Source organism: Roseovarius salis (assembly GCF_044472985.1).
Taxonomy (GTDB): Bacteria; Pseudomonadota; Alphaproteobacteria; order Rhodobacterales; family Rhodobacteraceae; genus Roseovarius; species Roseovarius salis.
Map to the genome: position 1 here is coordinate 1 of NZ_JBISDG010000031.1, position 44,276 is coordinate 44,276.

Annotated in this window: 39 protein-coding genes, 1 tRNA gene and 1 pseudogene; 6 read left to right on the forward strand and 35 right to left on the reverse strand. The window is 65.6% G+C overall.

Translation table 11 applies throughout. The features are described from left to right. Window positions 1–65 precede the first annotated feature (65 nt). Both ruvA and ruvC read right to left on the reverse strand, forming a co-directional pair. Window positions 66–500 (reverse strand): annotated as a pseudogene (ruvA, locus tag ACH13J_RS13065) (Holliday junction branch migration protein RuvA); the annotation flags it as partial. After that, window positions 497–994: a crossover junction endodeoxyribonuclease RuvC gene (ruvC, locus tag ACH13J_RS13070; protein WP_397543782.1), complete on the reverse strand. Its 498-nt coding sequence runs from the start codon at window positions 992–994 to the stop codon at window positions 497–499. The gene ruvC and the pseudogene ruvA, both read right to left, overlap by 4 nt. 275 nt (window positions 995–1,269) lie before the next feature. Here ruvC and ACH13J_RS13075 point away from each other — a divergent pair, with 275 nt between their 5' ends. Continuing rightward, complete coding sequence (locus ACH13J_RS13075; protein WP_397543783.1) at window positions 1,270–1,458, forward strand: DUF1127 domain-containing protein; 189 nt, start codon at window positions 1,270–1,272, stop codon at window positions 1,456–1,458. A 131-nt stretch (window positions 1,459–1,589) separates the two neighbouring features. Here the strand turns inward: ACH13J_RS13075 and ACH13J_RS13080 are convergent, their stop codons facing one another. The 7 genes from ACH13J_RS13080 to ACH13J_RS13110 form a co-directional block, all read right to left on the reverse strand. After that, window positions 1,590–1,904, reverse strand: coding sequence for a hypothetical protein (locus tag ACH13J_RS13080; RefSeq protein ID WP_397543784.1), 315 nt, complete (start codon window positions 1,902–1,904; stop codon window positions 1,590–1,592). A gap of 153 nt (window positions 1,905–2,057) precedes the next feature. Beyond that, on the reverse strand, window positions 2,058–2,930 hold the full coding sequence (locus ACH13J_RS13085) for a 50S ribosomal protein L11 methyltransferase (protein WP_397543785.1): 873 nt from the start codon (window positions 2,928–2,930) through the stop codon (window positions 2,058–2,060). A 32-nt stretch (window positions 2,931–2,962) separates the two neighbouring features. Beyond that, window positions 2,963–4,195, reverse strand: coding sequence for an MFS transporter (locus ACH13J_RS13090; RefSeq protein ID WP_397543786.1), 1,233 nt, complete (start codon window positions 4,193–4,195; stop codon window positions 2,963–2,965). 157 nt (window positions 4,196–4,352) lie between these two features. Beyond that, window positions 4,353–4,904 carry a methyltransferase domain-containing protein gene (locus tag ACH13J_RS13095; RefSeq protein WP_397543787.1) on the reverse strand — a complete coding sequence of 184 codons (552 nt, stop codon included), beginning with the start codon at window positions 4,902–4,904 and terminating at the stop codon, window positions 4,353–4,355. Window positions 4,905–4,915: 11 nt separating this feature from the next. Continuing rightward, window positions 4,916–5,866 carry a GDP-L-fucose synthase gene (gene fcl / locus ACH13J_RS13100; RefSeq protein ID WP_397543788.1) on the reverse strand — a complete coding sequence of 317 codons (951 nt, stop codon included), beginning with the start codon at window positions 5,864–5,866 and terminating at the stop codon, window positions 4,916–4,918. Then, complete coding sequence (gmd, locus tag ACH13J_RS13105) at window positions 5,859–6,905, reverse strand: GDP-mannose 4,6-dehydratase (RefSeq protein WP_397543789.1); 1,047 nt, start codon at window positions 6,903–6,905, stop codon at window positions 5,859–5,861. Before gmd ends, fcl begins: the two co-directional genes overlap by 8 nt. A 154-nt stretch (window positions 6,906–7,059) precedes the next feature. Continuing rightward, entirely contained in the window at window positions 7,060–7,800 is a 741-nt protein-coding gene (locus tag ACH13J_RS13110; protein WP_397543790.1) for an SDR family oxidoreductase, read from the reverse strand. A gap of 116 nt (window positions 7,801–7,916) precedes the next feature. Between ACH13J_RS13110 and ACH13J_RS13115 the strand changes: the two genes are divergently transcribed. After that, window positions 7,917–8,537 (forward strand): isochorismatase family protein, encoded by a 621-nt coding sequence (locus ACH13J_RS13115; RefSeq protein ID WP_397543791.1) that lies wholly within the window; start codon window positions 7,917–7,919, stop codon window positions 8,535–8,537. Window positions 8,538–8,553: 16 nt separating this feature from the next. Here ACH13J_RS13115 and ACH13J_RS13120 read toward each other — a convergent pair whose 3' ends face one another. The 5 genes from ACH13J_RS13120 to ACH13J_RS13140 all read right to left on the reverse strand — a co-directional run bounded on the left by ACH13J_RS13120 (window position 8,554) and on the right by ACH13J_RS13140 (window position 14,656). Beyond that, window positions 8,554–9,720, reverse strand: coding sequence for a DNA glycosylase AlkZ-like family protein (locus ACH13J_RS13120; RefSeq protein WP_397543792.1), 1,167 nt, complete (start codon window positions 9,718–9,720; stop codon window positions 8,554–8,556). Further along, window positions 9,717–11,306, reverse strand: coding sequence for a dipeptide ABC transporter ATP-binding protein (locus ACH13J_RS13125; protein WP_397543793.1), 1,590 nt, complete (start codon window positions 11,304–11,306; stop codon window positions 9,717–9,719). Before ACH13J_RS13125 ends, ACH13J_RS13120 begins: the two co-directional genes overlap by 4 nt. After that, the gene (locus ACH13J_RS13130) at window positions 11,303–12,118 is read right to left on the reverse strand and encodes an ABC transporter permease subunit (RefSeq protein WP_397543794.1); all 816 of its coding nucleotides are present in this window, start codon (window positions 12,116–12,118) and stop codon (window positions 11,303–11,305) included. Before ACH13J_RS13130 ends, ACH13J_RS13125 begins: the two co-directional genes overlap by 4 nt. Continuing rightward, window positions 12,115–13,062 (reverse strand): ABC transporter permease subunit, encoded by a 948-nt coding sequence (locus ACH13J_RS13135; protein ID WP_397543795.1) that lies wholly within the window; start codon window positions 13,060–13,062, stop codon window positions 12,115–12,117. The genes ACH13J_RS13130 and ACH13J_RS13135 overlap by 4 nt, the downstream gene beginning before the upstream one ends. Before the next feature lie 118 nt (window positions 13,063–13,180). Then, window positions 13,181–14,656 carry an ABC transporter substrate-binding protein gene (locus tag ACH13J_RS13140; protein WP_397543796.1) on the reverse strand — a complete coding sequence of 492 codons (1,476 nt, stop codon included), beginning with the start codon at window positions 14,654–14,656 and terminating at the stop codon, window positions 13,181–13,183. A gap of 233 nt (window positions 14,657–14,889) precedes the next feature. Between ACH13J_RS13140 and panC the strand changes: the two genes are divergently transcribed. Then, window positions 14,890–15,735: a pantoate--beta-alanine ligase gene (gene panC, locus ACH13J_RS13145; protein WP_397543797.1), complete on the forward strand. Its 846-nt coding sequence runs from the start codon at window positions 14,890–14,892 to the stop codon at window positions 15,733–15,735. A gap of 45 nt (window positions 15,736–15,780) precedes the next feature. Here the strand turns inward: panC and ACH13J_RS13150 are convergent, their stop codons facing one another. Both ACH13J_RS13150 and rpe read right to left on the reverse strand, forming a co-directional pair. Further along, window positions 15,781–17,070 carry an acetylornithine deacetylase/succinyl-diaminopimelate desuccinylase family protein gene (locus tag ACH13J_RS13150; protein ID WP_397543798.1) on the reverse strand — a complete coding sequence of 430 codons (1,290 nt, stop codon included), beginning with the start codon at window positions 17,068–17,070 and terminating at the stop codon, window positions 15,781–15,783. A 108-nt stretch (window positions 17,071–17,178) separates the two neighbouring features. Further along, window positions 17,179–17,877 carry a ribulose-phosphate 3-epimerase gene (rpe, locus tag ACH13J_RS13155; protein WP_397543799.1) on the reverse strand — a complete coding sequence of 233 codons (699 nt, stop codon included), beginning with the start codon at window positions 17,875–17,877 and terminating at the stop codon, window positions 17,179–17,181. Window positions 17,878–18,019: 142 nt separating this feature from the next. On the opposite strand from rpe, the gene ACH13J_RS13160 reads away from it, so the two are divergent. From ACH13J_RS13160 to ACH13J_RS13170, 3 genes are read left to right on the forward strand one after another with little or no spacing between them, the layout of a single operon-like run. Beyond that, window positions 18,020–19,663 carry a long-chain fatty acid--CoA ligase gene (locus ACH13J_RS13160; protein ID WP_397543800.1) on the forward strand — a complete coding sequence of 548 codons (1,644 nt, stop codon included), beginning with the start codon at window positions 18,020–18,022 and terminating at the stop codon, window positions 19,661–19,663. Then, window positions 19,660–20,682 carry a phosphotransferase gene (locus tag ACH13J_RS13165; RefSeq protein ID WP_397543801.1) on the forward strand — a complete coding sequence of 341 codons (1,023 nt, stop codon included), beginning with the start codon at window positions 19,660–19,662 and terminating at the stop codon, window positions 20,680–20,682. Before ACH13J_RS13160 ends, ACH13J_RS13165 begins: the two co-directional genes overlap by 4 nt. Further along, complete coding sequence (locus tag ACH13J_RS13170; protein ID WP_397543802.1) at window positions 20,679–21,092, forward strand: hotdog fold thioesterase; 414 nt, start codon at window positions 20,679–20,681, stop codon at window positions 21,090–21,092. The genes ACH13J_RS13165 and ACH13J_RS13170 overlap by 4 nt, the downstream gene beginning before the upstream one ends. Window positions 21,093–21,111: 19 nt before the next feature. Here ACH13J_RS13170 and ACH13J_RS13175 read toward each other — a convergent pair whose 3' ends face one another. From ACH13J_RS13175 to ACH13J_RS13265, 19 genes are all read right to left on the reverse strand, one after another. Next, on the reverse strand, window positions 21,112–22,443 hold the full coding sequence (locus tag ACH13J_RS13175) for an FAD-dependent oxidoreductase (RefSeq protein WP_397543803.1): 1,332 nt from the start codon (window positions 22,441–22,443) through the stop codon (window positions 21,112–21,114). Between the two features lie 48 nt (window positions 22,444–22,491). Beyond that, a complete protein-coding gene (locus tag ACH13J_RS13180; RefSeq protein ID WP_397543804.1) occupies window positions 22,492–24,045 on the reverse strand; it encodes a trimethylamine methyltransferase family protein in 1,554 nt (517 codons plus the stop codon). A 63-nt stretch (window positions 24,046–24,108) separates the two neighbouring features. Further along, a complete protein-coding gene (locus tag ACH13J_RS13185; RefSeq protein ID WP_397543805.1) occupies window positions 24,109–25,599 on the reverse strand; it encodes an aldehyde dehydrogenase in 1,491 nt (496 codons plus the stop codon). Beyond that, a complete protein-coding gene (locus tag ACH13J_RS13190; protein ID WP_397543806.1) occupies window positions 25,596–26,504 on the reverse strand; it encodes a dihydrodipicolinate synthase family protein in 909 nt (302 codons plus the stop codon). The genes ACH13J_RS13185 and ACH13J_RS13190 overlap by 4 nt, the downstream gene beginning before the upstream one ends. Continuing rightward, window positions 26,494–27,198 (reverse strand): FCD domain-containing protein, encoded by a 705-nt coding sequence (locus ACH13J_RS13195; protein WP_397543807.1) that lies wholly within the window; start codon window positions 27,196–27,198, stop codon window positions 26,494–26,496. The genes ACH13J_RS13190 and ACH13J_RS13195 overlap by 11 nt, the downstream gene beginning before the upstream one ends. A 164-nt stretch (window positions 27,199–27,362) precedes the next feature. After that, window positions 27,363–31,613, reverse strand: coding sequence for a DNA-directed RNA polymerase subunit beta' (gene rpoC, locus ACH13J_RS13200; protein WP_397543818.1), 4,251 nt, complete (start codon window positions 31,611–31,613; stop codon window positions 27,363–27,365). Window positions 31,614–31,705: 92 nt separating this feature from the next. After that, on the reverse strand, window positions 31,706–35,845 hold the full coding sequence (gene rpoB / locus ACH13J_RS13205) for a DNA-directed RNA polymerase subunit beta (RefSeq protein WP_397543808.1): 4,140 nt from the start codon (window positions 35,843–35,845) through the stop codon (window positions 31,706–31,708). A gap of 254 nt (window positions 35,846–36,099) precedes the next feature. Next, the gene (gene rplL / locus ACH13J_RS13210; RefSeq protein ID WP_397543809.1) at window positions 36,100–36,480 is read right to left on the reverse strand and encodes a 50S ribosomal protein L7/L12; all 381 of its coding nucleotides are present in this window, start codon (window positions 36,478–36,480) and stop codon (window positions 36,100–36,102) included. 76 nt (window positions 36,481–36,556) lie between these two features. Then, a complete protein-coding gene (gene rplJ / locus ACH13J_RS13215; RefSeq protein WP_397543810.1) occupies window positions 36,557–37,075 on the reverse strand; it encodes a 50S ribosomal protein L10 in 519 nt (172 codons plus the stop codon). A 253-nt stretch (window positions 37,076–37,328) separates the two neighbouring features. Next, complete coding sequence (gene rplA, locus ACH13J_RS13220) at window positions 37,329–38,027, reverse strand: 50S ribosomal protein L1 (RefSeq protein WP_397543811.1); 699 nt, start codon at window positions 38,025–38,027, stop codon at window positions 37,329–37,331. A 1-nt stretch (window position 38,028) separates the two neighbouring features. Beyond that, the gene (gene rplK, locus ACH13J_RS13225; protein WP_397543812.1) at window positions 38,029–38,454 is read right to left on the reverse strand and encodes a 50S ribosomal protein L11; all 426 of its coding nucleotides are present in this window, start codon (window positions 38,452–38,454) and stop codon (window positions 38,029–38,031) included. A 138-nt stretch (window positions 38,455–38,592) separates the two neighbouring features. After that, complete coding sequence (gene nusG / locus ACH13J_RS13230; protein ID WP_397543813.1) at window positions 38,593–39,126, reverse strand: transcription termination/antitermination protein NusG; 534 nt, start codon at window positions 39,124–39,126, stop codon at window positions 38,593–38,595. A gap of 191 nt (window positions 39,127–39,317) precedes the next feature. Further along, window positions 39,318–39,515: a preprotein translocase subunit SecE gene (secE, locus tag ACH13J_RS13235; protein WP_397543819.1), complete on the reverse strand. Its 198-nt coding sequence runs from the start codon at window positions 39,513–39,515 to the stop codon at window positions 39,318–39,320. Window positions 39,516–39,681: 166 nt separating this feature from the next. Beyond that, window positions 39,682–40,377, reverse strand: a complete 696-nt coding sequence (locus ACH13J_RS13240) for a hypothetical protein (RefSeq protein ID WP_397543814.1) — start codon at window positions 40,375–40,377, stop codon at window positions 39,682–39,684. A 355-nt stretch (window positions 40,378–40,732) separates the two neighbouring features. After that, a tRNA-Trp gene (locus ACH13J_RS13245) sits at window positions 40,733–40,808 on the reverse strand. A gap of 87 nt (window positions 40,809–40,895) precedes the next feature. Next, window positions 40,896–42,134, reverse strand: coding sequence for a CoA transferase (locus ACH13J_RS13250; RefSeq protein ID WP_397543815.1), 1,239 nt, complete (start codon window positions 42,132–42,134; stop codon window positions 40,896–40,898). After that, window positions 42,131–42,991 carry an FAS1-like dehydratase domain-containing protein gene (locus ACH13J_RS13255; protein WP_397543816.1) on the reverse strand — a complete coding sequence of 287 codons (861 nt, stop codon included), beginning with the start codon at window positions 42,989–42,991 and terminating at the stop codon, window positions 42,131–42,133. The genes ACH13J_RS13250 and ACH13J_RS13255 overlap by 4 nt, the downstream gene beginning before the upstream one ends. A 285-nt stretch (window positions 42,992–43,276) precedes the next feature. After that, the gene (locus ACH13J_RS13260) at window positions 43,277–44,074 is read right to left on the reverse strand and encodes a hypothetical protein (RefSeq protein WP_397543817.1); all 798 of its coding nucleotides are present in this window, start codon (window positions 44,072–44,074) and stop codon (window positions 43,277–43,279) included. 105 nt (window positions 44,075–44,179) lie between these two features. Beyond that, window positions 44,180–44,276 (reverse strand): EF-Tu C-terminal domain-related protein (locus ACH13J_RS13265; RefSeq protein ID WP_397542950.1); only part of this gene is annotated, 97 nt, incomplete at its 5' end.

Sequence of the window (44,276 nt, forward strand, 5' to 3'; positions counted from 1 at the left end):
CAGCGCGGCACGGACCACGTGCATCATCGGCATCCCCGCCACGCCGCATCCTCCACCGGGGCCGGCGCGCGGTCGGGCGTCGCGGACATCGCCATGACCCCGGCGGCCTTGTCCTTGAGCTCATTGACCACGCGCTGAGCGGTCTTGGGCCCCACGCCCCTGGCCGTCTTGATCGCGTTCCAGTCCCCCAGGGCGACGGCGCGGCTGACGCCCTCTGCCCCGAGCGACCCCAGAATGGCCAGCGACGCTTTCGCCCCTACTCCCTGAACGGTCATCAGCAGGCGGTGCCATTCCTTCTCGGCAAGGCTGGCAAAACCGTAGAGTTGCAGCAGGTCCTCGCGCACCAGAAGGTCCGTGTAGAGCGCGACATGCTCGCCCGCGGGCGGCAAGGCCTGCAGCGTTCTGTCCGAACAATAGACGAGGTAGCCCACCCCGCGCACGTCGATCAGCACGTGATCGTCAGTGGCATAGTCGATCCGGCCGGCGACACGCCCGATCACGCCCCGACCCTCCGCACCGGCCGCCGCGGTGCCCGCGCGTGATGGGCATGGCAGATCGCAACGGCCAGCGCATCGGCCGCGTCGGGACCGGCCATTTGCACACCGGGAAGCTGGATCCCGACCATGTGCGCGATCTGGTCCTTGTGCGCGTGGCCCACGCCGACGACCGTCTTCTTGACGGTGTTGGGGGCGTACTCGCCAACGGACAGGCCGAACTGGGCCGGCACGAGAAGGGCGATCCCCCGTGCCTGCCCCAGCTTCAGGGTTCCAGCCCCGTCCTTGTTGACAAAGGTTTGCTCGACCGCCGTCATGTCCGGGCCGTGACAGGCGAACACCTCCGTCAGTTGCCGGTGCAATGACAGAAGGCGCTCCGACAGGGTCGCGCCTTCGGACCGGCAGACGCCATTGGCCACGTGGGTCATGCGGCTTCCTTCCACGTCGATCGCGCCCCAGCCGAGGTTTCGCAACCCGGGATCGATGCCCATCACCCGCATGTTTCACTGCCCGTTCTTTTCACTTGGGGATGGCTTAGCACGAAACGGGAACATCCGCCAAGAAAAATGGGGCTGTGTCGCGCAAATGGCCACAATGCCCGGCGGCTTTCACCGCGGGACAGCGTGAATGGCACACCGTGGGAAATCACGCCCGCAGCCTTGCACGTTTTGCATATGGACTATGCAGTTGCCCAGCTTGCCAGCCCCGGATCGCCCAACTAATTGGCTTTTTACAAATACCCCCTGCCAAAACGAATTTCGAAAGGACCGTGACAATGGCTGTCATCGACACTCCCCGTAACGTTTCGGCCGTCGGCGTCTCCGGCGGTCTCTTCCGGCTGTTCACGCTGTTCGGTCACTGGATCGAGGCGCGCCGCACGCGCAAGGCGCTGTCCAAACTGTCCGACCGCGAACTCGACGACATCGGGCTGACCCGCGGCGATATCAAGCGTCTCAACTTCTGAGCGCGACAGACCAGCTGAAAAAGGCAAAGCCCTGCCCCGGGATCACGGGGCAGGGCTTTTCATTTCCCGCTGCCGGCGCGCACGGGCGGCCAGGTTGCAACCGCTGGCACGGCATCACGCGGGGGGCGGGTTCAGTTCGGCAAGGCGGCAATGCCGTTCGCGATCATCTGCGACACGAGGTCAGGTGCCATGATGAACGCGCCCATCTGCTCCAGCAGGGTTCCGCGTTCCAGCTCATGAATGGCGCCAGCATAGGTTTCTTGACCCAGCCCGGCCATCAGGCTGGCCTTGAACAGCAGGAACGCCAAGAGCAACACGCCGAACCCGCCGGGAGTTATCAGGGGCCGCGGCGGACCATCGACAAGGACGATGACGCCGTCCTGCTTCTCCTCCAGCGCAAGCGAAACCCGGTCCGCCTCGTACTGTTCCACGCGCATCAATTCCATCGGACGCGCAAACTTCAACAATTGCAACACGTAACCCGTCACGGCGCCCAGTCCCTCCGTATTTCGACTTTCCCGGAACACGGCGAAAGCTAGGCACGAATTATGGCAAAACTTGGGCACACGACACCGCTGCACGGTCACTTGCCGGCACGCTCAGCCTAATTTCTGCATCACTGCCGTTGTCCACTCACCAATCTCGGCACGGTCTGCCAGATTGTTTCCCGCTCCCTTGTAAACAGCGATCACCTCGTCGGCCTGCTCGTTCAGAATCCCGGAGAGAATCACCTGTCCGCCGGGGGCCAGCGCGTCGGTGATATCGGGCGCCAGCGCGATCAGCGGGGCCTTCAGGATGTTGGCGAAAATGAGATCGAAAGGCGCCGCGGCCGCGATCTGGGGATGGTCGAGCCCCCCGACCTCGACACAGTCGACGCGGCCGGCCAGGCCGTTGGCGGCGACGTTTGCGCGCGCCACCTCGACCGCCACGGCGTCGATATCGCTGGCCAGAACAGTGCCGGGCCAGATCCGGGCCGCCGCCATGGCCAGAACCGCCGTACCGCAGCCGAGGTCAAGCACACGGCCCCCTGTCATGCCTTCGCGCGCCAGCCGGTCAAGCGCCAGCAGGCAGCCCTGCGTCGTGCCGTGATGGCCGGTTCCGAACGCCATCGACGCCTCGATCAGCAAGGCCTCCGCCCCCTCGGGCACCTTGTCGGCGTCGTGGCTGCCATAGACGAAGAAACGCCCCGCCTCGACCGGGGTCAGTTCGCGCCGCACCTTGTCGACCCAGTCGACCTCGGGCAGTTCCGAAACAGCAAAGGGGTTCGCCCCGTGGATCGCCGCCAGAAGCGCCAGCGCGGCCTCGTCAGGCTTGTCGTCGAAATATGCGCCGACCTCCCACCGGCCGGAGCCATCCTCGATCTCGAAGGTGCCGACGCCGGTGGGCGCGGGGGTCATCCTTTCGATATCCTCGCCGAGCGCCTCCGCGGCGGCCTGGCCGTTCAATGTCGTAAGCGCGGTGAAGGTGGGCATGAGCTGGGACCTCCGGGCTGTCGGTCAGTGGGTCATTCCGCCGGTGCCGGGGCGGGGGCGGCAAGGATCGTCTCGCGCCCCGGTTCGGGATGGCGCGGGATGAGAAGTGCCAGCAGCAACGACACGCCGGCCATCGCCGCCGCAAGAATGAAAACCGCCGCAGGCGAGACGAGCCAAAGATACCCCAGCAACGCGGGCAGGAACACGGCCGCGATGTGGTTGATGGTAAAGGCCACCGCCGCCGTGGGGGCGATGTCGCCGGGGTCCGCGATCTTCTGGAAGTAGGTCTTGAGCGCCAGCGCCAGCGCAAAGAGCAGATGGTCGATCACATACAGCGCGGCCGCCAGAACGACGCCCCAGCCGAAATAGTAGATCCCGCCATAGGCGAGGAACACGATTACCAGCCCGAGATACTCGAAGATCAGCGTCGCCCGTTCCCCGTAGCGGTAGACCGCACGCCCCATGAGCGGGGCGCAGACCATGTTGGCCACGAGGTTGACGAGAAACAGCGCGGTCACCTCGTGCACTTCGAAGCCGAACTTCTCGACCATCATGAAACCGGCGAAAACCACGAAGATCTGGCGGCGCGCCCCGGCCATGAACTGCAACAGGTAATACAGCCAGTAACGCCGGCGCAGCACCATCCTCTTGACCTGCGGGTTGGGCGCCTCGAACTGCGGGTAGGCGACAAGGCAGAACAGCGCGACCACCGCGGTCACGCCGCCGGCCAGCAGGTAAACGGTATTGTAGGTCAGCCCGAGCGCCTCCCATGTCATGACGATCAGGACATAGGCAACGAGCGTCGCCGCGGACCCCGCGGCGACAAGCCAGCCAAGCACCCGTGGCGCGCGCAACTTGTCCAGCCATTGCAGCTGCAGCGACTGGTTGACCGTCTCGAAATAGTGAAACCCGATCGAGCTGAGCATGGTGATGGTCAGGATTCCGCCCAGGGTGGGAAACTGCGCCGTCAACGCCGTCGCGACACCAAGCAACACGAGCGAGACAAGCCCCAGCACCTGTTCTCGTACGAAGATGATGATGGCGATAACCCCGATGGCGAGAAACCCCGGGATCTCGCGCACGGTGTGCAGCCAGCCGATATCCGCCCCGTCGAAGCCCGCCGCCTCGATCACGAAATTGTTGAGCAGCGCCGTCCACGTGGCAAAGGCGATCGGCATCGCCGCCGCCATGAGAAAAAGCAGCGTCACGGGCCGCCGCCACAGCGGCAGGTTTTTGGCCTCGGCCAGGGGAACCATGCGTGTCATGTGCCTCCTTTACGCCCTTCCCCGACGATTGGCGAGAGCCATGGCAGAGGGGGTTGAAGGATGATGCGAGAACGGCCACGGCCGCGACGGTGATGAACTGCGCGCAGTTTCGCTGCCTCCGGCATCCGCAACGGGCATGACCACGGGGATGCAGCGGCTATTTCACCGCCTCGATGTTCAGCGACACCAGAGTTCCGTTTTCCTTGTCCATGTGTGGGATATAGGCTTGGGAATAGTCGTCCATGTGGGCATGTTCCGTCTCGCGCCAGTCCCACAGCCGCGTCTCGGAAAACCCGACCTCGCGCAGCGCCTCCGACAGCGATGCCTCGTCGAAGATCATGCCGTGGAAATCGTATTCGTCCCGCTGCCCGCCGGTCACCAGCCCGCGCACGTCCTCGATACCCCGCGGCAGGGTGCCCGAGAGATAGAGCCGCGCCGCGGCCTCGAAATCGGGCACGGCCAGGCGCAGGATGCCCCCGGGCGCCAGCACCCGGCACCATTCGGCCAGCGCAGCCTTGTAGGTGTTGCGCCCGAAATGCTCCAGCACGTGGCAGGCATAGATCAGCTTGACCGTGTTATCGGGAATGAAGGACAGGTCCTCAACCCGGCCCACGTGATCGACATGGTCATAGTCGAGCGCATCAACGTGGTACCAGCCGGGCAAATGCTTGACGCCGCAGCCAAGGTGTATCTTGTCATATTGTCCCATCACTCTCTCCCTTACGCGCCTTGGCGCAGCAACTCGTAATCCTTGATGCACCCGGCAATACCGTCATCGAGCGTGATCCGCGGACGCCAGCCAAGCCCGTGCAGGCGGGACGAATCCATCAGTTTGCGGGGTGTGCCATCCGGTTTGGCCGTGTCATGCACGATGGCACCGTCGAACCCGGCGGCGGCGGCGATCTTCTCTCCCAGTGCGCGGATCGAGATTTCCTGCCCCGAACCGACATTGACATGCGGCGCGTCGGAATAGTGCCGCATCAGGAAGATCAGCGCATCGGCCAGGTCGTCGGCATGCATGAACTCGCGCAGGGGGCTGCCGGTGCCCCACATCACCACCTCGCGATCCCCGGCCTCGCGCGCCTCGACCATCTTGCGGATGAGCGCGGGCAGGACATGGCTGTTTCGCAGGTCGTAGTTGTCGCCGGGACCGTAGAGGTTGGTGGGCATGGCCGAGATGAAATCCGCGCCATGCTGCTTGCGATAAGCCTGGCACAGCTTGATGCCCGCGATCTTGGCAATCGCGTACCACTCGTTCGTGGGCTCCAACGGCCCGGTCAGCAGCGCCTCCTCCCGCATCGGCTGCTCGGCCATCTTGGGGTAGATGCAGGAGGAGCCGAGGAACATCAGCTTTTCCACCCCCGCCCTGTGGGCGGCATGGATTATGTTGGCCTCGATCATCAGGTTTTCGTACAGGAAATCCGCCGGGTAGCTGTCATTGGCCAGGATGCCGCCCACCTTGGCGGCAGCCACGAAAACGGCGTCCGGCTTGTTGGCGGCGATCCACTCTTCTGCCTCCGCCTGCCGCGTCAGGTCGGCCTCGCCGCGCGTGGCTGTCAGAACCGTGCAATCCTCCCGTTCAAGCCGGCGGCAGATCGCCTGCCCCACCATGCCCCGGTGCCCGGCCACGTAGACCCGCTTGCCCGCCAGCGAATAGAGCGGCTCAGGCATGGCGCCGCGCCTCCTCCAGATCGCTTTCGACCATCTCCCGCACCAGGTCGTCGAAGCTCGTCTCGGGCGTCCAGCCCAGTTGCTGCTGCGCCTTCGAGGCATCGCCCAGAAGCGTCTCCACCTCCGCGGGGCGGAAATACTGCGGATCGACGCGCACGATCACCCGGCCGCCCGCATCGCGGCCGATTTCATTCAGGCCGTCGCCTTCGAATGTCACGCTCATGTCCAGCACCTCCGCCGCGCGGGAGACGAACTCGCGCACGGAATACTGCTGGCCGGTGGCGATGACGTAATCCTCCGGCGCCTCCTGTTGCAGCATCAGCCACATCATGCGCACGTAATCGCGCGCATGGCCCCAGTCGCGCCGCGCATCGAGGTTGCCAAGGAGCAACTCTTCCTGCAGCCCCAGCTTGATGCGGGCCAGCGCGCGGGTGATCTTGCGGGTGACGAAGGTTTCGCCCCGGATCGGGCTCTCATGGTTGAAGAGAATGCCATTGCAGGCATAAAGCCCGTAAGCCTCGCGGTAATTCACCGTGATCCAGTAGGCGTAAAGCTTGGCCACGGCGTACGGGCTGCGCGGGTGAAACGGCGTTGTCTCCCGCTGCGGCACTTCCTGAACCAACCCGTAAAGCTCGGATGTCGAGGCCTGGTAGAACCGGGTCTTGTCGCCCAGCCCCAGGAACCGGATCGCCTCGAGCAGGCGCAGCGCGCCCATCGCGTCGGAATTGGCGGTATATTCCGGCTCCTCGAAGGACACGGCCACATGGCTTTGCGCGGCAAGGTTATACACCTCGTCGGGCTTCACCTTCTGCAGGATATGGGTGAGCGACGAGCTGTCGGTCATGTCGCCGTGATGCAGCACGAAGCGCCCCTCGGCCCCCGGCGCCCCCTCGATCAGGTGGTCGATGCGCGCGGTGTTGAAAAGCGACGTGCGCCGCTTGATGCCGTGCACCTCGTAGCCCTTTTCCAGCAGGAACTCCGCCAGATAGGCGCCGTCCTGCCCGGTGACGCCCGTGATGAGTGCTGTTTTCTGGCTCATGTCATACTCGCCGCTGGTTCGAAGAACACCCGATAATGGCTATCGGTCGGGTTGAAAAGGGGTTGGGCAGCAAGGCGCGTGCAGCGTCGGGATCCTACCGCCACGGCCCCAAGCGGTGTCAAGCGCGCGGCCCGCCGCACTGCCGAACCGCTCCTCAGATGCACCGCCCGCCATCCACCTCCATGCAGACGCCGGTGACCATGCTCGCCTCGTCCGAACACAGGTAACAGGCGGCGTTGCCCATGTCCTCGGGGGTGGAGAACCGGCCAATGGGGATGGTGGACAGGAATTTCGCCCGCATCTCGGGCGTGTCCTCGCCCATAAAGGTCGACAGCAACGGCGTCTCGCCCGCCACAGGGTTGATCGCGTTCACGCGGATGCCCGACGGCGCGAGTTCCACCGCCATCGCCTTGGTCGCCGTGTTCATCCATCCCTTGGACGCGTTGTACCAGTTGAGCCGGGGCCGCGGGCTGACCCCCGCGGTGGACGCCACGTTGAGAATCGCGCCGCCATTGCCGCCTTTCATCCTTGGCACGAAAACGCGGGCAGTCAGGTACACGGACTTGCAGTTGACCGCGAAGACGCGGTCGAACTCCTCTTCGGGGACCTCCTCCAGCGGCTGCGGCAGATGTGTCACGCCAGCATTGTTGACCACGATCTCCACGTTGCCGAGCGTCTTTTCAGCGGCAAGCCCCAACGCCCTGACGCTGGCGGGGTCCGAGACATCGACGGCGCAGGCGCTCGCGCCCAGTTCGTCGGCCAGCGCCGCGGCCTTGTCGCCGTTGATATCGGCAATCATCACCTGCGCCCCCTCGGCAACGAACTTTCGCACGATCCCCTCGCCGAACCCGCTCGCCCCGCCGGTTACGATGGCCGTCTTTCCCTCAAGCCGCATGTCCGCTTCTCCCTAGATGCCTGTTTCGCTCTTGCTATCGCCTTTGGCCCGCCGCTACCAGTTTCCTGACGCCGGAACCGGCACGCCCCGGACCTACATCGCAAAGGACACCGCCCATGATCCAGAAATTCGGCCCCGAAACCGCCCTCCTTCTGATCGACGTGCAGAAAGGCGTGAACGTGCTCGAACACTGGGGCGGGCCGACGGGGCGCCGCAACAACCCCGGCGCCGAGGCCGAGATGGCCCGCCTGCTGGCGGCATGGCGCGAGAATGGCCTGCCGGTGATCTACACCCAGCATGACAGCCGCGAAGCCGCCTCGCCCCTCAAACTCTCGCTGCCCACGGGCGAGATGATCGACGGCTTCGAGCCCCGGCCCGGCGAGATCATCATCCGCAAGGACGTGAATTCGGCCTTCATCGGCACCGATATCGAACTCAGGATGCGCCAGCACGGCATCACCCGGCTGGTGATCGTCGGTTTCTTCACCAATTTCTGCGTCGAAACCTCCACCCGGATGGCCGGCAACCTGGGCTACGACACCTACCTCGTGCCCGATGCCTGCGCCACCACCAACCGTATCGGCCCGGACGGCGCCGATCATGACCCCGAAACCGTTCATGCGCTGTCGGTGGCCTCGCTGCACGGGGAATTCTGCACAGCGCTCTCGACCGATCAGGCGCTTGCCCTGACCAAGGCCAAAGCCCCTGATCTGGATCGCGTTCAGGGCAACGAGTAGCTCACTTCGCGGCACCTTACGCCGGCCTGTTCACGTCCCATGCAATCTCGCGGATGCCCGCCAGCCGTGCGAACCTCACCAGCTCCGCCTCCAGTTTTTCCACCCGTGCCGCGCCCCATTTCACCCCCAGCTCCGGCCAGAACCCGGTGACGCGCAGCCACCCCTCGGAGCGGTCCGCCTTGAGTTCGCAGCGGCCGACGAAACGATCCTTTTCAAGCAGCGGGTAGACGTAATAGCCCCAACGGCGCTTGTAGCGCGGCACGAACATCTCGTTGCGGTAGGCAAAGCCGAACAGCCGCTCCAGCCGGGTACGGTCGCGGATCGCCGGGTCGAAGGGGTTGAGCAGCCTCATGCGCCCCGATAACGCGGGGGCCGATGCCAGCCGTGCCTCGATATCGGGGGCGCCCAATGCCTCGCGCCATACGCCGTCGGCCCCTTGCACTGTGACGGGCACCAAAGGGCGGCGGGCGGCCCAATCGCGCGCCTCCGCAGCCTCGGCGACGGCCCAGAACCGGCGCACCTCGCCAATCGTCCCGAGGCTCAGCCGGTCGATCGCCCGGTCGCATAGCAGATCGGCCGCCTCGCGCGCGCCGGGTCCCTCGCACAGTTGCGCCGGGAAGACCCGCCTGCCCAGATCGTAGAACTTGACGAAATTCTCGCGCCTGCTGGTCGCCAGATCGCCGGCATACCACATCTGGTCCAGCGCCCGCTTGTGCGGCGGTCGCACCCACATCTCGCGGCTTTCCGCCCGCGTTTCGAAGGCGTGGCTCGACAGCGCCCCCTCTGCGGCGATCCGCTCCCGGATGCGGGCGGTTTCCTCCGCCCCCAACCCGGACTGGTACCACGGCTCGCGCGCGGCCTTGTTCCCCAGCCGGCGAAACTGGCGCTGCCACAAGGGCAGTACCTCCATCGGGATGAGAGAGGCGTCATGCGTGAAATGCTCGAAAAGCTCGCGCCGTTCCAGCAATGGCCAGACCATCCCCTCGCGGTAGGCCTGGTTACGGCTCCACAGAATGTGGTTATGCGCGCGGGTGACGTTTCGGATCGTGTCGATCTGCACAAAGCCCAGAGCGCGGACCAGCGCCATGACATCGACGCGCCCGCCAGGCGTCCCGGCCAGCCCGTTGGTCCAGAGCCACAGCCGCCGCGCATCGCGGTTGGGAATGCGCAGCCGCGCCCTCATGCACCACCCCCCGCCGCCATGCGCGGCAATCGCGGCAGGGCATCGATCAGGCGCCGCGTATAGGGATGGGACGGCGCAGTGAACACCGTCTCGGTCGCCCCCTCCTCCACGATCCGTCCACCCCGCATGACAAGCACCCTGTCGGTCACGTTGCGCACAACCGACAGATCATGGCTGATGAACAGGTAGGTCAGGCCGAAGCGGCGCCCGAGGTCGGCCAGCAGGTCGAGGATTTGCGCGCGGATGGACACATCGAGCGCGCTTACGGCCTCGTCGAGGATGATGAGCTCTGGCCGGATGATAAGGGCACGGGCGATGGCGATACGTTGGCGCTGTCCGCCGCTGAACTCGTGGATGTACTTTTGCCCGTCCTCGCGCGAAAGGCCCACGCTTTCCAGCGCGTCCGAGACCGCGCGCTGCCTTTCCGCACCCCTTGGCGGATCGTCAAGCAGGTGGAAGGGTTCGCTGACGAGCCGCGCGACCGTCCAGCGCGGGTTGAAGCTTCCGTACGGGTCCTGGAACACCACCTGCATCCGCCGGCGCACCGCGCGGTTGGCCCTCTGGCCATCGTATACAGGCTGCCCGTCGAGTAGTACCTTGCCCGCCTGCACATCCTCCAGCCCCAGTATGGCCCGGGTCAGCGTGGATTTCCCACAGCCCGACTCCCCCACCAGCCCAAGGTTCTCGCCCCGGCGTATCTCGAAGCTCACCCCGTCCACTGCGCGGAACACCCCCGGCTTGCCAAGCCAGCCCCGGCGCGGCGTGCCGTATTCGCGCACCACCCCGCGCACCTCGAGCAGCGTCCCTTCGCCCCGGGCGCCCGCGCGCGGCGGCACGTGGTCCGACGCCTCCAGCAAGGCCCGCGAATAGGGATGCCCGAGGGTGGCAAACGTGCCCTCCTCGACCACCCTGCCGTGGCGCATGATCACGATCCGGTCGGCCATGCCCGACACGACCCCCAGATCGTGGCTGATGAGCACAAGGCCCATCCCGTCCTCCTGCACGAGACGCTTCAAAAGACGCAGAACCTCAGCCTGGGTGGTCACGTCCAGCGCGGTGGTCGGCTCGTCGGCGATCAGCAGGCTGGGACGCAGGGCGATCGCCATGGCGATACCAACCCGCTGGCGCTGTCCGCCCGACAGCTCGTGCGGATATCTCGAGAGCGGGAAACGGCTCTGCGGCATTTCCACCCTGTCGAGCGCATCGGCTGCCCGAGCCAGCGCCTGCCTGCGTGTCGTGTTCTCGTGGATCAGGATGGTTTCGGCGACCTGCTGACCGATGGTCTGCAGCGGATTGAGGGCTGTCATCGGCTCCTGGAACACCATGCCGACCTCGCTGCCCCTGAGCCGGCAGAGCGCACGTTCGGAGAGCGTGGTCACGTCCTTTCCGGCCAGGCTGATCCGCCCGTCGCCGGCCGCGCCTTGCGGCAAGAGCTGGATGACGGACAGCGCCGTCATCGACTTGCCGCTCCCCGACTCGCCGATGATGCCCACGATCTCGCCACGCTCGACGCGGAAAGAGACATCATGCAGCACGGGCGCCGCGCCGATACGGAGGTTGAACCCCGCGATCTCCAGCAGGCTCATGACCGCCGCCTCCGCAGCCTCGGGTCCAGCATGTCGCGCAACCCGTCCCCCATCAGGTTCAGCCCCAGCACGGTCAGCAGGATCGCGAGGCCGGGAAAGACCGCCATGTGCGGCGCGATCGAGATCATGGTCTGGCTGTCCGCCAGCATCCGCCCCCAGCTGGGCAGCGGGGGCTGGGCCCCGAGGCCGACATAACTCAGCCCCGCCTCCGCCAGGATCCCGAGGCTGAACTGGATCGTCCCCTGCACGATCAACAGGTTCACCACGTTGGGCAGGACATGCTCCCAGCTGATGCGCGCCGCCCTCTTGCCCGCCACCCGCGCGGCAAGCACGTAGTCACGCGTCCACAGGCTCATGGCCGCGCCGCGCACGAGCCGGGCGAAAACCGGGATGTTGAAAATCCCGATCGCGATGATCGCGTTGACCGCCCCGGCGCCGAAAACGGCCGTGATCATCACGGCGATAAGCAGGCTGGGAAAGGCGAAGACCAGGTCGTTGCCACGGCTGATCACCTCGTCGATCCAACTGCCGCGTCGCGCCGCGGCCATCAGCCCGAGCGGCACGCCGATCCCCATGCCGATGCCGACGGCAACCAGCGCCACGGCGATCGAGGTTCGCGCGCCGATCATGATCATGCTCAGGATGTCGCGCCCGAAATGGTCGGTGCCCAACGGGTGCGCGGCCGTCGGCGGCTGCATCTTGGCGGCGATGTCGAGGGTCTCGATGCCATGCGGCACCCACAGCAAAGACAGCAGCGCCACCCCGGCGAACAGGGCGGACAGGGCCGCGCCGAGGATCAGCGTCGCCCTCATCGCCGCCCCCTCAGCCGCGGATCAACCCAGGCATAGGCAAGGTCGACAGCGAAATTCACCACGACCACCGCGAAAACGAGGAACATCACCACGGATTCCACCACGATCAGGTCACGGGCCGATATCGCCTGGAACACCAGCCGCCCCAGCCCCGGCAGGAAGAAGACATTCTCGATGATGATGACACCCGCCAGCAGGAAGGAGAATTGCAGGCCAAGGATCGTCAACACCGGGATGAGCGCGTTGCGCAGCGCGTGGCGGCGCAACGCCTGGCTCCGGCTCAGGCCCTTGGCCCGCGCGGTGCGTATGAAATCCTCCCCCAGCGTGTCCAGCAGCGCCGACCGCATCACCCGCGCCAGGATGCTCGCCTGCGGCAGCGCCAGCGCAACCGCAGGCAGGGTCAGGCTCTTCAGCCCGGGCCCGATCCCGGCATCCCAACCGGGGAATCCCCCGGCCGAGAACCAGCGCAGGTTGATGGCAAAGACGAGCACCATCAGCATGGCGAACCAGAAGTTCGGAACAGCCACGCCAAGCTGGGTGATCCCCATCACGCCCATGTCCACCGCCGACCCGCGCCGTGCCGCCGCCCAGATGCCGGCGGGCAGGGCGACGAGGGTGGACAGCGCCAGCGCGTAGAGCGCGAGCGGTAGGCTGACTTGAAGCCGCTCCGCGATCATCCCGGACACCGGCGTGCGGTACGTGTAGGAAATTCCGAAATCGCCCTGCAGCATGCCGCCGATCCAGGCGAGGTAACGTTGCGGCGCCGGCCGGTCGAGCCCCAGCTCCGCGCGCAGCGCCGCGACGGTATCGGGCTGGGCGTTGATCCCCAGCATGTAGGCGGCCGGATCGCCCGGAACGACCTCCAGCGCAAGGAAGATTACCACCGACGCCACCAGAAGCGAGGCGATCAGCGATGCCAGCCGTCGCGCCGCGTATCGCAGCATCACGCCACCCCCGGCTTCTTCTTGGTCCAAATACCCGTATCGGAATTTTCGAAAATTCCGGGTAAGAAAATTCCCATTTTCTTACCCGTTTTCCGCCCGGAAAACGGCGCCCGGCCGGTCACTTCTCCCAATGGACCCCCGTCAGGTCCGTGGCCTGTGTCGGCGCGTCCTTCCACAGCCCGCGGATCTCCGCATTGGCCACCGTCGGGGTGGCCAGCTGGAAGAGATAACCGTTGACGTAATCCTTGGCGATCTTGCGCTGCATCCGCTTCAGCAGAGCCGAGCGCTCTTCCGGGTCGGTTTCGGTCGACAGCGCCGCGTTCATCTGCTGGAACTCGGGGCTGTCATACTGGAAATAGTAATCGGGCCGCGCATAGATGCCGATGTCGAACGGCTCGGTATGGCTGACGATGGTCAGCCCGTAATCCTTGCCGCGGAACACCTGCTCCAGCCATTGCGCCCATTGCAGGTTGGTGATCTCGGCCTCGATCCCCACGGCGCGCAGCTGCGCGGCGATGATCTCGCCCCCGCGCCGCGCATAGGAGGGCGGCGGCAGCTTGAGCGTCGTCTCGAACCCGTCCGGATACCCAGCTTCGGCCAGCAGCGCCTTCGATTTTTCCGGATCGTGTCCGGACATGCCTGTCAGGTCGACGTAATCGGGATGGTGCGGGGCGAAATGCGTGCCGATGGGCGTGCCCAGACCGAACATCGCGCCGTCGATGATCTCCTGCCGGTCGATCGCATGGGCAATGGCCTTGCGCACCTCCAACCGGTCGAGCGGGGGCTGCGCGTTGTTGATCGACAGGATGGTTTCCCCCTCCGTGGACCCAACCAGCACCTGGAACCTTGGATCGGCTTCGAACTGCGGCAGGTTCTCGGGCGCGGGGAAGCCGGGAAAGGCATGGACATCCTCGGCCATCACCGCGGCAAAGGCCGCCGTGGGGTCGGAGATGAACTTGAACGTGGCCTCCGTCAGCTTTGCCGGGTTCCCCCAGTAGTCGGGATTCCGGACAAGCGTGATCCGGTCCCCCTGCACCCAGTCGTCGAACATGAAGGCACCGGTGCCGACGGGCTCCTGCTTGATTCCGCCGATGCTCTCGGGCGCCACGATCACCGCGTCTCCCCACGCCATGTTGAAAAGGAAATTGCCGTCGGGCGCCTTCAGCGTGACCTTGACGGTCAGCTCGTCCACGACCTCGACAGCCTCGATCCCTTCGAACAGGGCCTTCTGGGCGTTCTGGCTGTTCTCGTCGCGGGCGCGGTCGAGGGTGAATTTCACGTCCCCTGCATCAAGCGCGGTGCCGTCGTGGAACATCACGCCGTCATGGAGCCTGAACGTGTAAACCGTCCCGTCGCCCGATATCTCCCAACTCTCGGCGAGCCCGGGGTTCACCGAGCCGTCGGGGCCGAACCGCGTGAGCCCCTCGAACACGTTGGCGTAGAGCACCTGGTCAATCGCGCCGGCCGCCGCGCTCGTGGGGTCGAGATGCGGCGGCTCGAGGTTCAGGCCGACCACCAGATCCGTCTTGGCCTCGGCCCCCGCGGCCGCCAGCGTCACAGCGCCGGCCATTGCCAGATGTCTCAGATTCGTCATCTTTCGGCTCCCCTCTCCTTTGCACGTCCGCGATCACGCGTGCCCCGGTGACGAGTGTCACCGCAAACCGACGCATGATCAACCACCACGCGCCCGCGGATGGTGGAACACGCCGGCGCGTCCTGATAAACACCTGACGCGGCCCACCGAATTCAAGGTTTTCTCATGAATGCTCCCGCCTGCAAGCTCATTGCCCGATCCAGCGCGGACCGCCAAGCTTGGGAGGGGATCGCATGACGGGGCCGCAGATCCTGCGCCGGCTGTGCGATCTGCGCAGCCAGACCCGCGGCTGGCATGACGCCCGGCAAAGTATCGGTGTCGTACCGACCATGGGGGCGCTGCACGAGGGGCACCTGTCGCTTGTCGAGGCCGCGAAAGCGGCGTGCGACCGGGTGATCGTCACGATCTTCGTCAATCCCAAACAGTTCAACAACCCGGACGATCTCGCCAATTACCCCCGCACGGAAGAAGAGGATGCGCGCAAGCTGGCCCGCTTCGGCGTTGACGCGCTCTACATCCCCCGGCCGGAGGAGGTGTATCCCGACGGTTTCGCCACCACCGTTTCCGTTGCCGGGCTCACTGACGTGATGGACGGCGTGCACCGCCCGGGGCATTTCGACGGGGTGGCGACGGTCTGCACCAAGCTCTTCACGCAGACCACGGCGACCGACGCGTTCTTCGGCGAGAAGGACTTCCAGCAGCTGCAGGTCGTCCGCCGGCTGGCGCGCGACCTCGACCTGGGCATCAACGTGCACGGCTGTCCCACGATCCGCGACATCGACGGGCTGGCGCTTTCGTCGCGCAACCTGCTGCTCAGCGACCGCGCCCGAACCTTGGCCCCCCGTCTGTTCGAGGAACTGGAACGGGTGTCCGGGCAACTCGCCGCGGGAAAGCCCTTCGGCGACCTGCAGCGCGCCGCGATAAACCGGCTTGAGGCGACCGGCTTCACCCGGGTCGACTATCTCGACCTGCGCGCGGCCGACGACCTGCGCCTGCTGGACACCCCCACGCGGCCCGCCCGCCTCTTCGCCGCCGCCTGGCTCGCGGGCGTGCGGCTGATCGACAATATCGCGGTGTAAGGCCGCCGCCGGTGTCGCATCCCTCGCGACCGGATTTCGGGCCCCTCAATCTGGCGCCCCGTTCAGCAGATCGCACAAGGCCAAGGCCATCACCTGCGCCGATTGCACCATGTCCTCGATGCCCACGTATTCATCCGGCTTGTGGGCGAGGTCGAGAATGCCCGGCCCGTAAGCGATGCAGTTCTTCAGCCGCCCGATCCGGTCGATATGCTTCTGGTCATAGGTGCCGGGGCTGACGACGTAATCCGCCTCGCGGCCGAATACCTCCTGCACGGCCGCGGCCACGGCGGCGACAACGGGCGCCTCGCGCGCGGTCATCGTGGGCAGCACGCGGAAGAGCTCGCGGATCTCGTAGTCGAGCCCGGGCCGGCCGTCGCGGACCCGTTCCATCACCGCTCGGATTTCGGCCTGCACCTCGTCGATGTCCTCCTCGATGAGAAAACGCCGGTCGATCACCATGCGGCAGCGGTCGGGCACGCAGGGGCTGGGCATGCCGGTATAGTCCACTTCCTGTTCCGGCGCGCCGCCATGGATGGAGTTGATGTTGAGCGTGGACTGGCGCGCGCCCTCGGGCACCACGGGCATCTCGGTGCGCTTCCCGGCCAGCGCGGGAAAGAGGCTGTCCTCCATTTCCCGCAGCACCGCCCCCATGTGCCGCACCGCGCAATCGCCCAGAAACGGCATCGAGCCATGGGCGATCTCGCCCCTTGTCTCGATCTCGGCCCACCAGACACCGCGATGGCCCAGGCAGATGCGGTCCTTGTTAAGCGGCTCGGGAATGATGACATGGTCCACCCTGTCGGGGCCGAACCAGCCCTGCTCGGCAAGGTAGGCCACGCCGCCGAAGCCGCCGGATTCCTCGTCCGCCGTTCCCGAGATCTCGATCGCGCCGGGATGGTCGGGCACCAGGGCGATGAACGCCTCGGCCGCGATGATGCTGGCGGCCAGCCCGCCCTTCATGTCGCAGGCCCCGCGCCCGTAAACCCTGCCGTCGCGCAGCTCCGCGCCGAAGGGGTCGACGGTCCAGCCATGGCCCGTCTCGACCACGTCGATATGCGAATTGAAATGCACGCACTGGCCCTGCCGTGTCCCTTCGCGCCGCGCGATGATGTTCCAGCGGGGATACCGGTCGCTGTCGCCGGGCGCGCCTTCGGCCCGGACAAGCCGGGTTTCAAACCCCGCCCGCCGCAGCCGGCGATCGAGGTAGTCACATATCGTTCTATACTCCCGCCCCGGCGGGTTGAGCGTGGGAATGCGGATGAGGTCTTGTGCAAGCGCGACGAGCTCCTCTCGCCGCGCCGAGATTTCCGCGCTGAGATCGTCTGCCGTGACCATGCACCCGCTCCCTCCCGACTGCAAAACCCTAGCACCTGATCGACGCGGGGAAAAAGGCAATCGGTCGGCGCGCTGTGCAGGACTTGCCGGCTCTGCGGGGCCGGGCCGTCATGCCGCCGGGCGTGCCGCCTCCGCCGCGGTGCGCAGGGCGCGCATGTTCTCGCCATACACTTCCGGCCGGTCTGCCGATCCACCCCTGAACACGGCGGATCCCGCGACCAGAACATCCGCACCGGCCGCGACGACGGGCGGCGCCGTCTCCGGCGTGATCCCGCCATCCACCTGGATGTGAACCGGACGATCACCGATCATTTCGCGCAGCCGCCGGGTTTTCTCGATGCCGCTGCGGATGAATTTCTGCCCGCCGAAACCGGGGTTGACCGTCATCAGCAGCACCATGTCGATCTCGTCAAGAAGGTACTCGATGCTTTCCAGCGGGGTGGCGGGGTTCAGTGACACCCCGGCCATCTTTCCCGTCGCCCGGATCGACTGCATCGTGCGATGAATGTGCGACTCGGCCTCGACATGGGCCGTGATCATGTCTGCGCCGGCCTCGGCATAAGCCTCGATGTAGGGATCGACAGGGGAGATCATGAGGTGCACGTCCATGAAGGTCTCGACATGCGGGCGGAACGCCTTGACCGCCTGTGCGCCGAATGTCAGCGCGGGCACGAAATGGCCATCCATCACGTCGATATGCACCCAGTCGGCGCCCTGGCTCTCGATCGCGCGGATTTCCCGTCCGAAATCCGCGAAATCGGCACTGAGGATCGACGGAGCGATTTTTATGGAACGGTCGATACTCATGCGGTGGCTCCTGGATGCTGCGGACCTGTGAGGAACGCTCTAGCGCTCCGCCCGCCACGGGGTCAAGCCGGCGCAGATTGATCCGCGATGCCCTTTGTGCCAACGTTCCGCCAGAGCCGGAACTTGCGAGAGGCTGCCCCCGATGCAGGGCATGATGATGCACCGCGACCTGAGGATCATCGATATCCTCACCTTCGCGGCCGAGGCGTTTCCAGATCAGGGCATCATATCGGCCCGCGACGAGGGCGACCTGCACCGCCTGTCCTATCCGCAGGTGCTGGGCCGGGTGGCGCAACTGGCCCACGCGCTCCGGGGGCTCGGCATAGGCGAAGGCGACCGTGTCGCCACGCTGGCCTGGAACGGCCACCGACATTTCGAGCTTTACTACGGCGTCTCCGGCATCGGCGCGGTCTGCCACACGGTCAACCCCCGCCTGCCCGCCGAACAGATGAGCTATATCCTCAACCACGCGGGCGACAGCGTGCTTTTCGTCGATCTCAGCCTGATCGGCCTCGTCGAGGCGCTCAGGGGCGACATGCCCAGCGGCATCAGGATCGTGGTGATGACCGACCGCGCCCACATGCCCGACACCGATCTCGACGTGCTGTGCTACGAAGAGCTGCTCGGGGGCCAGCCGACATCGATGGCCTGGCCCGAATTCCCCGAAACCACCGCCGCCGGGCTTTGCTACACCTCCGGCACCACCGGCCACCCCAAGGGCGCGCTCTATTCCCACCGCTCCACCGTGCTGCACGCGCTCTACGTGGTGGCGGGCCACCCCCAAAGCCTCTCGGCCGGGCGCCGCGCCCTGCCCGTGGTGCCGCTCTTTCACGTCAACGCCTGGGGGATGCCCTATACCGCGCCGCTCGCGGGCATGACGATGGTGATGCCCGGCCGCCACCTCGACGGGGCCAGCCTATACGACCTGATGGAGGCCGAAGAGGTCTATACCGCCTGGGGCGTGCCCACCGTCTGGGCGGGCTTGCAGGCCGAGATCGAAAAGCGCGGCCGGCCGCCCAGAGGATTCGCGGATCTCGTCGTCGGCGGCGCGGCCGCCCCCCGCGCCATGATCGCCGCCTTCGAGGGGATGGGGATCAACGTCAACCAGGCCTGGGGCATGACCGAGATGAGCCCGATCGGCACCCGCGGCGTTCTGCCCGCCTGGCTCAAGGATGCCCCGAAGGACGAACAGATCGACGCCAAGACAGGGGCCGGCCGCCGCCTCTTCGGGGTCGAGTTCAAGATCGTCGACGACGCGGGCCGACGCCTGCCCCATGACGGCGACGCCACGGGCGAGCTCTACGTGCGCGGCAACACCGTCATCAGCGCCTATTACGAAAACGAGGGCGCCACCCAAGCCGCCTTCGACGCCGAGGGCTGGTTCGGCACGGGCGACGTTTCCACCGTGGGCGAGGATGGCCGCCTCATCATCCGCGACCGCGCCAAGGACCTCGTGAAATCCGGTGGCGAATGGATCAGCTCCATCGACCTGGAAAACCACGCCACCGCGCATCCCGGCATCAAGGCCTGCGCGGTGATCGCCGTGCCCCACCCGAAATGGGATGAACGGCCCGTGCTGGTGGCCGTCCCCGCGGGCGACAGCCGCCCCGCGCTCGACGACATTCACGCCCACATGTCCGGCCATTTCGCCAAGTGGCAGCTGCCCGACGACATCGTGTTCGTCGACGAATTGCCGCTCACCGCCACCGGCAAGGTCTCCAAGCTCACGCTGCGCAAGCAGTTCGAAGGCTACGTGCTGCCCGAATTCCGCGAGGGCGGCGCATGAGCGGCCTCGCGCTTGACGAAGCGGCGGTCGGGGCCTGGGCGAAACAGAACATCCCCGGCTTCGCCGGCCCGGTCACGGCCACCAAGTTCTCGGGCGGGCAGTCGAACCCCACCTACCGGCTCGATACACCCTCGGGCGCCTACGTGCTGCGCCGCAAGCCGCCCGGCGTGCTCCTGAAATCCGCCCACGCCGTCGACCGCGAATTCCGCGTGCAGCGCGCCTTGCAGGGCACAGGCGTTCCGGTGGCGAAGATGCACGCGCTTTGCGAGCATGACAGCGTGATCGGCTCGGCCTTCTACATCATGGAGCATATCGACGGCCGCAGCTTCGACCAGCCCGGCCTGACCGGTCAGCCCCCGCAGGAACGCTCTGCCATCATCGACGAGATGAACCGCGTCCTCGCCGCCATACACGAGGTCGACATCGACGCGGTGGGCCTTTCCGATTTCGGCCCGCCCGGCCATTACTGCCAGCGCCAGACCGACCGCTGGACCAAGCAGTATCACGCCACCCAGACCGAGGACCTTCCCGACATGGAGGCGCTGATCGGCTGGCTGCAGGCCAACATGCCCGCCGATGACGGCCAGCGCACCCTTGTCCACGGCGACTACCGGCTCGACAACCTGCTCTATGCCCGCGACCGCGCGGAAATCCTGGCCGTGCTCGACTGGGAACTCTCGACCATCGGCCACCCCTATGCCGATCTTGCCGCCGTCATCATGCAATGGTCCATGCCCGCCACGACCGAGGGGCGCGGGCTGGCCGGGGTGGATCGCGAGGCGCTCGGCCTCTGGTCCGATCAGCGTTTCATCGACGCCTACTGCGCGCGCCGCGGCCTGTCGGGGATCGGCGATTTCAACTTCTACCTCGCCTTCTGCTTCTTCCGCATGGCCGCGATCCTGCAGGGGGTGAAGAAACGCGCGCTCGATGGCAACGCATCGGACCCCGAGCGCGGCCTGAAGCTGGGCGAATACGTCCCCGAATTCGCCCGCGCCGGGCTGGAGGCGGCAACCGCATGACCGGCGAGAGAGATCCGCGGCTGGTGGAGCCGCCCTATCCGCTGCAAGAGCTGCTCGGCATGGAACTCACCGCGTGGTCGGCGGGCGCGGCGCGGGTGGAGATGCCTCTGTGGGAAGGGGTGACCAACCGGCAGGGCCTGCCGCATGGCGGCATCCACGCCACGCTTCTTGACAGCGCGATGGGCTATGCCGGCTGCTACACCGGCGATCCCGACCGCCGCCAGATGGCGCTCACCCTGTCGCTGACCGTCAATTACCTCGGCCAGCCCCGGGGCACCCGCCTCATCGCCGATGCCACCGTGACGGGCGGCGGCCGCAAAACCTACTTTGCAGAGGGCCGGCTGACGGACGAGACCGGCACGCTCATGGCCACGGCGACGGGCGTGTTCAGGTACCGTACCGCGCGCTGAAACCCGCATCATCCCCGCGCTACAACTCGCGCCCGGCCTTGAACTCGCCCCATCGCATGATCGCGTTGGCGCCGATGAACGTGGCCGGCCCGGGCGGCAGGCGCTTGGGCGGATCCTGCGCCATGACCTCGTCCAGCAGGGCAGAGCGGTGGCCCGACGCGAGCTCGGCGGTGACCATGCCGAGCATCGTGCCCTTGGCCGTGCCGAGCCCGTTCTGGCAGCACGCGGAATAGAGACCGTCCTCTACCTCGCCCATGGCAGGTACGCCGTTCCAGCTCAGGCAAAGCCGCCCGCCCCAGCGATACTCCATCTCCACGCCGGTCAGGCTCGGGAAGCGCGCGGCGAATGCCGTGTCATGGCTGCGCGCCACCCGCGCGATCCGTGCCGCGCTCACCTGCATGGAAGGGTCGCAGGTGAAACGGTTGCGCACGACGATACGGTCGCCCCCCGTGCCGGAAATCCGCCGCACCGTCGTGCCCATTGGATCGGCCGGCGTCACGCCCCAACGGGGCTGGCCGCCGAGCTGCCGGCATTCCCCTTGCGTGAGCGCACGGGTCATCGAGGCGTAGGTGAACACGTGCAGAAGCCGCCCCCGGAAATGGCCGAAGCTGTTGGCATGACCGTTCACCGCGAGGATGACCTTGGGCGCCGCCACCCGGCCCTTGGGCGTGACCGCGTTCCATGCGCCGTTGCGTTCGAGTTCGGTAACGGGGCTGTTCTCGAAGATGCGCACGCGGTTGGAGCACAGACCGCGCGCCACGCCACGCACGAAAAGCGCGGGCTGGATCATCGCCGTGCCGGGGGTATAGAGGCCGCTGCAATAAAACCCGCTCCCCGTCATCTCGCGCATCTGCGCGGCATCGAGCATCTCGTGCTCCTCTCCCATCCGGGCGAGGTGGGCGGCATAATCACGGTTGTGGCGATGGCCCTTTTCGGTGGCCGCCGCGTTCGTCTTTCCCGACCGCGCGAAAGCCTCTTCACCGAGTCCGAAATCCGCAGCCATGCCGGCGGCGAAGTCGATCCCCGCGCGGTTGGCGCGGATCTGCGCCTTGTCGGCCTCTACCGCGCCGCCGTAATCCTGCGAGGACAGGTCATGCGGCAAATCGATCATGAAGCCGGTGTTGCGCCCGGCCGGTCCCTCGCCGATGCGCTTGGCCTCCAGCAGGACGATACGCGCGCCGGGGTTGAGCTGTGCCAGCCGCCGCACGGCGGCCAACCCCGCGAAACCGCCGCCGATCACGAGGAAATCGGCGGTGGTGCGTTCCTCGAGCTCCTGCGCAGGCCCGGGGTCTGGCAGAATCTCGTTCCATCCGGCAGGGCCGGGGTCGACCGGCAGGCGGGTCACCCTCATTGCATCAGCCTTTCCCAAGCCCGGCACGCGCAATAGCGCGTGCCGCGTTCAATACTGCTGGTTCAGCGCGTCCTCGGCCGGTATCTCGCGTTCGCGACGGTCGATATAGTCGCGCAGCGCCTCGTCCACGGCCGGGTCGAGCGCCGGTTCCTCGTAACTGGCCAGCAACTCGCGGGCATGGTTGAGCGCGCGAATGTTCGTGTCGATCCCGCCTTCGGCCGCCCATTGCTCGATCGCGTTGTTGTCGAACAGCTCGGGCATGAAGAAAGCGCGCTGGAAATTGGCCAGCGTGTGCTCGTGGCCCAGGTAATGGCCGCCGGGCCCGATATCGCCCACCGCGGCGATGGCCTCGTCGAAATCGTCCCAGCGGATGCCCTCGGCCATGCGATAGGCCATCGCGCATTGCTCGGCATCCACCACGAACTTGGCCATCGAGCAGTGCATCCCGGCCTCGTTCCAGCCGGCGGCATGCCACATGTAGTTGGTGCCGGCCATCTGCAACGCCATCAGCGTGCTAGCGCTTTCATAGCCGGCCTGCGCATCAAATGTCTTGGCCCCGCCCAGATTGGTCGAGGACCGCCACGGCACGCCGTAGTGGCGGGCCATCTGGCCGATCATCATGTTCATCAGGCTGATCTCGGGCGTGCCGGCCATCGGCGCGCCGGATTTCATGCTGACAGTGGACAGGTAATGGCCGTAGATCGCCGGTGCGCCCTTGCGGATCACCTGCGTGTAGGCCAGCGCCGAAAGCGCCTCGGCATTGAGCTGCGCCACCGTGGGCGCGACGCTGGCCGGCGTGTTGGCGCCCCCCAGCACGAAGGGCGAGCACAGCACCGGCTGATTGCGCCGACAAAAGGCCCGCATCGCGCCAAGCATGGTTTCATCCCACACCAGCGGCGAGTTACCGTTGCAGTTGCCGGTGACGACCGGGTGATCCTCCATGAAATCCGCGCCGAAGAGGATGGCGCACATTTCCATCACGTCCTCGGCGTTCCGCGGAGAGGTGGTCATGCCCATGAACGTCTTGTCGGAATGCTTCATGGACGAATAGGTGATGCGCAGGTGGCGCTGGCTGATCGGGTGATCGTAGGGTTCCACGATGTGATGCGCCGAGCTGTGCAGCGCCGGCAGCATGTGGGCCAGCTTGTGGAAGTTCGCCAGATCCTCCAGCGTCGGGTTACGGCGAACGTCGTCGAGGTCGCGCAGATAGGGGGCGCCCGTCATCGGCACGAAAATGGCGTGGTCGCGGCCGAATGGCAGGTTGTTGGCCGGGTTGCGCGCGTGGATGGTGAATGTTTCAGGGATCGTGGCGATGAGGTCGCGCACGAGCCCGCGGTCGAGATAGACGGTTTCGCCATCGACCCTTGCCCCCGCCGCGCGCCAGTCGTCGAGCGCGACCGGGTCGCGGAACACCACGCCGACATTCTCAAGTATATGCATCGAGGCCGCATCGACACGCTCGACCTGCCCCGCATCCATCGGCTCCGTCAGCGGAAGCGCGCGCCTCAGCGCGGGCAGCATCGTGAAATCGCGCTTTTGCCGCGCCAAGGTCCGGGCCCCGCGGCCCCGCCGGGCCGCTCTCTTCTCTGCCACATCAGCCATGATGCGTCGTCCTTTTCGCAGGGTGGGTGCCGATCCACCGTTGTGCCGTGGGCGTGGTGCCCCTTACGCGACGTTGTCACCGTCTTTCGGATCGGTCAGGTCGATCCAGATGGTTTTCATCTCGGTGAACTGGTCATGCGCGTGAATGGAATTGTCGCGCCCGCCGAAGCCTGACTGCTTGTACCCGCCGAACGGCGTGGAAATGTCGCCCTCGCCGTAACAATTCACCGTCACCGTGCCCGCCCGGATGTCGCGCGCGGCGCGGATCGCGCGGCGCACGTTGCCGGTAAAGACAGAGGCCGCGAGGCCGTACTCGGTGTCGTTTGCAAGCTGGATCGCTTCCTCGGTGCTGGATACCGCGATGACAGAGAGCACGGGGCCAAAGATTTCCTCCCGCGCCCTTGGGTCTTGGCGATCGACCTCGAAAACGGTCGGGTCGACAAAATTGCCGTCCACCTTGCCGCCCGCAACGGGCTCGCCGGTGAGATAGCCGCAAACCTTGCGGCAATGCGCATCATCCACCAGCGCGCCCAGATGCATCGCCGGGTCGAGCGGATCGCCGGTGCGCCAGTCGCGCAGGCGCGCGGTGATCCGCTCCATCAGCGGCGCCTTCACCGCCTCGTGCACGATCAGGCGCGAACTGGCCGAGCAGTTCTCGCCCATGTTCCAGAAGGCCGCGTTGACGACATGGCTTGCCACTTGGTCGAGGTTCTCGGCGTCCTCCAGCACCACCGCGGGGTTCTTGCCGCCGCATTCCAGCGTCACCTTCTTGAGGTTGCTGTCCGCCGCATAGCGCAGGAACCGCTTGCCCGTCTCGGTCGAGCCGGTGAAGCTGACCATGTCGACGCCCATATGCATCCCCAGCGGCGCGCCCACGCCCGGCCCGTCGCCCGGCAGCACCTGCAGCACACCGCGGGGCACGCCCGCCATATGCGCAACCTCGGCCAACCGCAGCGCCGTCAGGCTGGTCTGCTCGGCGGGCTTCACGATGACCGAGTTGCCGGCCGCGAGCGCCGGGCCGATTTTCCACGCCATCATCAGTAGCGGGAAATTCCACGGCAGAACGGCCGCGACCACGCCCAGCGGCTCGCGCACGATCATGCTGATCGCGTCGTCGCCCGTGGGGCCGGTCTGGTCGTAGATCTTGTCGATCAGCTCGGCATGCCACTTGATCGTGTGGATCACCTCGGGGATGTCTGTTTCCTCGCAGTCCTTGATCGGCTTGCCGGAATCGAGGCTCTCCATGACAGCCAGCTCGCGCCTGCGCCGCTTTATCAGCTTGCACAGGCGGATCAGCACATCCTTGCGCGCGGACGGGTGAAGGCGCGACCATTCACCCCGGTCGAACGCCTCGCGCGCCTTTTGCACGGCAAAGTCCACGTCCTTGCGATTGGCAGTGCTGATGGTTGTCAGCACCTCGCCCGTGGCCGGGTTCACCGTATCCATGCCCGGACCGTTCCCGTGGCGGAACTTGCCATCGACGTAGGGTGCGGCAGGCAAGTCCAGATCCACGGCAATGGCGGCGTACTCGGCACGTGTCAGCAAGTCGGTCATTTCGCCTCTCCCGTGATCCGCGCGATCGTGGTGTCCATGGTGCGGATCACCTCCTCCAGCGCGCGCTTGTCATCCTTGTTGAGCGGCTGCAGCGGCTTGCGCGGCGGGCCGGCCGGAATGCCGCGCATGGTCAGCCCGTGCTTGATGCACTGGACGAACTTGCCGCCCTGTTCCAGCACGCGCATGAGCGGCATCATCGCGCACATGATGGCCCGCCCCTTGGTGAAATCGCCCTCGATCACGCAGGCCCTGTAAAGCGCCACATGCGCCCGGGGCGCGAAATTCGACCCGGCACAGACCCAGCCGCGCGCGCCCCAGGCGAAGAATTCCAGCGCCTGGTCGTCCATGCCGCAAAGCAGACCCAGATGCGGATAATCGCGCGCGATCATGTGCAGGCGGTTGATATCGCCCGAGCTTTCCTTGATGCCGCAGAAATTGGGCGAGCGGCCAAGCCGGTCGAGCGTGTCCTCGTCCATGTTCACGCCCATCCGCCCGGGATAGTTGTAGAGCATAACCGGCATGTTCACCGCGCGGTCGATGGCCAGCGCGTGCAGCGCGATCTCTCGGCCCGTCGGCATCGAATAGGGCGGCGTGGCGACGAGGATGGCATCGGCGCCCACCTCCTTCGCCATCCGGGCAAACGCGATGCTGTCCTCGGTGCGCAGCGCGCCCGTGCCCACCACCAACGGCACGCGCGCCGCGATCATCTCCTTCGTGGCCCGGGCGAGTTGCACCCGCTCCTCGAAGGTCTGGGCATAGTACTCACCGGTTGTCCCGGCCGAGATGATGCCATGCACCCCTGCCGCGATCAGCCGCTCAACCGTATCGGCCAGCGCCGCATGGTTGATCGTGCCGTCGTCATGGCAAGGCGTGACGATAGGCGTCCAGATGCCTTCAAACTGCATGTCCGCGGTCCTTCATTGAAATCACGTCGATGGGCAGCGGATCCGGGCTGACGAACCGCTCCAGCCGGTCGCGCGAAAGATCCCAGTGCTCCAACGTCAGATCGACGGCGACCGCGGGCTCCTGACGTTCGATCGCCACGATCATCGCCTCGTGCTGCTCGCAGGCCTTCTTGACGCGCAATGTCTCGTCCGCCGAGGCCGGCCGGTAAAAGGTCTGGCTCAGCCGCGTGTGGTCGATCAGCATCCGCTTCAGGCTGGGCAGCAGGTACGGATTGTGCGCCATCTGGCCGATCTGCAGGTGAAAGCTGTGATTCTGCAGGGCAGCTTCGCCGGCATGGCCGGCCTCTGTCGCCCTGCGGAACGCGTCCTGTATGTCCTCCAGCGGTCCGATCTCTTCGCTGCGGCGGTTCTCGGCGGCCAGGCGTGCAACGTTGGCGTAGATCATCGGGGCCGTCTGGAAAAACATCCGCATCACGCCGAGATCCATCGACGCCACCTTCGCGCCCCTGTTTTCTTCTCGCGTGACATAGCCCTCGCCGTTCAGGCGCTGGAATATCTCGCGCATCGGCGTACGCGACAGGCCGTATTGGCCACACAGCTTGGCCTCGTCGAGTTCCGACCCCGGCGCGATGTCCTGCCGCAAGATCCGCATGCGCAGGTCTTCAAGGCAGTGTGTCTTCCTGTCTGCGGTCATGGCGGCTCCTTTCTGGATACGTTTTGTATACATTTTGTATTCATTCGTCCAGACGGTTCGACGAACCTCGCTTGCGCGGTGATTGCATGGGTCACGCACCGGCCGTCGAAATGAAAAAGGCCCCGCCGAAGCGGGGCCTTTCACGGTTTTCTGAATGCGCGAGGTCAGTCCTCGCGGCTTTCGGGGGTATCGATCAGCGTGTCGAAATCGTCACCGCCCACGACATCATCACCGTCCTCGGAGGGCGCCGCGAGCGCTGCGGCGGCCTCGGCCTCTTCGCGACGCGCCTCGATCACCACGTTGTCGCGGCTCTGCGCAACCTGGCGGATCTTCTGCGTGGCGCCCCCCGTGCCGGCGGGGATCAGGCGACCGACGATCACGTTCTCCTTCAGCCCCAGCAGCTTGTCACGCTTGCCCTGCACCGACGCCTCGGTCAGCACGCGCGTGGTTTCCTGGAAGGACGCCGCAGAGATGAACGAGCGGGTCTGAAGGCTGGCCTTGGTAATACCCAGCAGGATCGGCTCACTTTCCGCCGGGCGGCCTCCCTTGTCCACCGCCTTCTGGTTGGCGGCATCGAACTCGGCCTTGTCGACATGTTCGCCCTTGAGCAGCGTCGTGTCGCCGCTGTCGAGGATCTCCAGCTTTTGCAACATCTGGCGCACGACAACCTCGATGTGCTTGTCGTTGATCTTCACGCCCTGAAGGCGATAGACCTCCTGAACCTCGTCGATCATGTACTCTGCCAGCGCCTCGACCCCCATGATCGACAGGATGTCGTGCGGCGCCGGGTTGCCGTCCATGATGTAGTCGCCCTTCTGCACGTAATCCCCTTCCTGAACGGGGATATGCTTGCCCTTGGGCACCATGTACTCGACCGGTTCGTGGCTCTCGTCGATGGGCTCGATCGAGATGCGACGCTTGTTCTTGTAGTCGCGGCCGAAGCGAACATAGCCGTCGATTTCGGCGATGATCGCGTGGTCCTTGGGGCGCCGCGCCTCGAACAGTTCGGCCACACGTGGCAGACCGCCGGTGATGTCCTTGGTCTTGGCGCCTTCGCGCGGGATCCGCGCGACGACGTCGCCGGCGGCAATATCCTGCCCGTCCTCGACCGACAGGATGGCATCGACCGACATGAGATAGGTCACCGGGTTACCGGCGTCGTTGCGCACCGGCTCTCCGTCGGTATCCACGATCAGGATCTCCGGCTTCAGCTCGTTCCCCTTGGGCGCGGCGCGCCAGTCGGTCACGATCTTCTGCGTCATACCGGTCGCCTCGTCCGTGACATCCCGCACAGAGACGCCCGCCGTCAGGTCGACGAACTTGGCACGGCCCGACTTCTCCGCGAGGATGGGCAGCGTGTAGGGATCCCACTCGAAGAGCTTGTCGCCCCGCGAGATACTGTCGCCTTCCTTCACGAAAAGCTTGGAACCGTAGCCGATCTTGTGGCTGGCCAGTTCCTGTCCCTTGTCACCCACGATGCGCAGCTTCATGTTGCGGCCCATCACCAGCGTCTCGCCGGCGGAATTCTCCAGCGTCTGGGCGTTCTCGAAGTCCACCGTGCCTTCCTGGCTGGCCTCGAGGAAGGACTGCTGCCCGCCTTGCGCGACCCCGCCGATGTGGAAGGTCCGCATGGTCAGCTGCGTGCCCGGCTCGCCGATCGACTGCGCCGCGATGATGCCAACGGCTTCGCCGACGTTGACCATCGTGCCCCGCGCAAGGTCGCGGCCATAGCACATTGCGCAGACCCCGTCCTCGCTGTCGCAGGTGAGCGGGCTGCGGATGCGGGCCGACTGCACCGCGGCATCCTCGATGGCGTCGGACATGCGCTCGTCGATGAGTTGCCCGCGGGTCGCCAGCACCTCGCCGCTCGCCGGGTCGACGATATCCTCGGCCGCGACACGGCCCAGCACGCGCTCCGACAGCGAGGCAACGACCTCGCCATCGTTCACGGCAGCCTCTGCCGTGATGGCCCGTTCGGTGCCGCAGTCATGCTCGCGCACGATGCAGTCCTGCGCCACGTCCACGAGACGCCGTGTCAGGTAGCCCGAGTTCGCGGTCTTGAGCGCGGTGTCCGACAGGCCCTTTCGTGCCCCGTGGGTGGAGTTGAAGTACTCCAGCACCGTCAGGCCTTCCTTGAAGTTCGAGATGATCGGCGTCTCGATGATATCGCCGTTCGGCTTGGCCATCAGGCCGCGCATCCCGCCGAGCTGTTTCATCTGGGTGACAGAGCCCCGCGCCCCCGAGTGGGCCATCATGTAGACGCTGTTTGGCTCGGTCACGGCACCGGTCTCGTCCGTGATCTCGGCCGAGATGGAGCCCATCATCGCCTCGGTAACCTGGTCGTTACACTTCGACCACGCGTCGACCACCTTGTTGTACTTCTCGCCCTGGGTGATGAGACCGTCCATGTACTGCTGTTCGAAGCCCTTCACCTGTTCTCGGGTGTCCTCGACGATGGGCCATTTTTCTTCGGGGATGACCATGTCGTCCTTGCCGAAGCTGATGCCGGCGCGGAACGCCTCGCGGAAGCCCATGCCCATGATCTGGTCACAGAAGATCACGCTCTCCTTCTGGCCGCAGTAGCGGTAGACCGTGTCGATGACCTGCTGCACTTCCTTCTTGCGCAGGAGCTTGTTGACCAGCTCGAAGGGCGCCTTGGCGTTGAGCGGCAGGAGGGCGCCGATGCGCACGCGGCCCGGCGTGGTCTCGAACCGCTTGGTCACCTCGTTGCCCTCGTCGTCGATCTGGCGGATGCGCGCCGTGATCTTGGCGTGCATGTGCACCTCTTCGGCGTCCAGCGCGTGCTGCACCTCCTCGATCGAGGAGAAGACCATGCCTTCGCCCTTCATGCCGTCGCGCATGATCGACGTATAGTAGAGACCGAGGATCATGTCCTGCGACGGCACGATGATCGGCGCACCGTTCGCCGGGCTGAGGACGTTGTTCGTGGACATCATCAGCACACGCGCCTCGAGCTGCGCCTCGAGACTCAGCGGCACGTGCACGGCCATCTGGTCGCCGTCGAAGTCGGCATTGAAGGCCGAGCAGACCAGCGGGTGAAGCTGGATCGCCTTGCCCTCGATCAGCGTGGGCTCGAATGCCTGGATCCCCAGGCGGTGCAGGGTCGGCGCACGGTTGAGCAGAACCGGGTGTTCGCGGATCACCTCGTCGAGGATGTCCCAGACCTCGGGGCGTTCCTTTTCCACCAGCTTCTTGGCCTGCTTGACGGTGGAGCTCAGGCCCTTGGCCTCCAGCCGCGAGTAGATGAACGGCTTGAACAGTTCGAGCGCCATCTTCTTGGGCAGACCGCATTGGTGCAGCTTGAGTTCGGGGCCCGTCACGATGACCGAGCGGCCCGAGAAGTCGACCCGCTTGCCCAGCAGGTTCTGGCGGAAGCGGCCCTGCTTGCCCTTGAGCATGTCGGACAGCGATTTCAGCGGACGCTTGTTGGCGCCGGTGATGACCCGGCCGCGGCGGCCGTTGTCGAACAGGGCGTCCACCGATTCCTGCAGCATCCGCTTCTCGTTGCGCACGATGATGTCCGGCGCCCGCAGCTCGATCAGCCGCTTGAGGCGGTTGTTGCGGTTGATGACGCGGCGATAGAGGTCGTTGAGGTCCGAGGTGGCGAACCGGCCGCCATCGAGCGGAACCAGCGGGCGCAGTTCGGGCGGGATGACCGGGATCACGGTCATGATCATCCATTCGGGGCGGTTGCCGGATTCGAGGAAGTTCTCGACCACCTTAAGCCGCTTGATGATCTTCTTGGGCTTGAGCTCGCCCGTCGCCTCGGCGAGGTCGGCGCGCAGCTGTTCTGCCTCGGATTCAAGGTCGATGTTGGCCAGCATCTCGCGGATCGCCTCGGCGCCGATATTGGCGGTGAACGCGTCGGCGCCGTAGGCGTCCTGGGCGTCCATGAACTCTTCCTCGGTGAGCATCTGGCCGTAGGAAAGGTCGGTCAGGCCCGGCTCGATCACCACGTAGTTCTCGAAGTAGAGCACCCGCTCCAGGTCACGCAGGGTCATGTCCAGCATCAGCCCGATACGCGAGGGCAGCGACTTGAGAAACCAGATATGCGCGCAGGGCGCGGCCAGCTCGATATGGCCCATGCGCTCGCGGCGGACCTTCTGCAGCGTGACCTCGACGCCGCATTTCTCGCAGACGACGCCGCGATACTTCATCCGCTTGTACTTGCCGCACAGGCACTCGTAGTCCTTGATCGGGCCGAAGATGCGCGCGCAGAACAGGCCGTCACGCTCGGGCTTGAACGTGCGGTAGTTGATGGTCTCGGGCTTCTTGATCTCGCCGTAGGACCAGCTGAGGATGCGCTCGGGGCTGGCCAGCGATATCTTGATCTCGTCGAACACCTTGGTCGGCGCGACGGGGTTGAAGGGGCTGTTTGTAAGTTCCTGATTCATCATTGAATCCCTTGGTCAGGCATGGCGGGGAGGAGGGCGGAGATCCTTCGCGAAAGATCTCCGCTGCAGAATATTCGCGGAATATCCTGCATTCACTCGTCCTCCTCGTCCACGTCCAGCAGTTCCATGTTGAGGCCGAGGCCACGAACCTCCTTGACGAGGACGTTGAAGCTCTCGGGCACGCCGGCCTCGAAGTTGTCCTCGCCCTTGACGATCGACTCGTAGACCTTGGTCCGGCCGGCCACGTCGTCGGACTTCACCGTCAGCATCTCCTGCAGGGTGTAGGCCGCGCCGTAGGCTTCCAGTGCCCAGACCTCCATCTCGCCGAGACGCTGTCCCCCGAACTGCGCCTTGCCGCCAAGCGGCTGCTGCGTGACCAGGCTGTAGGGTCCGGTCGAGCGCGCGTGGATCTTCTCGTCCACCAGATGGTGCAGCTTGAGCATGTATTTCACGCCCACCGTGACCGGCCGCGAGAACTTCTCGCCCGTCCGACCGTCAAAGACGACGGACTGGCCAGAACTGTCGAAGCCCGCGCGCTGCAGCGCGTCATTGACGTCGTCCTCCTTGGCGCCGTCGAATACCGGCGTCGCGATCGGAACCCCCCGCGAGACGAGCGAGGCGGATTCCACCAGCCGTTCCTCATCCATGCCGGCCAGCGCCTCGTCGTAGACGTCCTCGCCATAGGCCAGTTGCATCGCTTCGCGCACGGGCGTCAGGTCGCCGGACCGGCGGTATTCCTGAAGCGCCTCGTCGATCTTGATGCCCAGCCCCCGGGCGGCCCAGCCCATGTGGGTCTCGAGGATCTGGCCGACGTTCATCCGCGAGGGCACGCCGAGAGGGTTGAGGCAGAAATCGACCGGTGTGCCGTCCTCGAGGAAAGGCATGTCTTCCATCGGGATCACCTTGGAGATCACGCCCTTGTTGCCGTGCCGTCCGGCCATCTTGTCGCCGGGCTGCAGCTTGCGCTTCACCGCGACGAAGACCTTGACCATCTTCATCACGCCCGGCGGCAGGTCGTCGCCCCGGCGCACTTTCTCGACCTTGTCCTCGAAGCGGGCTTCCAGCATGCGCTTCTGCGCCTCGTACTGGTCATGCAGCGCCTCGACCACCTGCGCGTCGGCCTCGTCCTTGAGCGCGAGTTGCCACCACTGGCCGCGGCTCAGCGTCCCGAGCAGGTCCTCGGTGATCTCGGAGTTCGCCTTGACGCCCTTGGGTCCCTGCACGGCGACCTTGCCAAGCACGAGATCCTTCAGCCGCGCATAGATGTTGCGCTCGAGGATCGCCAGCTCGTCGTCGCGGTCGCGGGCGAGCCGCTCCACCTCTTCCCGCTCGATCTGCAGGGCGCGTTCGTCTTTCTCCACGCCGTGACGGTTGAAAACCCGCACCTCGACCACGGTACCGAAATCGCCCGGCTTGACGCGCAACGAGGTGTCGCGCACATCGCTGGCCTTCTCGCCGAAAATGGCGCGCAGCAGTTTCTCTTCCGGGGTCATCGGGCTCTCGCCCTTGGGCGTGATCTTGCCCACGAGGATGTCGCCTGGCTGCACGTCGGCGCCGATATAGACGATGCCCGCCTCGTCGAGGTTGCGCAGCGCCTCCTCGCCCACGTTGGGGATATCGCGGGTGATCTCTTCCGGTCCGAGCTTGGTGTCGCGCGCGGCGACCTCGAACTCCTCGATATGCACGCTGGTAAAGACGTCGTCGCGCACGATCCGCTCGGAGATGAGGATAGAGTCCTCGTAGTTGTAACCGTTCCACGGCATGAAGGCGACGACGACGTTGCGCCCGACCGCCAGCTCACCCATGTCGGTGCAGGGGCCATCGGCGATGACCTCGCCCTTGCCGACCTCTTGCCCAACCTTCACCAGGGGCCGCTGGTTGATGCAGCTGTTCTGGTTGGATCGCTGGAACTTTCGCAGGCGGTAGATGTCGACGACAGGTTGCCCCGGGTCCAGGTCGCCCGTCGCGCGGATCACGATCCGCTGCGCGTCCACCTGGTCGACCACGCCGCCGCGACGTGCGAGGATCGACGCGCCGGAGTCGACCGCGACGCGGCCCTCCATGCCCGTGCCGACATAGGGTGCCTCGCTCTGCAGCAGCGGCAATGCCTGCCGCATCATGTTGGACCCCATGAGCGCGCGGTTGGCGTCGTCATTCTCGAGGAACGGGATCAGGGATGCCGCCACCGACACCAGCTGCTTGGGGCTGACGTCGATGAAATCCACGTGCTCGCGCGGGGCCAGCATGTATTCCCCCGACTGGCGGGTGGAAACCAGATCATTGACGAAATTGCCCGCCTCATCGAGCTTGGCGTTGGCCTGCGCGACGGTGTGGCGCATCTCCTCGGTTGCGGACATGTAGTGGACCTCGTCGGTCACCTTGCCGTCCACCACCCTGCGGTAAGGCGTCTCGATGAAGCCGTACTTGTTGACCCGTGCATAGGTTGCAAGGCTGTTGATCAGGCCGATGTTCTGGCCTTCGGGCGTCTCGATCGGGCAAATGCGGCCGTAATGGGTGGGGTGCACGTCGCGCACCTCGAAGCCGGCGCGCTCCCGCGTGAGGCCGCCCGGACCCAGAGCCGAGAGCCGGCGCTTGTGCGTGACCTCCGAGAGCGGGTTGGTCTGGTCCATGAATTGCGACAGCTGCGAGGAGCCGAAGAACTCGCGCACCGCGGCCGCCGCCGGCTTGGCATTGATCAGGTCCTGGGGCATGACCGTGTCGATCTCGACCGAGCTCATGCGCTCCTTGATCGCGCGCTCCATCCGCAGCAGGCCGACCCGGTACTGGTTCTCCATCAACTCGCCGACCGAGCGGACCCGGCGGTTGCCGAGGTGGTCGATGTCGTCGATATCGCCCCGGCCGTCGCGCAGCTCGGTCAGCGCCTTGATGCAGGCCACGATATCCTCGCGGTCGAGCGTGCGCTGCGTGTCAGGCTTGTCGAGATTCAGGCGCATGTTCATCTTCACCCGTCCCACCGCAGACAGGTCATAGCGCTCGGCGTCGAAAAACAGCGTTTCGAACAGTGCGCTTGCAGCTTCCTCGGTGGGCGGCTCGCCCGGGCGCATGACGCGATAGATGTCCATGAGCGCGCTTTCGCGGTTCATGTTCTTGTCCATCGTCATCGTGTTGCGGATGTACGGACCGACATTGACGTTGTCGATGTCGAGCACGGGGATCTCGGTGATGCCCGCGTCGATGAGCTCCTTGACCGTGCCGCCCACGAGGTCGCCGTCCTTGTCATACTCCGCCGTCAACTCGTCACCGGCCTCGACATAGATCGCGCCGGTTTCCTCGTTGATGACGTCGCGCGCCACGTAACGGCCGATGATCTGGTCAAACGGCACCACGATCTCCGTGACCTCGCCCTCGTCGATCAGCTTCTTGACCGCACGCGGCGTCACCTTCTTGCCCGCCTCGGCAATCACGTCGCCCGTCTTGGCATCGACGAGGTCGAAGGGCGGCCGGGTGCCGCGCATGCGCTCGGGGAAGAACTTGGTGACCCAACCCTGTTTCTTCTTCAGCTTGTAATCGACCGTGTCGTAGTAGGCGTTCATGATGCCTTCCTGATCCAGCCCGAGGGCATAGAGCAGGGTCGTCACCGGCAGTTTCCGCCGCCGGTCGATACGTGCATAGACGTTGTCCTTGGCGTCGAACTCGAAATCCAGCCAGCTGCCGCGATACGGGATGATCCGGCAGGCGAAAAGCAGCTTGCCGGAGGAATGCGTGCGGCCCTTGTCATGGTCGAAGAAAACGCCGGGAGAGCGGTGCATCTGGCTGACGATGACGCGCTCGGTGCCGTTGACGATGAACGTGCCGTTGCCTGTCATCAGGGGCATGTCGCCCATGAAGACGTCCTGCTCCTTGATATCCTTGACGGAGCGGGAGCCGGTATCCTCGTCGAGGTCGAAGACGATCAGCCGCAGCGTGACCTTCAGCGGGGCGCTGTAGGTCATGTCGCGCTGCATGCACTCCTCGACGTCGTATTTGGGCTTCTCCAGCTCGTAGCCGACGAACTCCAGAACAGAGGTTTCGTTGAAATCCTTGATCGGGAAAACCGACTGGAAAACGCCCTGGATGCCTTCGCCATCCTGCGGCTCGGGCTGGTCGCCGGAACCCAGGAACAGGTCGTAGGACGACTTCTGCACCTCGATCAGGTTCGGCATCTCCAGCACTTCGCGGATCTTGCCGAAATACTTGCGCAAACGTTTCTGGCCAAGGAAGGTTTGTGCCATGTGTCTGGTCACCTTTCATTTCTCACCGGAGGCGGCGGCCGTCGGGCCCCGGCACCGCATCCAACCGAGACGACGTGTCGCGATCCATTCCCGGCCCCTGTCCCACCAGGAGCCTCCCGATCGAGCGAACCACGCCTGAGAAAGGGCTTCGTTCCGAAGCGGGCCGGCCAAAGCCCTTTCTGAGACAGGTTCGGCTGGACCCGGAATGCATCCGGGTCCAGCCTTGACACGGTGGTCGCGCTTGCGCGCACCGATTACTTGAGTTCGATCTCGGCGCCGGCTTCTTCCAGCTTGCCCTTGATCTCCTCGGCTTCCTCCTTGGAAACCTGTTCCTTGATCGCCTTGCCACCGGCTTCGACCAGTTCCTTGGCTTCTTTCAGTCCAAGGCCGGTGATCGCGCGAACCTCCTTGATGACGTTGATCTTCGACGCGCCGGCCGACTTCAGGATCACGTCGAATTCGGTTTGCTCTTCGGCTTCCTCGCCGCCGCCGCCCTCTGCGGGACCGGCCATCATGACCGCGCCGCCGGCGGCGGGCTCGATGCCGTATTCGTCCTTGAGGATGGTTTTCAGTTCCTGTGCTTCGAGAAGCGTGAGGCCGACGATTTCCTCGGCCAGTTTTTTCAGATCAGCCATGTTTCAGCTCTTTCCGTTTACCAGTTTCCTGTTCCAACGCCGGGCGTTGCCCCGTACGCGGGTATTCAGTTTGCGCTTATGCAGCTTCGGCCTTGTCCTCGATGGTCGAAAGGATGCTCGCGATGTTCGAAGCAGGGGCGCCAATCGCACCGGCGATGTTCGAGGCGGGCGCGCCGACGCAGCTCGCGATCTGAGCAATAAGCTCGTCGCGCGAGGGCATTTTCGACACGGCCTCCACACCGGACCGGTCCAGATGGTCCGTGCCCATGGCCCCGCCGAGGATCTGGAACTTCTTGTTGTCCTTGGCGAAGTCCTCGGCGACCTTGGCGGCTGCCACGGGGTCTTCCGAGAAGGTAAGCACGGTCATGCCCGAGAGGTATTCGGCGATGCTTTCGCATGGCTTGCCCTCAAGGGCGATCTTGGCGAGCCTGTTCTTGGCGACGCGAACGGAACATTCGGCCGCGCGGGCGCGGGCGCGAAGATCCTGCATTTCGGCAACTGTAAGACCCGTGTAGTGGGCCACCACTACGACGCCAGAGCTTTCGAAGATCTGGCCGAGTTCCTCGACCACTTTCTCTTTCTGGGCTCTATCCACAGTTTCACTCCAAATCTGGAAGGATTCCCCTTCCGGCTCTTGTTTGCCCCGGGCACCGCCCGGAGCGTTCGGGTCCAATTTCAGGGTCCCGAGACCAAGATCGCCCGAAGGCGGCGCCTTCGTCGTAATCTCTACTCGTTCCCCATCTCAGGAAGGAATTATAGGGCAGGCGCCCAACCCTCCATCTCGGACAGGACGGGCCCGCGAACGGCCCCGCCATTCGCCCCGGGCCACGGCCCGGGGCAAATCCTGGTTATTCCGACGCGGCGTTGCCGACATCGACGCTGACACCCGGCCCCATGGTCGAGGTCAGCGAAATCTTCTTCATGTACGTGCCCTTGGCACCGGCCGGCTTGGCCTTGCTTACCGCCGACACGAATGCGCGGACGTTCTCGGCCAGCTTGCCGCCATCGAACGACACCTTGCCGATGCCGGCATGGACGATCCCGCCCTTGACGGCCTTGAACTGCACCTCGCCCGCCTTGGCGTTCTTGACGGCGTCGGCGACATCCATCGTCACCGTGCCGACCTTGGGGTTCGGCATCAGGTTGCGCGGGCCCAAAATCTTGCCCAGCCGGCCAACGACCGGCATCATGTCCGGCGTTGCGATGCAGCGATCGAACTCGATCGTGCCGCCCTGGATCGTCTCCATCAGGTCTTCGGCGCCCACGATGTCGGCACCGGCCTCCTTGGCCTCGTCGGCCTTGGCGCCGCGCGCGAAGACGGCAACGCGGACTTCCTTGCCAGTCCCGTTGGGCAGACCGACGACGCCGCGCACCATCTGATCGGCGTGACGGGTATCCACCCCAAGGTTCATCGCGATCTCGACCGTCTCGTCGAACTTGGCGTTGGCATTGTCCTTGATGAGCGATACCGCCTCTTCCACGGTCACGTTCGATTTTCCGGCAACGGCCTCACGGGCGGCACGGGTGCGTTTTCCTACTTTCGCCATCTCACTTCACCTCGATGCCCATGGACTTCGCGCTGCCCTGAATGATCTTCATGGCCGATTCCACGTCCTGCGCGTTCAGGTCGCGCCACTTGGCCTCGGCGATCTCGCGCAGCTGCTTGGGGCTGACGGTCGCCACCGTTTCGCGCCCCGGTACCTTGGCCCCGGATTTCAGCTTGGCCGCCTTCTTGAGATAGTAGGACGCCGGCGGCGTCTTGATTTCCATCTCGAAGGACTTGTCCTGGTAATAGGTGATGAGCGTCGGGCACGGCGCCCCCGGCTCCATCTCCTGCGTCTTGGCGTTGAACGCCTTGCAGAACTCCATGATGTTGATGCCGCGCTGACCGAGCGCCGGCCCCACGGGCGGGGACGGGTTCGCCTGGCCGGCAGGCACTTGCAGCTTCATCTTGCCGGCGAGTTTCTTGGCCATGTGGCCTCTCCTTCTTCCAACAGCCCCGGGGCGCGCCCCGGGGGCTTTTCACGTTGTGTGGTCCGGCTTGCGCATCGCGATACGCGCCCCTCCCACGTTGAGTACCCGGCCGCGCTCCCGGCCCGGTGAGCCACGCCGTCACGCCTGCTTGGTGACCTGCGCGAATTCCAGCTCGACCGGGGTTTCCCGGCCGAAGATCGACACCATCACCTTGAGGCGCTGGTTGTCGTCGTCCACTTCCTCGACCATCCCGTCGAAATCCTCGAACGGGCCGTCATTGACCTTCACCTTCTCGCCAACCTCGAAGGAAACCAGCGTGCGCGGCGCTTCCTCGCCTTCCTGCACCCGGTTGAGAATGGTGTTCACCTCTGCGTCCCGCATCGGCATCGGGCGACCCTGCGGACCGAGGAACCCGGTGACGCGGTTGATCGAGTTGATCAGGTGGTATCCCTTGTCCGACATCTCCATGTGCACGAGCACGTAGCCCGGCATGAAACGGCGCTCGGCGGTCACCTTCTTGCCGCGGCGCACCTCGATCACCTCTTCGGTCGGCACCAGGACCTCGTCGATCTGGTCCTCCAGCCCCTGGTCGGCAACGGATTGTCTGATCTGCTCGGCGACTTTCTTCTCGAAATTCGAGAGAACGCTGACCGAGTACCACCTTTTCGCCATTGTCGATCCAGATCCTGTCAAGCCCGGCCGCACGCCGGCAGTTTGTTTGATTTTTCAGGCGCTTGGCCCGGACTCCCCGAAACAAAAAGCGGCGCGCAACACGAATCGCCGCGCGCCATCGATCGAAGTAGCGCGTGGCCTACCGCCGATCTGCCCTGAAATCAAGGGGCTGCGCCTGATTTTCTGGCGGCTCAGCCGAAGATGCCCAGGACGCCCTGCAGGCCTGTCCGGATCAGCAGGTCGACAAGCGCGAAGAAAATCGCCGTCAGCGTGGCCATGATGAACACCATGACCGTGGTCAGGAACACCTCGCGCCGCGTCGGCCAAACGACCTTCGCCACTTCCGAGCGGACCTGCTGGATGAACTGGAGAGGGTTGGTCATGGCCATGTTTTCGGGTGCCCGGGCTGTGATCTCGTTGGGTGGGACATACTTGCAGCCATGGCCGAGATCAAGGGGCGAGGCGCATGTCGCCCATCCTGCCACGCGGTTTCCGCCCGGAACAGCCCCCCCCGCCGGGACGGGCCGCCGGCAAGGGCTTCGGCATTCGTCTTTCTCAGCGCGGCCGCGGCGCCGGTGCACCCGCATGTACCGTTTGTGCAGACCGGCCCCGTCGACGGGGCAGCAAACGGTGTCCGGACGTGTCGCGGCGGGCCGGCGCGCCCTGCTGCCATTGCAGCACCCCGAGAACCAGCAGCGACAGGCAGAGCGCGACGGCAGGCAGCGGCACGCCGACGCCCCATGCCAGAGCGCCCAGACCCAAGGCGCCGCCCGCCAGGGGCCACGGGTGCCGGAAACTGCGCGGCACTGCCCTGCCCCGCGCGCCGGCGCCGGTCGCAAGAACGGCACGCAGGTCGGGTTCAGTCGTTTCACGCTCCTCCTCCGGTGCGCACAACGCCCGGGTCGGGGCACGCCGACGGTGCAAGGGCCGTTCCCTGCGCTGTTGCAGCGGCACGCGCCGGATCGGCACAGGGGTCAAGGATGTCGGCGGCGGGGTCTGCACCTTGCCCGCCGCCCGCTCCTTTTCGTCGGCGCCTCCTGCGGACCCCGCGCCTGCGTCGCTGCCGGGGGGCATCACGTGCTGATGGTGGGGGACGGACCCGTGATCGCGCATCAACTCGAGCACCAGACGATCCGCATTGCGCCGGGCGGTTTCATCGTCCGCCGCATCCGGCGGCGCCGGGCTTGCCAGCTCAGCGGCGTTGTGCGGCAGGTGCGGGTTCACTTTCGGGGCAATCCGGGCTCTGGCCATGTCAGCACTCGTTAATCCTGATCTCGAACGACGCCCCCACGCCTTCCGCACCGCCGGAAACCGGTCGCGTCACCGGCTGCGCGGCCTTTTCATGTCCGATTTATAGCAAGAATGTGGCAAGCGCCGGCCGGAAAAGCGACCGTGCCCCAGTTACGCCCAGATCTGACCAGATTTCGGGAAACACTGAACCCGAACGTCAGGATTCGTTTCCTGGCAGGATACGACACACGCCCCGAAATGGCTGGCTCCCAGTGGCGACGCCGATTCGGCCGACAACGGCTCGGCCATCACACCGCGACAGCGTGACCTGCGTCGCGCGGCGGTCCGTGGCCGTGATCCCAATTGAGGGAGGCAATGGCAGGGGCAGCAGGGCTCGAACCCGCGACCTACGGTTTTGGAGACCGTCGCTCTACCAGCTGAGCTATACCCCTACGCGGCGCTGTCCCGATTAAGGTATGCACCGCCCGAATTCAAGACCGATTTCCCCATGAAAACACGACGAGGCCACGCCGGCGGCGTTACGCCGCGCGGCCGCCCGCGTAGCGCGGACTTTGGACGATTCCAGCGTCGAACAGCCGGCCGATCTCGTTATCGCCGAGCCGCGCCACGTCAGCCAGGATTTCCTCGGTATGCGCGCCAAGGGCCGGTGCCGGAACCGGGCGCTGCCGCTTAGCCTGCGAAAAGCTCACCGGGCAGCCGGGCACGGGGAACCGGCCCAGCCCCGGCTGGTCCAGGACGGAGAACATCGGGTTGTCCTCGCCCATGTCCGGGTCCTCGGCCACCGCCTCCTTCACGCTGCGGAAAACCGACCAGGTTATCCCCTTGGCGTTGAAGGCCTCGGCGAAATCCTCCACCCGGCGCATGGCGAACCACTCGCCGAGAATGCCGGTGATGGCATGGCGCATCTTCCACCGGTTGCCCTCGTCCGACAGGTCCAGACCGGTCGCCGCTTCGAGATCGCGGATGGCCGCGCCGGTCCCGGTCATTTGCACCAGCCCGCGCCACTGCCGCGATGTGAGCCCGATCACCATCACCCGGCGACCGTCAGCACAGATGAAGTCTTGGCCGTAAGCCCCGTAAAGCGCATTGCCGCATTTGCCGCGCTCGGTATCGTTCACCACTGCGTCACCGATCATGCCCAGGTGCCCGATAGTGGCCGCGGCCACGTCCTTGAGCGTCAGCTCCACGTCCTGCCCCTCGCCAGTGCGCAAGCGGTGGCGCTCGGCGGCCAGCAGAGAGGATACCGTCAGGTTGCCGGCAACAAGGTCCCACGCGGGCAGCGGGCTTGCGACCGGCGCCTTGAGCCCCTCGGGGCCCGTCATGTGGGGAATGCCGATCGCGGGGTTCACGGTGTAGTCGACCTGCGGGTTCCCGTGCCGGTCGCCCATGAGCGTCACCATGATGAGATCCTTTCGGTACTGGCTGAGTGTTTCGTGATCCATCCAGCCCCGCACGCGCAGGTTCGTAAGGAACAGCCCCGCATCCTCCCCCGGGGCGGTGATGATGCGGGTCACCAGTTCCTTTCCCTGTGGGCTTTTCATGTCAACGGCGATGGACTTCTTGCCCTTGTTCAACCCGGCCCAGAACAGGCTCTGCCCTGAAGGGGCCAGCGGCCAGCGCCCGGCGTCGAGCCCGCCGCCGATCCGGTCGAACCGGATCACCTCGGCCCCCATCTGTGCCAGCGTCATCCCCGCCAGCGGCACCGCGACGAAGGCCGAGCCCTCCACCACACGCATCCCGTTCAGAATTCCCTTCATTGCGTGCCCTCCCAGATCGCGATCGCCTGCATCCCCTGATGCCCGGATTGCCCCGTGACCAATGAAAGCGCGCCGCAATCGTCCTCGGTGGCCATGACATCGATCTCGGGGCTTTCCCCCTGCGCCAGGAACAACGGATGCACCGCCCGGAAATCGAACTGCGCCGGCCGCCGACCGCGCTGGCGACAGGCGGCCCGCATGAGCCAGCTCGCTTGCAGCGGCGCGTGGATGACCAGACCGGGGTAATGCTCGACACCTTGCGCATAGGGCAGGTCGTAGTGGATGCGATGCGCATTGAAGGTCAGCGCGGAATAGCGGAACAGCAGCGGTTCGCTTGCCGTGATACGCTCGTGCAGGACGGGCGCCTCCGGCAATGGCCGCTTGCGCGGCGGTCGAAACGCGTCGGGCACCTCGAGATAGACGATATCCTGCCGCTCCTCGACGGCAAAACCGCGTTCGGCGTAGATCCGGTGATCCACCGTGACCACCACCATGGGGCCCGTGGCGGTGTGTTTTTCCTGCACGTTCACGATGGCCGAATGGCATTTGAGCGTCTCGCCCACCCGCAACGGCGCACCGAAGGACAGGCGCCCACCGGCCCACATGCGTCGGCCCAGACGAACCGGCGGCAGGAAGTCCCCAAGGCGCGGATGCCCGTCGTCGCCCAGCTCGGACAGCGGCACGGCGGGCGGGAACGCGCACCAATGCCAAAGCGGTGGCAGCACCTCGCCCGCGGCGGGCGGCGGCGCATGCGGCTCCCCCAATGTGGCGTGGATGCGCGCGGCCTCGGCCTCGGATACCGCGCCCAGTGCGGTCTGCGTGCGCCCTTCCCATGCCCCGATGTTCACCTGATCCATCCCGTGCCCTCCGTCTTGACACCCAAAGGATGGCCGCGTGCCTCAAAAAAAGTCAATATTTCAATATCTTAGCGGAATACCATGGCATGCAGACCGCTTTTTCGCGACCGCAGCAACCGGTGCGACCCATTGTTTTGCATCGGAAAACAGCAGCCTTCACCGGGTCTCCGACGTGCCGGGAAACGGGTCCGTCCGGTGGAGATGCGCCCGCCGCGGCCCGCGGCAGATTGCCCCACCCCGGTCCCGGTGACGGCGATCGCCGGCGCTGTCCGGCGCCGGCCGGTGTCAATCAGGTGACGTCTTGAACTGGAATGCCTTGCGCCGTCCCGGATTGGCCTTCACCGCCTTCAGAAGGCGCCGGTGTTTGCGGCGCAAACCGAAGCCGTCCATCCAGGCGGCGACCCGCCGGATCCGCGCCAGCATCTGCGCATCGCTCAACTGCGCGGTACGCGCCTGTCGCATCGCGTCGGCATCGACCGGGCGCGTGCACAGGAACGAAACGGAGAAATTCGGCACGAACGCAACCGGCTGGAAATGCTCCGCGAGCATCGCCATCTGGGCCGCGATCCATGGCTGCTGCCACCACAGGAAATCCTGCTGGACGATGACCGATCGCCCGGGAACGAGATGCGGAAAGAACGTCTCGCTCATCCGGTCGGTCGTCGCCGCTGCCTTGGACGCGTCGAGAACGAGGATCTCGATCGGACCGCCGGTCCAGGCCATGTCTTCGATCTGGCCCTTGTGAAGCCTGACCGTATCGCGCCACGGCGACAGCAGCGCCTCGACTACGGGCCGCAGGTCATCGCCGTCGCAGGGCGGCAGCGGCGGCGCGTCCAGACCGCTCTCGCTGGCCGGGGGGCCGGACAGGTAGGTTTCGTAGCGGCCGCGGAAAACATCGAAATCGTTGACGACGAACTTGTCGTAGCCATGCACGGGCTGCGTTCGCCCGGCCTGTTTCTGGCCTTCGGCAAGGCAGGCGGTGGACCCGCCGGCAAAGGCGCCAAGATCGACGATGGCCCCGGCGCCTTGCGCCCATTCCCGCGTCAGCCAGAGGTAATACTTCTGCTCATCGAGGGTGAGCATGGTCGGAACCAAGGACGCCTCCCCCAAGTCCGCAACCCGGAGGAGGCGCCATGGAGACTCTCGGAACATGTCGAAAGCGCGATTCGACATGTCCCGTCGCCCTTTTTACTCGATGATCTTGGAGACGACGCCGGAGCCGACGGTGCGGCCGCCTTCGCGGATGGCGAAGCGCAGGCCCTCTTCCATGGCGATGGGCGCGATC

Coding starts and splice junctions, on each gene's coding strand:
- ruvC (WP_397543782.1), bottom strand. CDS start 994: ATGCGGGTGATGGGCATCGATCCCGGGTTGCGAAACCTCGGCTGGGGC.
- ACH13J_RS13075 (WP_397543783.1), top strand. CDS start 1,270: ATGGCTGTCATCGACACTCCCCGTAACGTTTCGGCCGTCGGCGTCTCC.
- ACH13J_RS13080 (WP_397543784.1), bottom strand. CDS start 1,904: ATGGAATTGATGCGCGTGGAACAGTACGAGGCGGACCGGGTTTCGCTT.
- ACH13J_RS13085 (WP_397543785.1), bottom strand. CDS start 2,930: ATGCCCACCTTCACCGCGCTTACGACATTGAACGGCCAGGCCGCCGCG.
- ACH13J_RS13090 (WP_397543786.1), bottom strand. CDS start 4,195: ATGACACGCATGGTTCCCCTGGCCGAGGCCAAAAACCTGCCGCTGTGG.
- ACH13J_RS13095 (WP_397543787.1), bottom strand. CDS start 4,904: ATGGGACAATATGACAAGATACACCTTGGCTGCGGCGTCAAGCATTTG.
- fcl (WP_397543788.1), bottom strand. CDS start 5,866: ATGCCTGAGCCGCTCTATTCGCTGGCGGGCAAGCGGGTCTACGTGGCC.
- gmd (WP_397543789.1), bottom strand. CDS start 6,905: ATGAGCCAGAAAACAGCACTCATCACGGGCGTCACCGGGCAGGACGGC.
- ACH13J_RS13110 (WP_397543790.1), bottom strand. CDS start 7,800: ATGCGGCTTGAGGGAAAGACGGCCATCGTAACCGGCGGGGCGAGCGGG.
- ACH13J_RS13115 (WP_397543791.1), top strand. CDS start 7,917: ATGATCCAGAAATTCGGCCCCGAAACCGCCCTCCTTCTGATCGACGTG.
- ACH13J_RS13120 (WP_397543792.1), bottom strand. CDS start 9,720: ATGAGGGCGCGGCTGCGCATTCCCAACCGCGATGCGCGGCGGCTGTGG.
- ACH13J_RS13125 (WP_397543793.1), bottom strand. CDS start 11,306: ATGAGCCTGCTGGAGATCGCGGGGTTCAACCTCCGTATCGGCGCGGCG.
- ACH13J_RS13130 (WP_397543794.1), bottom strand. CDS start 12,118: ATGAGGGCGACGCTGATCCTCGGCGCGGCCCTGTCCGCCCTGTTCGCC.
- ACH13J_RS13135 (WP_397543795.1), bottom strand. CDS start 13,062: ATGCTGCGATACGCGGCGCGACGGCTGGCATCGCTGATCGCCTCGCTT.
- ACH13J_RS13140 (WP_397543796.1), bottom strand. CDS start 14,656: ATGACGAATCTGAGACATCTGGCAATGGCCGGCGCTGTGACGCTGGCG.
- panC (WP_397543797.1), top strand. CDS start 14,890: ATGACGGGGCCGCAGATCCTGCGCCGGCTGTGCGATCTGCGCAGCCAG.
- ACH13J_RS13150 (WP_397543798.1), bottom strand. CDS start 17,070: ATGGTCACGGCAGACGATCTCAGCGCGGAAATCTCGGCGCGGCGAGAG.
- rpe (WP_397543799.1), bottom strand. CDS start 17,877: ATGAGTATCGACCGTTCCATAAAAATCGCTCCGTCGATCCTCAGTGCC.
- ACH13J_RS13160 (WP_397543800.1), top strand. CDS start 18,020: ATGCAGGGCATGATGATGCACCGCGACCTGAGGATCATCGATATCCTC.
- ACH13J_RS13165 (WP_397543801.1), top strand. CDS start 19,660: ATGAGCGGCCTCGCGCTTGACGAAGCGGCGGTCGGGGCCTGGGCGAAA.
- ACH13J_RS13170 (WP_397543802.1), top strand. CDS start 20,679: ATGACCGGCGAGAGAGATCCGCGGCTGGTGGAGCCGCCCTATCCGCTG.
- ACH13J_RS13175 (WP_397543803.1), bottom strand. CDS start 22,443: ATGAGGGTGACCCGCCTGCCGGTCGACCCCGGCCCTGCCGGATGGAAC.
- ACH13J_RS13180 (WP_397543804.1), bottom strand. CDS start 24,045: ATGGCTGATGTGGCAGAGAAGAGAGCGGCCCGGCGGGGCCGCGGGGCC.
- ACH13J_RS13185 (WP_397543805.1), bottom strand. CDS start 25,599: ATGACCGACTTGCTGACACGTGCCGAGTACGCCGCCATTGCCGTGGAT.
- ACH13J_RS13190 (WP_397543806.1), bottom strand. CDS start 26,504: ATGCAGTTTGAAGGCATCTGGACGCCTATCGTCACGCCTTGCCATGAC.
- ACH13J_RS13195 (WP_397543807.1), bottom strand. CDS start 27,198: ATGACCGCAGACAGGAAGACACACTGCCTTGAAGACCTGCGCATGCGG.
- rpoC (WP_397543818.1), bottom strand. CDS start 31,613: ATGAATCAGGAACTTACAAACAGCCCCTTCAACCCCGTCGCGCCGACC.
- rpoB (WP_397543808.1), bottom strand. CDS start 35,845: ATGGCACAAACCTTCCTTGGCCAGAAACGTTTGCGCAAGTATTTCGGC.
- rplL (WP_397543809.1), bottom strand. CDS start 36,480: ATGGCTGATCTGAAAAAACTGGCCGAGGAAATCGTCGGCCTCACGCTT.
- rplA (WP_397543811.1), bottom strand. CDS start 38,027: ATGGCGAAAGTAGGAAAACGCACCCGTGCCGCCCGTGAGGCCGTTGCC.
- rplK (WP_397543812.1), bottom strand. CDS start 38,454: ATGGCCAAGAAACTCGCCGGCAAGATGAAGCTGCAAGTGCCTGCCGGC.
- nusG (WP_397543813.1), bottom strand. CDS start 39,126: ATGGCGAAAAGGTGGTACTCGGTCAGCGTTCTCTCGAATTTCGAGAAG.
- secE (WP_397543819.1), bottom strand. CDS start 39,515: ATGGCCATGACCAACCCTCTCCAGTTCATCCAGCAGGTCCGCTCGGAA.
- ACH13J_RS13240 (WP_397543814.1), bottom strand. CDS start 40,377: ATGGCCAGAGCCCGGATTGCCCCGAAAGTGAACCCGCACCTGCCGCAC.
- ACH13J_RS13250 (WP_397543815.1), bottom strand. CDS start 42,134: ATGAAGGGAATTCTGAACGGGATGCGTGTGGTGGAGGGCTCGGCCTTC.
- ACH13J_RS13255 (WP_397543816.1), bottom strand. CDS start 42,991: ATGGATCAGGTGAACATCGGGGCATGGGAAGGGCGCACGCAGACCGCA.
- ACH13J_RS13260 (WP_397543817.1), bottom strand. CDS start 44,074: ATGCTCACCCTCGATGAGCAGAAGTATTACCTCTGGCTGACGCGGGAA.